Source organism: Burkholderia sp. BCC1977, from assembly GCF_905339595.1.
GTDB lineage: Bacteria > Pseudomonadota > Gammaproteobacteria > Burkholderiales > Burkholderiaceae > Burkholderia.
Genome location: NZ_CAJPGQ010000004.1, coordinates 57672 through 115342, shown reverse-complemented (window position 1 = coordinate 115342; position 57671 = coordinate 57672). Strand labels below are relative to the sequence as shown.

48 protein-coding genes (2 of these 48 cut by a window edge) are annotated in these 57671 nt (G+C 68.5%); 26 read left to right on the top strand and 22 right to left on the bottom strand.

The window, feature by feature from the left end:
- The 4 genes from U5771_RS05425 to gtdA form a co-directional block, all read right to left on the bottom strand.
- Positions 1 to 495 carry the start of a 3-hydroxybenzoate 6-monooxygenase gene (locus U5771_RS05425; RefSeq protein WP_322023025.1) on the bottom strand. The gene continues 714 nt to the left of window position 1, outside the view, so 495 of the gene's 1209 nt are visible here — the first part of the coding sequence; the start codon lies at positions 493 to 495; its stop codon lies off the left edge, out of view.
- 19 nt (positions 496 to 514) lie between these two features.
- Positions 515 to 1156 carry a maleylacetoacetate isomerase gene (maiA, locus tag U5771_RS05420; RefSeq protein WP_322023024.1) on the bottom strand — a complete coding sequence of 214 codons (642 nt, stop codon included), beginning with the start codon at positions 1154 to 1156 and terminating at the stop codon, positions 515 to 517.
- A 34-nt stretch (positions 1157 to 1190) separates the two neighbouring features.
- Positions 1191 to 1889, bottom strand: a complete 699-nt coding sequence (locus U5771_RS05415; RefSeq protein ID WP_322023023.1) for a fumarylacetoacetate hydrolase family protein — start codon at positions 1887 to 1889, stop codon at positions 1191 to 1193.
- Between the two features lie 99 nt (positions 1890 to 1988).
- Entirely contained in the window at positions 1989 to 3035 is a 1047-nt protein-coding gene (gene gtdA, locus U5771_RS05410) for a gentisate 1,2-dioxygenase (RefSeq protein ID WP_322023022.1), read from the bottom strand.
- A gap of 164 nt (positions 3036 to 3199) precedes the next feature.
- On the opposite strand from gtdA, the gene U5771_RS05405 reads away from it, so the two are divergent.
- Entirely contained in the window at positions 3200 to 4144 is a 945-nt protein-coding gene (locus tag U5771_RS05405) for a LysR substrate-binding domain-containing protein (protein WP_322023021.1), read from the top strand.
- 46 nt (positions 4145 to 4190) lie between these two features.
- On the opposite strand, the gene U5771_RS05400 is transcribed toward U5771_RS05405, so the two are convergent.
- From U5771_RS05400 to U5771_RS05385, 4 genes are all read right to left on the bottom strand, one after another.
- Positions 4191 to 5459: an FAD/NAD(P)-binding oxidoreductase gene (locus U5771_RS05400; RefSeq protein WP_322023020.1), complete on the bottom strand. Its 1269-nt coding sequence runs from the start codon at positions 5457 to 5459 to the stop codon at positions 4191 to 4193.
- A complete protein-coding gene (locus U5771_RS05395) occupies positions 5456 to 5689 on the bottom strand; it encodes a (2Fe-2S)-binding protein (protein ID WP_124662608.1) in 234 nt (77 codons plus the stop codon). Before U5771_RS05395 ends, U5771_RS05400 begins: the two co-directional genes overlap by 4 nt.
- A 162-nt stretch (positions 5690 to 5851) precedes the next feature.
- Positions 5852 to 6979 (bottom strand): FAD-dependent oxidoreductase, encoded by a 1128-nt coding sequence (locus U5771_RS05390; protein ID WP_322023019.1) that lies wholly within the window; start codon positions 6977 to 6979, stop codon positions 5852 to 5854.
- On the bottom strand, positions 6976 to 7908 hold the full coding sequence (locus tag U5771_RS05385; RefSeq protein WP_322023147.1) for a 4-hydroxyproline epimerase: 933 nt from the start codon (positions 7906 to 7908) through the stop codon (positions 6976 to 6978). The genes U5771_RS05390 and U5771_RS05385 overlap by 4 nt, the downstream gene beginning before the upstream one ends.
- 248 nt (positions 7909 to 8156) lie before the next feature.
- Here U5771_RS05385 and U5771_RS05380 point away from each other — a divergent pair, with 248 nt between their 5' ends.
- The 5 genes from U5771_RS05380 to ilvD all read left to right on the top strand — a co-directional run bounded on the left by U5771_RS05380 (position 8157) and on the right by ilvD (position 14939).
- Positions 8157 to 8288: a hypothetical protein gene (locus tag U5771_RS05380; protein ID WP_322023018.1), complete on the top strand. Its 132-nt coding sequence runs from the start codon at positions 8157 to 8159 to the stop codon at positions 8286 to 8288.
- A 233-nt stretch (positions 8289 to 8521) separates the two neighbouring features.
- A complete protein-coding gene (locus tag U5771_RS05375; RefSeq protein WP_322023017.1) occupies positions 8522 to 10147 on the top strand; it encodes an APC family permease in 1626 nt (541 codons plus the stop codon).
- Between the two features lie 71 nt (positions 10148 to 10218).
- Complete coding sequence (locus U5771_RS05370; protein ID WP_322023016.1) at positions 10219 to 11811, top strand: aldehyde dehydrogenase (NADP(+)); 1593 nt, start codon at positions 10219 to 10221, stop codon at positions 11809 to 11811.
- Positions 11804 to 12826, top strand: coding sequence for an Ldh family oxidoreductase (locus U5771_RS05365; RefSeq protein ID WP_322023015.1), 1023 nt, complete (start codon positions 11804 to 11806; stop codon positions 12824 to 12826). The genes U5771_RS05370 and U5771_RS05365 overlap by 8 nt, the downstream gene beginning before the upstream one ends.
- Before the next feature lie 253 nt (positions 12827 to 13079).
- On the top strand, positions 13080 to 14939 hold the full coding sequence (gene ilvD / locus U5771_RS05360) for a dihydroxy-acid dehydratase (RefSeq protein ID WP_322023014.1): 1860 nt from the start codon (positions 13080 to 13082) through the stop codon (positions 14937 to 14939).
- Positions 14940 to 15148: 209 nt separating this feature from the next.
- Here the strand turns inward: ilvD and U5771_RS05355 are convergent, their stop codons facing one another.
- Positions 15149 to 15952, bottom strand: coding sequence for an SH3 domain-containing protein (locus tag U5771_RS05355; protein ID WP_322023013.1), 804 nt, complete (start codon positions 15950 to 15952; stop codon positions 15149 to 15151).
- A 33-nt stretch (positions 15953 to 15985) separates the two neighbouring features.
- Complete coding sequence (locus U5771_RS05350; RefSeq protein ID WP_322023012.1) at positions 15986 to 16426, bottom strand: hypothetical protein; 441 nt, start codon at positions 16424 to 16426, stop codon at positions 15986 to 15988.
- A 308-nt stretch (positions 16427 to 16734) separates the two neighbouring features.
- Here U5771_RS05350 and U5771_RS05345 point away from each other — a divergent pair, with 308 nt between their 5' ends.
- Both U5771_RS05345 and U5771_RS05340 read left to right on the top strand, forming a co-directional pair.
- Positions 16735 to 18285 carry a sigma-70 family RNA polymerase sigma factor gene (locus U5771_RS05345; RefSeq protein WP_322023011.1) on the top strand — a complete coding sequence of 517 codons (1551 nt, stop codon included), beginning with the start codon at positions 16735 to 16737 and terminating at the stop codon, positions 18283 to 18285.
- Positions 18286 to 18471: 186 nt separating this feature from the next.
- Positions 18472 to 19350: a helix-hairpin-helix domain-containing protein gene (locus U5771_RS05340; protein ID WP_322023010.1), complete on the top strand. Its 879-nt coding sequence runs from the start codon at positions 18472 to 18474 to the stop codon at positions 19348 to 19350.
- An 86-nt stretch (positions 19351 to 19436) separates the two neighbouring features.
- Here U5771_RS05340 and U5771_RS05335 read toward each other — a convergent pair whose 3' ends face one another.
- Positions 19437 to 19862 carry a helix-turn-helix domain-containing protein gene (locus U5771_RS05335; RefSeq protein WP_322023009.1) on the bottom strand — a complete coding sequence of 142 codons (426 nt, stop codon included), beginning with the start codon at positions 19860 to 19862 and terminating at the stop codon, positions 19437 to 19439.
- A gap of 134 nt (positions 19863 to 19996) precedes the next feature.
- Here U5771_RS05335 and U5771_RS05330 point away from each other — a divergent pair, with 134 nt between their 5' ends.
- Positions 19997 to 20494, top strand: coding sequence for a DUF2938 domain-containing protein (locus U5771_RS05330; RefSeq protein WP_322023008.1), 498 nt, complete (start codon positions 19997 to 19999; stop codon positions 20492 to 20494).
- Positions 20495 to 20635: 141 nt separating this feature from the next.
- Here the strand turns inward: U5771_RS05330 and U5771_RS05325 are convergent, their stop codons facing one another.
- A complete protein-coding gene (locus U5771_RS05325) occupies positions 20636 to 21076 on the bottom strand; it encodes a MarR family winged helix-turn-helix transcriptional regulator (protein WP_284893931.1) in 441 nt (146 codons plus the stop codon).
- A 134-nt stretch (positions 21077 to 21210) separates the two neighbouring features.
- Here U5771_RS05325 and U5771_RS05320 point away from each other — a divergent pair, with 134 nt between their 5' ends.
- The gene (locus U5771_RS05320; RefSeq protein WP_415859389.1) at positions 21211 to 22743 is read left to right on the top strand and encodes a DHA2 family efflux MFS transporter permease subunit; all 1533 of its coding nucleotides are present in this window, start codon (positions 21211 to 21213) and stop codon (positions 22741 to 22743) included.
- A 37-nt stretch (positions 22744 to 22780) separates the two neighbouring features.
- Here the strand turns inward: U5771_RS05320 and U5771_RS05315 are convergent, their stop codons facing one another.
- On the bottom strand, positions 22781 to 24295 hold the full coding sequence (locus U5771_RS05315) for an acetyl-CoA hydrolase/transferase family protein (protein ID WP_322023007.1): 1515 nt from the start codon (positions 24293 to 24295) through the stop codon (positions 22781 to 22783).
- 343 nt (positions 24296 to 24638) lie between these two features.
- Here U5771_RS05315 and U5771_RS05310 point away from each other — a divergent pair, with 343 nt between their 5' ends.
- From U5771_RS05310 to U5771_RS05275, 8 genes are read left to right on the top strand one after another with little or no spacing between them, the layout of a single operon-like run.
- Positions 24639 to 24899, top strand: a complete 261-nt coding sequence (locus U5771_RS05310; RefSeq protein WP_322023006.1) for a hypothetical protein — start codon at positions 24639 to 24641, stop codon at positions 24897 to 24899.
- Positions 24900 to 24935: 36 nt separating this feature from the next.
- Entirely contained in the window at positions 24936 to 25616 is a 681-nt protein-coding gene (locus U5771_RS05305; RefSeq protein ID WP_322023005.1) for a CDP-alcohol phosphatidyltransferase family protein, read from the top strand.
- Complete coding sequence (locus U5771_RS05300; RefSeq protein ID WP_322023004.1) at positions 25613 to 26422, top strand: 2OG-Fe(II) oxygenase; 810 nt, start codon at positions 25613 to 25615, stop codon at positions 26420 to 26422. Before U5771_RS05305 ends, U5771_RS05300 begins: the two co-directional genes overlap by 4 nt.
- Positions 26419 to 27420, top strand: coding sequence for an HpnL family protein (locus tag U5771_RS05295; RefSeq protein ID WP_322023003.1), 1002 nt, complete (start codon positions 26419 to 26421; stop codon positions 27418 to 27420). Before U5771_RS05300 ends, U5771_RS05295 begins: the two co-directional genes overlap by 4 nt.
- A 36-nt stretch (positions 27421 to 27456) precedes the next feature.
- Complete coding sequence (locus U5771_RS05290; RefSeq protein WP_322023002.1) at positions 27457 to 28224, top strand: phosphocholine cytidylyltransferase family protein; 768 nt, start codon at positions 27457 to 27459, stop codon at positions 28222 to 28224.
- Positions 28221 to 29906, top strand: a complete 1686-nt coding sequence (aepX, locus tag U5771_RS05285) for a phosphoenolpyruvate mutase (protein WP_322023001.1) — start codon at positions 28221 to 28223, stop codon at positions 29904 to 29906. Before U5771_RS05290 ends, aepX begins: the two co-directional genes overlap by 4 nt.
- Positions 29903 to 31099 (top strand): phosphonopyruvate decarboxylase, encoded by a 1197-nt coding sequence (gene aepY / locus U5771_RS05280; RefSeq protein WP_322023000.1) that lies wholly within the window; start codon positions 29903 to 29905, stop codon positions 31097 to 31099. Before aepX ends, aepY begins: the two co-directional genes overlap by 4 nt.
- Positions 31099 to 32163 (top strand): 2-aminoethylphosphonate aminotransferase, encoded by a 1065-nt coding sequence (locus U5771_RS05275; protein ID WP_322022999.1) that lies wholly within the window; start codon positions 31099 to 31101, stop codon positions 32161 to 32163. The genes aepY and U5771_RS05275 overlap by 1 nt, the downstream gene beginning before the upstream one ends.
- A 63-nt stretch (positions 32164 to 32226) precedes the next feature.
- Here U5771_RS05275 and U5771_RS05270 read toward each other — a convergent pair whose 3' ends face one another.
- Entirely contained in the window at positions 32227 to 33036 is an 810-nt protein-coding gene (locus tag U5771_RS05270; RefSeq protein ID WP_322022998.1) for a class I SAM-dependent methyltransferase, read from the bottom strand.
- A 239-nt stretch (positions 33037 to 33275) separates the two neighbouring features.
- Between U5771_RS05270 and U5771_RS05265 the strand changes: the two genes are divergently transcribed.
- On the top strand, positions 33276 to 34100 hold the full coding sequence (locus tag U5771_RS05265) for a multidrug ABC transporter ATPase (RefSeq protein WP_322022997.1): 825 nt from the start codon (positions 33276 to 33278) through the stop codon (positions 34098 to 34100).
- A 27-nt stretch (positions 34101 to 34127) separates the two neighbouring features.
- Here U5771_RS05265 and U5771_RS05260 read toward each other — a convergent pair whose 3' ends face one another.
- On the bottom strand, positions 34128 to 35279 hold the full coding sequence (locus U5771_RS05260; RefSeq protein WP_322022996.1) for an acyltransferase: 1152 nt from the start codon (positions 35277 to 35279) through the stop codon (positions 34128 to 34130).
- A 349-nt stretch (positions 35280 to 35628) separates the two neighbouring features.
- On the opposite strand from U5771_RS05260, the gene pip reads away from it, so the two are divergent.
- Positions 35629 to 36561, top strand: coding sequence for a prolyl aminopeptidase (pip, locus tag U5771_RS05255; RefSeq protein ID WP_322022995.1), 933 nt, complete (start codon positions 35629 to 35631; stop codon positions 36559 to 36561).
- A 70-nt stretch (positions 36562 to 36631) separates the two neighbouring features.
- Here pip and U5771_RS05250 read toward each other — a convergent pair whose 3' ends face one another.
- The 7 genes from U5771_RS05250 to U5771_RS05220 form a co-directional block, all read right to left on the bottom strand.
- A complete protein-coding gene (locus U5771_RS05250) occupies positions 36632 to 36904 on the bottom strand; it encodes a hypothetical protein (RefSeq protein ID WP_322022994.1) in 273 nt (90 codons plus the stop codon).
- Positions 36905 to 37079: 175 nt separating this feature from the next.
- Entirely contained in the window at positions 37080 to 38294 is a 1215-nt protein-coding gene (locus U5771_RS05245; RefSeq protein WP_322022993.1) for a transglutaminase family protein, read from the bottom strand.
- Complete coding sequence (locus tag U5771_RS05240) at positions 38288 to 40894, bottom strand: circularly permuted type 2 ATP-grasp protein (protein WP_322023145.1); 2607 nt, start codon at positions 40892 to 40894, stop codon at positions 38288 to 38290. The genes U5771_RS05245 and U5771_RS05240 overlap by 7 nt, the downstream gene beginning before the upstream one ends.
- Before the next feature lie 212 nt (positions 40895 to 41106).
- Positions 41107 to 44544, bottom strand: coding sequence for a transglutaminase family protein (locus U5771_RS05235; RefSeq protein WP_322022992.1), 3438 nt, complete (start codon positions 44542 to 44544; stop codon positions 41107 to 41109).
- 93 nt (positions 44545 to 44637) lie between these two features.
- On the bottom strand, positions 44638 to 45612 hold the full coding sequence (locus U5771_RS05230) for a transglutaminase family protein (RefSeq protein WP_322022991.1): 975 nt from the start codon (positions 45610 to 45612) through the stop codon (positions 44638 to 44640).
- 8 nt (positions 45613 to 45620) lie between these two features.
- Positions 45621 to 46562, bottom strand: coding sequence for an alpha-E domain-containing protein (locus U5771_RS05225; protein WP_322022990.1), 942 nt, complete (start codon positions 46560 to 46562; stop codon positions 45621 to 45623).
- Positions 46563 to 46626: 64 nt separating this feature from the next.
- Entirely contained in the window at positions 46627 to 48042 is a 1416-nt protein-coding gene (locus U5771_RS05220) for a circularly permuted type 2 ATP-grasp protein (protein ID WP_322022989.1), read from the bottom strand.
- Between the two features lie 683 nt (positions 48043 to 48725).
- Between U5771_RS05220 and U5771_RS05215 the strand changes: the two genes are divergently transcribed.
- The 6 genes from U5771_RS05215 to pgaC form a co-directional block, all read left to right on the top strand.
- The gene (locus U5771_RS05215; protein ID WP_322022988.1) at positions 48726 to 49721 is read left to right on the top strand and encodes a LysR substrate-binding domain-containing protein; all 996 of its coding nucleotides are present in this window, start codon (positions 48726 to 48728) and stop codon (positions 49719 to 49721) included.
- Positions 49722 to 50400: 679 nt separating this feature from the next.
- The gene (locus tag U5771_RS05210; protein ID WP_322022987.1) at positions 50401 to 50829 is read left to right on the top strand and encodes a hypothetical protein; all 429 of its coding nucleotides are present in this window, start codon (positions 50401 to 50403) and stop codon (positions 50827 to 50829) included.
- Between the two features lie 72 nt (positions 50830 to 50901).
- The gene (locus U5771_RS05205) at positions 50902 to 51654 is read left to right on the top strand and encodes a hypothetical protein (RefSeq protein ID WP_322022986.1); all 753 of its coding nucleotides are present in this window, start codon (positions 50902 to 50904) and stop codon (positions 51652 to 51654) included.
- Between the two features lie 104 nt (positions 51655 to 51758).
- The gene (pgaA, locus tag U5771_RS05200; protein ID WP_322022985.1) at positions 51759 to 54524 is read left to right on the top strand and encodes a poly-beta-1,6 N-acetyl-D-glucosamine export porin PgaA; all 2766 of its coding nucleotides are present in this window, start codon (positions 51759 to 51761) and stop codon (positions 54522 to 54524) included.
- A gap of 15 nt (positions 54525 to 54539) precedes the next feature.
- On the top strand, positions 54540 to 56633 hold the full coding sequence (pgaB, locus tag U5771_RS05195) for a poly-beta-1,6-N-acetyl-D-glucosamine N-deacetylase PgaB (protein ID WP_322022984.1): 2094 nt from the start codon (positions 54540 to 54542) through the stop codon (positions 56631 to 56633).
- Positions 56630 to 57671, top strand: partial view of a poly-beta-1,6-N-acetyl-D-glucosamine synthase gene (gene pgaC / locus U5771_RS05190; protein ID WP_322022983.1) — the 5' portion only. The gene runs 230 nt beyond the window's last position; 1042 of the gene's 1272 nt are visible here — the first part of the coding sequence; the start codon lies at positions 56630 to 56632; its stop codon lies beyond the right edge, outside the window. Before pgaB ends, pgaC begins: the two co-directional genes overlap by 4 nt.

The following is a 57671-nucleotide window of genomic DNA, read 5'->3' as shown; positions in this document are numbered from 1 at the left end:
GCAACCGATCACCGCGTCGGCACGATAACGCTCGCCGTGCTGATCGATCACGGTCACGCCGTGGTCGTCCTGCTCGAACCCGCACACCTGCGTGCTGGTCCGGAATTCGATCAGCGGATGATCCTTGACCGCCTCGTAGATCGACAGGTGGATGTCCGCGCGATGGATCACCGCATACGGGTTGCCGAAGCGTTCGCGATACGCGGCGCCCGTATCGATGCGCGCGACTTCCCGCGCATCGACCGCATCCATCAGTTGCAGCCGGTCGGTGAACACCGCGCGGCCGCGTGCGGCCTCGCCGACGCCCAGCGCATCGAGCGCGTTGAACGCGTTCGCGGCGAGCTGGATGCCCGCGCCGATCTCGCCGATGTGCGCGGCCTGTTCGAGCAGCTTCACGCGAATGCCCTGGCGCGCGAGCGCCAGTGCCGTCGCGAGTCCGCCGATGCCGCCGCCGATCACGAGTACGCGTCGGCCTGTGTTGTTTGTCTCGCCCATGTCTGTCTCCTGCTTCGTGTTACGCGACGTAGTCCGGTTGCCGCTGCGGCTGCGCCGCGTCGAACGCCGGCTCGCGCCGAGCGTGTTCATACACCGCGAGGCTGCGCGGACAGGCGCTCAGGTCGCAATCCATCCGCAGCGCGTTCGCGACCTGCGGCACGAGGCACACGTCGGCGAGCGTCGGCGCATCGCCGAAACACCACGGGCCGGTGTCCGCGCGCGCGAGCAGGCGCTCGACGCCGGCCATGCCTTCCGCGACCCAGTGCCGGTACCACGCACTCTTCTGCTGCGGCGTGACCTGCAGTTCGCTGTCGAGGTAGCGCAACACCCGCAGGTTATTGATCGGGTGGATGTCGCATGCGATCAGCGTCGCGAGTTCCAGCACACGCGCGCGCTGCCGCGGCTCCAGCGGAATCAGCCGCGGCACCGGATGCATCTGGTCGAGGTAGTCGATGATCGCGAGCGACTGGCCGAGACGGAAATCGCCGTCGACCAGCGCCGGCACCGACGCCGACGGATTCACCCGCGCGACGTAGCCGGCCTCGCGGTGCTCGCCCGTACGGATGTTCACGGGCAGCGTGTCGTACGGCAGTCCTTTCAGCGCGAGCGCGATGCGCACCCGATAGGATGTCGAACTGTTGAAGAAGCTATGCAGTTGCACGATATGACCTTTCGAGGAAAGCGAGGCGCGCGCGTCAGACCACGCGCACGGTCAGTTCGCCGAGACGCTCGACGCCGACCTGCATCACGTCGCCCTTGACCACCGCGCCGACGCCTTCCGGCGTGCCGGTGAAGATCACGTCGCCCGGTTCCAGGCGGAAGAACTTCGACAGGTCGGCCACCGTTTCCGCGACCGACCAGATCAGGTGCGACACGTCGCTCTTCTGCTTGGTCGCGCCGTTGACGGTCAGCCACAGGCCGGCCTGCTCGAAATGACCGGCTTCGCTCGCCGGATGCACGGGGCCGATCGGCGCGGAACGGTCGAACGCCTTGCCGATTTCCCACGGCCGGCCCATCTCGCGCATCTTCATCTGCAGGTCGCGGCGCGTCATGTCGAGACCGACCGCATAGCCCCACACGTGCTCGAGCGCGCGCTCGAGCGGAATGTCGGACCCGCCCTTGCCGATCACCGCGACGAGCTCGGCTTCGTAGTGGTAGTTCTGCGTCTGCGACGGATACGCGAGATCGAGCGTTTCGCCGTACGCGACCGGCACGATCGAATCGGCCGGCTTGCAGAAGAAGAACGGCGGTTCGCGATCGGGATCGAAGCCCATTTCGCGCGCATGGGCCGCGTAGTTGCGGCCGACGCAGTACACGCGGCGCACCGCGAAGCAGGCGTCGCTACCGGCGACGGGAAGCGCCACCGGCGCTTCGGGCGGGAAAACGTAAGTCATGAACGGCTCCAGCGTGAGCATGAAAGAAGGACTGCGCGCCGCGTCGGCGACGCACCGGACGAATCGGGGAAATCGGGGAAATCGGGGCAATCGGCGGTGTCAGTCGCGCGCTTCGCGCAGCAGGTTCAGCGCGGACAGCACCGGCCGGTCGGAATAGCTGAACAGCACGCTGTCGGACGACGCCGACAGCCGCACCGGCGCCCACGACGGCGCGACGAAGATGTCGTGCGGCTCGAACGCGAACGCGTCGCCGCCGATGTGCGCCGTGCCGCTGCCTTCGACGACGCAGTAGATCGTCGCGTCGGTGCTGCGATACGTGCGGCCGTCGAAGCCGGCGGGCAGGAACTGCATGAAGGTCGCGATGGTCGGCATCGGCCAGCCGCCCGTCGCGGGGTTCACGTAGCGCAGCTTCACGCCGTCCCACGCGTCGAGCTCGCCGTTGCGGTACAGCGCGTCGAGCGCCTCGCGGGTGCGCGCATACGGATAGCTGAACACCGGCGACGTCGGGTCGCCGACGCGATGCCGCACCGGCACCATGTTGTGACCGAAGCGCGCGAAGCTGTCGCCTTCCGCGCGGCTGACGGGCTGCTCGGCTTCCGGATAGTTCTCCGCGAAGCCCGCGTCGAGGTTCGCGACCAGCGGAATGTCGAGCCCGTCGAGCCATACGACCGGCTCTCCGCCGTCTTCCAGCGACGGGTTGCCGTGGTCGTGCCACGCCCACGACGGCGTGATGATGAAGTCGCCCGGATGCATCGTCGTGCGCTCGCCGTTCACCGCGGTCCATGCGCCCTTGCCTTCGACGATGAAGCGCAGCGCCGACTGCGTGTGCCGGTGGCTCGGCGCGATCTCGCCGGGCAGGATCAGCTGCAGGCCTGCGTACAGGGTCGGCGTCATGCTCGACTTGCCGGGCAGCCCCGGGTTCTCCAGCACCAGCACGCGGCGCACGGCTTCTTCCGCGCTGATCACGCCACCGGCCTGCATCACCAGGTCGCGCACCTGTGCGTACTTCCAGATCGCGGCCTGCGCGGCCGGCTGCGGCGTCTTCGGCACGAGGTTGTGCAGCGATTCCCACAGCGGCGCGAGGCGCTGCTCGGCGATCCGGGCGTAGTAGTCGGCGCGCGAGGTATCCGGGTGTCGGCGGGTCATGATGTCTCCTTGGGGCGGCCGATCGCGGTCGGCGCTGTGTCGGGTCGGGGACCGCGTGCCGCAGTCCGTTAGCGCATTTATAGGCGACGCAGACATACCCGGTAAAATGGTGAAATCATCTAATCCATATAATTCTGGATATACCTTTCGACACGGAGCATGCGATGGACTGGACCCACCGGCTGCGATTGCGGCACCTGCAGGTCCTGCTGAGCCTGGCCAGCACGGGCAACCTGAGCCAGTCGGCGGCTGCGCTCGCGACCACCCAGCCGGCGCTGTCGAAATGGCTGAAGGAACTCGAAGAGGATGTCGGGCTGCCGCTGTTCGAGCGGCACGCCCGCGGCTTGCGGCCGACCGCCTACGGAGACGCGCTGATCGAGCATGCACGCCGCGTCGAGGCGCAGCTCGACGTCGCGCGTGACGACATGGCCGCGCTGCGCGAAGGCGGCAGCGGCCTGGTCACGATCGGCACGTCGGGCGTCGCGGCCGCCGATACGGTGCCGCTCGCGGTGTCGCAGTTGCTGAAGCGGATGCCGCGCGCGCAGGTGCGGCTCGCGGAGAGCACGATGAACCAGCTGATGCCGCAGCTCGCGCGCGGCGAGCTGGACATCGTCGTCGGCCGTTCCGGCTCAGCGTCCGTCGATCCGCACCTGCATGCCGAAGCGCTGTACGTCGATCCGGTGGTGTTCGTCGCGCGGCCCGATCACCCGCTCGTCGGCGCGGCATCCGTCGGTTGGGACGAGGTGCTGGGCTACTCATGGATCGTCTGGCCGTCCGGCACGCCCGTGCACAACGCGCTGCAGGTCGCGCTGACGGCCGCCGGCCGCGTGCAGCCGCCGCACTGCGTCGAATCGAATTCGTCGATCCTGAACCTCACGCTGCTGAACAACACCGACCTGCTCGGCGTCGCGTCGCATCGTGCCGCGCGGCGTTTCGAGCAATTGAACGCGATCCGCATCCTGCCGATGCGGCTCGAGGGCCAGGGTGCGGTGTCGATCTACTGGCATCCGGACAGCGCGAATCGCGCGGCCGTGGCGGCCGCGATCGAGTGCCTGCGTGCCTGTGCGGCGCCGCAGGTGGGCGGATGGGAGAAAGTGAAGGTGGAATGAGCGGCGAAGCGGCCCGGCGCGAACCGCGCCGCTTCACCGTGGCGAGTCAGGCGCCGTCGCAGGACGCCGTGTCGTCCAGCATCAGCGTGCCGACCCGCGCGGGCACGAGCGGCGTGCGCGGCACCGGCGGCGTCCAGCCGAACAGCGCCTGCGCGGCCGCGCCGCACACGCGGCCCTGGCATGCACCCATCCCGCAGCGTGTCTGCAGCTTCGCGGCCGTCCAGCCCGGCGCCGGCGCGACCGCGTCGAAACGCACGTCCTCGCAACGGCACAGCAGCGTATCGGGCCGCGCGAGCCGGCGGATCGGCTCGCGAATCGCGAAGCGTTCGCGCACCGCATCCGCGAACGCCTGCCAGTGCGCGCGCTGCGCCACCAGCGCGGCCAGCGGCGCCGTCTGCCCGGTGGCCGCGTAGCCGGCGATCTCGCCTTCGACCATCGCCAGTTCGCTGCCGCCGACACCCGTGCACTCGCCCGCCGCGAAACAGCCGTCGCGGCTCGTGCGCTGGTGTGCGTCGACCACGACCGCGCCGTTCTCGATCCGGCAGCCGAGGTGGCTCGGCAGCACGGTGTTCGGCACGAGACCGAAGCCGCACGCGAGCCGGTCGCAGTCGACCTCGAACTCGCGTTCGCCCTGCCGGATCCGCACGCGTTCGAGCCGCGTGTCGCCGAATGCTTCGACGACGTATGCATTGGGCCGGTAGGCGGCCGTGACGAGCTTCGTGGCCTGCGCGAGTTTCGACGGCCAGCGCCACAGCCCCACGCCAAAGCCGGCCACATCGCTCCACGCCGCCTGTTCGAGCACATGCGACACCTGCGCGCCGGCCTGACGGGCCGTCGCCGCGCTCGCGAGCAGCAGCGGGCCGCTGCCGGCGATCACGGTGCGCTGCCCGCGCACGTCGAGGCCGTACTTGATCAGCGCCTGCAGGCCACCCGCGCCGGTCACGCCCGGCAGCGTCCAGCCCGGGAACGGCAGCAGCAACTCGCGCGCGCCGCAGCACACGATCAGCGTGCGGAATTCGAGCAGGAAGCCGCGCTCGTCGTCCTCGAGCAGCAGCGTGCCCGGCTGCGTTTCGGCGACGATGCGCGTGGCCGCGAGATGCGTGACGTTCGGCTGACGCAGCACGGCGAGGCGCTCCGCCGCGGCTGGCACCGGCGTCGCGGCGGCCGCCTGGCGCCAGATCTGCCCGCCCGCGCGCGGGTTGTCGTCGACGATCGCGACCGTCGCACCGCTTCGTGCGGCGGCCCGCGCGGCCGACAGCCCGGCCGGGCCCGCGCCGACGATCGCGACGTCGACGCTCAGTCGTTCCTGTTTCATCGCGTACGCTCCACCCGCATCCCGTCGCGGCACAGCGTCTGGCAGGCCAGACGGCGGCGGCCGTCGATCGTCATCCTGCACTCCTGGCAGATGCCCATACCGCAAAACGGCGCGCGCGCCGCACCCGTGCACGACACGCGCGTCGTGTCGTCGCCGCTCGCCGAGATGGCGGCCGCGACGGTCGCACCGTCGGCCACCGTCAGCGCGCGGCCGTCCAGATGAATGATCATGTCAGCCTCCGCCGGGCCGCCCCAAGGGGGCTGACCGCCCCCGCGGGGGGCAGCGAACGAAGTGAGCGTGGGGGTCGTTTCATATCAGCCTCCGCCGGGCCGCCCCAAGGAGGCTGACCGCCCCCGCGGGGGGCAGCGAACGAAGTGCGCGTGGGGGTCGTTTCATGTCAGCGCTCCAGCTACGGGGGACGTCGTCAGGAAACGTCCCGGCAAATACGGTTCGATGTCGATGGGCGGCCGTTCGCCGTTCATCAATGCGGCGACGAGCCGCGCACTGCCCGGTGCGGTCGTCACGCCGAGCCCTTCGTGCCCGACCGCGAGCCACACGCCCGGCCGCGCCGGATGTTCGCCGAGCAGCGGCAGACCGTCGGGGCTCGCGGAACGGAAGCCCGTCCACGCGCGAATCCCGTTCAGGTCGGCCAGGTCCGGCAGGTAGCCGGCCGCGCGGCGCAGCATGCGCGCGAGGACCGGCGGCTCGATGCGCGCGTCCTCGGTGTCGAACTGGCGCGACGAGCCGATCAGCAGCTGGCCGGTCGGCCGCGGCTGCACGTTGAACGCGACCGACGTGCCGTCGCTCGCATGCGCGCTCGCCGCATAGCCCAGCTCGACGAGTTGGTGCGACACCTGGCCCGGATAGCGGTCGGTGATCAGCAGATGGCCCTTCTTCGGGCGCAGCGGCAACTCGGGCAACAGCGTGCGCGCGGCGACGCCGTTCGCGACGACGACGCGTTCCGCACGCAGCGTGTCGCCGCTCGCGAGCGTCACGCTCGGGCCGTCGACCGCCACCGCGCGATCGCGCCGCAACGTGATGCCCGGCGCGCGCTGCAACAGCCAGCTCGCGGCGACGGGCGCATAGAGAATCGCGTCGCCGGGAATCTTCAGCGCGCCGCCGAGGCCGGCACGCAGCATCGGCTCGAGTTGCGCGAGCGTCGCCGCGTCGATCAGCTCGCCCGCCACGCCATGCGCGGCGAGGGTCGCCTGCTTGGTGCGCGCGAGATCCCTCTCGTGCGCATCGGCCGCGAGCCACAGCGTGCCGCAGTTGCGGTACGCGCAGCCTTCCGGCATCTCGCCGGCGAGCGCGCGCCACAGTTCGATCGAGTAATGGCTCAGCGCGAGCTCGGCCGCGTTGTCGTCCATCGCGACGAGGTGCCCCATGCCGGCGCCGGTTGCCCCGCCGCTCGCGTCGTCGACGACGAGCACGCGCAGCCCGCGCTGCGCGAGTTCATGCGCACACGCCGCGCCGACGATGCCGGCGCCGATCACGACGACGTCGGTCCGGGTCTCGCTCACGACACGATGCCCCAGCCGAACGGATCGTCTTCCTCGATCAGCAGCGTCGCCTCCGCGCTCAGGTGCGCGCTGCCGCGGATCGTCGGCACGATGCCGCCGTCGGCCGCCGCATAGCTCGCCTGGAACACGCTGCCGATCACGCTCGCCTGCCGCCACACGACGCCCGGTTCGAGCTTGCCGTCGGCCGCGAGGCACGCGAGCTTCGCGCTCGTGCCGGTGCCGCACGGCGAACGGTCGTACGCATGGCCCGGGCACAGCACGAAGCTGCGGCTGTCGTGCTCGGGATCGTCCGCGAACAGTTCGATATGGTCGATCTCGCCGCCGTTCGCGCCGGTGATGCCCGCGCGCTCGAGCCCGGCGCGCACCGCAGACGAATACGCGGTCAGCGCCGCGACGTTGTCGCCGGCCACGCGCTGGCCGTGATCGCTGATCAGGAAGAACCAGTTGCCGCCCCACGCGATGTCGCCCTTCACGGGGCCGTAACCCGGCACGTCGACGGCGACAGCCTTCGCATGACGGTACGCGAGCACGTTGCGCACGCTGACCGACAGGTCGTCATGCAGCGTTGCCTCGACGGTGCCGACCGGCGTTTCGATCCGGTGCACGCCCGGCTCGATGCGGCCCATGTGATGCAGCGTGCGCACGACGCCGATCGTGCCGTGCCCGCACATCCCGAGGTAACCGCTGTTGTTGAAGAAGATCACGCCGGCCGCCGCCTCCGGCGACACGGGTTCGCACAGCAGCGCGCCGACCAGCACATCGCTGCCGCGCGGCTCGAGAATGCACGCGGTGCGATAGCGATCATGCTCGCGCGCGAGCACGTCGCGGCGCTCGGCCATCGTGCCGTTGCCGAGCGAGGGGAAACCGGACACGACGAGCCGCGTGGGTTCGCCGCCCGTGTGCGAATCGATGATCTGGATGCGCTTCATCATGAGCCGTCCGAAGTGGGGAAAGGAGCATAGCTTCCTCCGTCACGCGTCCGTCCGCTTGTGGCTTTTCGATGAGGACGGCGACGAAATCGGCATAGTGCGGAGCGCCGTTCGCGGCCCCTCCGGCCACTGTGCCGATTTCGTCATTTTGCTCCGCGATACGACTCAAGCGTGATGGGTGTTTGCACGGCGATACTGGTTGCACGTCGACGCGCCTGTCGCCGACCGATACGAAGCAGGAGATTGCAGTGAGCCGAAACGCCATCCAGCGGACCGGAATTTTCCCCGCCATCAGCAACCGGTTCGCACCGGGCGCTTCCATCGCTTTCGACGCCGCGCACCGCGCCGAACAGAACCGGGCGAACCGCCGACCGCGCTGACCGATTTCCCCCCGGCGGTGCAACGGCCTCCCCCCCGTCGCATCGCCACTTCCGGTCCGGCATGGCCCGCACGGGCCGTTCGCTGCGGCGCCAACCCGCGCCGCGCACGAACGGTCCCCGGCCCGCCCCGGTCGTTCGAACCGGTCGCATGCCGGCCGGCAGGTGTGCGCCGCTGCTCCGTCGGAGCGCGGCGCAAGCCACACCTGCCCCGATATTTCCCAGGAGACAAACCCATGCCAGGCCAAGGCAACACACACCCGTCCGTCCCGCTTTCCCGTTCCGTGCCCGCCGACGGCGGTCACGGCAAGTTCAAGAAGCAACTGTCGCTGACCGACCTGACATTCATCGGCCTCGGTGCGATTTTCGGTTCGGGGTGGCTGTTCGCCGCGAGTCACGTGTCGACGATCGCCGGCCCGGCCGGCATCTTCTCGTGGCTGCTCGGCGGCTTCGCGGTGCTGCTGCTCGGCATCGTCTACTGCGAGCTCGGCGCCGCGCTGCCGCGCGCGGGCGGTGTGGTCCGCTACCCGGTGTTCTCGCACGGCCCGCTGCTCGGCTACCTGATGGGCTTCATCACGCTGATCGCGTTCTCGAGCCTGATCGCGATCGAAGTGGTCGCCGCGCGCCAGTATGCGGCCGCGTGGTTCCCCGGCCTCACGAAAGCCGGATCGAGCGACCCGACGACGCTCGGCTGGCTTCTGCAGGCCGCGCTGCTGTGCTTCTTCTTTTACCTGAACTATTCGAGCGTGAAGACGTTCGCGAAGGCGAACAACATCATCAGCATCTTCAAGTTCATCGTGCCGCTGTCGGTGATCGCGGTGCTGTTCACGTTCTTCAAGCCCGCCAACCTGACCCTGCACGGCTTCGCGCCGTTCGGCATGCCGGGCATCGAGATGGCCGTGTCGGCCGGCGGCATCATCTTCGCGTACCTGGGCCTCACGCCGATCGTGTCGGTCGCGAGCGAAGTGCGCAATCCGCAGCGCACGATCCCGATCGCGCTGATCCTGTCGATCCTGCTGTCCACGCTGATCTACGTGCTGCTGCAGCTCGCGTTCATCGGCAGCATTCCGACCGACATGCTCGCCGCCGGCTGGCATGACGTCAGCAAGGCCTTCTCGCTGCCGTACCGCGACATCGCGCTCGCGCTCGGCGTGGGCTGGCTCGCGGTGATGGTGGTGGCCGACGCGATGATCTCGCCGAGCGGCTGCGGCAACATCTACATGAACGCGACGCCGCGCGTCGTGTACGGCTGGGCGAAGACGGGCACGTTCTTCAAGGTGTTCACGCGCGTCGACGAAGCATCCGGCATCCCGCGTGCGGGCCTGTGGCTCACGTTCGGCCTCGCGATCTTCTGGACCATGCCGTTCCCGTCGTGGGAAGCGCTGATCAACATCGTGTCGGCCGCGCTCGTGCTGAGCTATGCGGTCGCGCCCGTGTCGGTCGCCGCGCTGCGCCGCACCGCACCCGACCTGCCGCGACCGTTCCGCGCGGTGGCGTTCGGCATCACCGGCCCCGCGTCGTTCGTGATCGCCGCGCTGATCGTCTACTGGTCGGGCTGGAGCACGGTGTCCTGGCTGCTCGGCCTGCAGATCGTGATGTTCGTGATCTATCTCGCATGCCGCCGCTGGGTGCCGACCGCGCACCTGAGCCTCGCCGAGCAGGTCCGTTCGTCCGCGTGGCTGATCGCGTTCTACGCGGCCATGATCGTGCTGTCGTACTTCGGCGGCTTCGGCGGCACGGGCCAGCTCGCGCACCCGTACGACACGGTCGTCGTCGCGGCCGTCGCGCTCGTCATCTTCTACTGGGGCGCCAACACCGGCATCCGGTCCGACAAGCTGCAGCTCGAAGACGACGAAGACTGACGCACCCGCTTTCCCCTTTCCACTCCGGCCGGGCGCACCACGCCCGGCCCCGCATTTTCCGAGGAAGAACCATGCAACTCACAGGTCAGCTCCTGATCGGCCAGTCGGCCATCGCCGGACAGAACGGCACCCTTCACGCGATCGCCGCCGCGACCGGCGAACCGCTCGAACCCGCATTCGGCGGCGCGAACCTGCACGACCTGGAGACGGCCTGCGCGCTTGCCGACGAAGCATTCGACACGTACCGCGAAACGAGCCCCGAGCAACGCGCCGCGTTTCTCGACGCGATCGGCCGCAACATCATGGCGCTCGGCGACGACCTGATCGAACGCTGCGTCACCGAAACCGGCCTGCCGCGCGCACGCATCGAAGGCGAACGCGGCCGCACGGTCGGCCAGCTCGCGCTGTTCGCGTCGCTGGTGCGCGACGGCGCTTACGTCGATGCGCGCATCGATCCGGCGCGCCCGGACCGCAAGCCGCTGCCGCGCGTCGACCTGCGCCTGCGCAACGTCGCGATCGGACCGGTCGCCGTGTTCGGCGCGTCGAACTTCCCGCTCGCGTTCTCGGTCGCGGGCGGCGATACGGCATCGGCACTCGCGGCCGGCTGCCCGGTGATCGTCAAGGCGCACTCCGCGCACCCGGGCACGTCCGAACTCGTCGGCCGCGCGATCCAGCAGGCCGTGCGCGAATGCGGGCTGCCGGCCGGCGTATTCTCGCTGCTGTTCGACGCATCGCGTGAAATCGGCCAGGCGCTCGTCGCCGATCCGCGCATCAAGGCGGTCGGTTTCACCGGCTCGCGCCGCGGCGGCGTCGCGCTGATGAACATCGCGGCCGCGCGCCACGAGCCGATTCCGGTCTATGCGGAGATGAGCTCGATCAACCCGGTGCTGTTGTTCCCGGCCGCACTCGACGCGCGCCACGACGCGATCGCGCCGCAGTTCGTCGGATCGCTCGCCCTCGGCGCCGGCCAGTTCTGCACGAACCCGGGCCTCGTGCTCGCGGTCGACGGCCCCGCGCTGCGCGCGTTCGAAGCCGCGGCGGCCACCGCCGTGCAGGCAACCGCCGCGCAAACGATGCTGACGCCGCACATCCACGCGAGCTATGCACAAGGCGTGGCCGCCCTGCGCGCGCACGACGCGGTCGAGTTGCTGGCGCAAGGTGTGGAAGGCGGCCGCTACCAGGCACGCGCCGCGCTGTTCGCGACGTCGGCGGACGCGTTCATCGCCCACCCCGAACTGCGTGACGAAGTGTTCGGCCCCGCGTCGCTGATCGTGCGCTGCCCGGATGCCGACACGCTGCATCGCGTGCTGAAGTCGCTCGAAGGCCAGCTGACGATCGCCGCGCATCTCGCCGACGGCGACGCCGCGCTGTTCGCCACGCTGCGCCCGACGCTCGAGCGCAAGGCCGGCCGCATTCTCGTCAACGGCTTCGGCACGGGCGTCGAGGTCGGTCATGCGATGGTGCACGGCGGCCCGTTCCCGGCCACGTCCGACACGCGCACGACGTCGGTCGGCGCACGCGCGATCGAGCGTTTCCTGCGACCCGTGTCGTACCAGGACGTGCCGGACGCGCTGCTGCCCGACGCCATCCGCAACGGCAACCCGCTGAACGTGCCGCAACGCATCGACGGCGCGCCCGCGCCGCGGGAAGCGCGCGATGTCTGAGCCGCTCGCCGATATCGTCCTGTCGCTCGATGAGGTGCACGCACTCGCGCTGCGGGTGCTGACGCACCACGGGATGTCCGATGCGCACGCGCGGGCGATCGCGAACGTGATCACGCAGGGCCAGCGCGACGAGTGCCACTCGCACGGCATGTACCGGCTGCTCGTGTGCGTGCGCTCGCTGAAGAAGGGCAAGGTCGACCCGCAGGCCGTGCCGACGCTGCGCCGGCTGTCGTCGTCGATCGTCGCGGTCGACGCGCATCGCGGCTTCTCGCTGCTGAGCTTCGAAACCGGCCTCCCCGTGCTCGTCGAGATGGCGAAGCAGCACGGGATCGCCGCGATGGCGATCAACCACTGCTACCACTTCTCGGCGCTGTGGCCCGAGGTCGAGGCGATCGCCGCCGAGGGGCTCGCCGGCATCGCGATGAACCCGAGCCACAGCTGGGTCGCGCCGGAAGGTGGCCGCGAACCGGTGTTCGGCACCAACCCGATCGCGTTCGCGTGGCCGCGCCCGGACGGCGTGCCGTTCGTGTTCGATTTCGCGACCAGCGCGATCGCGCGCGGCGACATCGAGCTGCACGCGAAACAGGGCAAGGCGATCCCGCCGCACTGGGCGATCGATGCCGACGGCCAGCCGACCACCGATCCGAAAGCCGCGCTGCAGGGTGCGATGCGGACCTTCGGCGGCCACAAGGGTTCGGCGCTCGCGGCGATGGTCGAGCTGCTCGGCGGCGCGCTGATCGGCGACATGACGAGCCAGGAATCGATGGATTTCGACGAAGGCGTCGGCGCGACGCCGTGCCATGGCGAACTCGTGATCGCGTTCGACCCGAAGGTGTTCCTCGGCGACGATCTCGACGCGGGCCTCGCGCGCGGCGAGCGGATGTTCGCGTCGATCACCGGGCAAGGCGCGCGGCTGCCGTCGCAGCGGCGCTTCGACGCGCGCGCGCGCAGCAGCGCGCACGGCGTGCGGATTCCGAAGGCGCTGTACGACGAAATCCTGGCGCTGCTCGACTGACGCGCGATCGCGGGACGCGGCTTCATCGCCGGCAGGACTGACGATGAAGCCGCCGCCCGGTGCGGCCGGCGCTGGCCTCCACGCGCCCTGCCCGGCGCACCGCCCGCCCCCGCGGGCGCCGCACGCCCGGCGGCTGTGGGATAATCGTCGGGTTTGCCCAGGGCGCAGCTCAAGAGGTTGTTCGCACGGGCGCGCGAGAGGCCTTTATTCCCGTGCCTCCACCCTTTTCCGCGATATTTCTTCAGCCATCACCATGCCCACATACCGTTCCAAAACCTCCACCGCCGGCCGCAACATGGCAGGTGCGCGCTCGCTGTGGCGCGCCACCGGCATGAAAGACGACGATTTCTCGAAGCCGATCATCGCCGTCGTCAACTCGTTCACGCAGTTCGTGCCCGGGCACGTGCACCTGAAGGATCTCGGCCAGCTCGTCGCGCGCGAGATCGAGGCCGCCGGCGGCGTCGCGAAGGAATTCAACACGATCGCCGTCGACGACGGCATCGCGATGGGCCATGACGGCATGCTCTACTCGCTGCCGAGCCGCGACATCATCGCCGACTCGGTCGAATACATGGTGAACGCGCACTGCGCGGACGCGATGGTGTGCATCTCGAACTGCGACAAGATCACGCCGGGGATGCTGATGGCCGCGATGCGCCTCGACATCCCGGTGATCTTCGTGTCGGGCGGCCCGATGGAAGCCGGCAAGACGCGTCTCGCGAACCCGGTCACCAAGACCGTCGAACTGAAGAAGCTCGACCTCGTCGACGCGATGGTGATCGCGGCCGACCAGTCGTATTCGGATGCCGACGTCGCCGAAGTCGAACGCTCGGCGTGCCCGACCTGCGGTTCGTGCTCGGGCATGTTCACCGCGAACTCGATGAACTGCCTGACCGAAGCGCTCGGCCTGTCGCTGCCCGGCAACGGCACGGTCGTCGCGACGCACGCCGATCGCGAGCAACTGTTCAAGCGCGCCGGCCGCCGCATCGTCGAGCTGACCCGCCAGCACTACGAGCAGGACGACATGCGCGTGCTGCCGCGCTCGGTCGGCTTCAAGGCGTTCGAGAACGCGATGACGCTCGACATCGCGATGGGCGGTTCGACCAACACGATCCTGCACCTGCTGGCGATCGCGCGGGAAGCCGGCATCGACTTCACGATGAAGGACATCGATCGCCTGTCGCGCATCGTGCCGCAGCTGTGCAAGGTCGCGCCGAACACGAACAAGTACCACATCGAGGACGTGCACCGCGCGGGCGGCATCATGGCGATCCTCGGCGAGCTCGACCGCGCCGGCAAGCTGCACACCGACGTGCCGACCGTGCATGCGCCGACGCTGAAGGATGCGCTCGACCAGTGGGACATCGTCCGAACGGAAGACGAAGCGGTCCGCAGGTTCTACCTGGCCGGCCCGGCCGGGGTCCCGACGCAGGTTGCGTTCAGCCAGGACACGCGCTGGCCGAGCCTCGACCTCGACCGCGCCGAAGGCTGCATCCGCTCGTACGAGCACGCGTTCTCGAAGGAAGGCGGCCTGGCCGTGCTGACCGGCAACATCGCGCTCGACGGTTGCGTGGTGAAGACGGCCGGCGTCGATGAAAGCATCCTCGTGTTCGAGGGCTCGGCGCATGTGACCGAGTCGCAGGACGAAGCGGTGGAGAACATCCTGAACGACAAGGTCAAGGCCGGCGACGTGGTGATCGTGCGCTACGAAGGCCCGAAGGGCGGCCCCGGCATGCAGGAAATGCTGTATCCGACCAGCTACATCAAGTCGAAGGGCCTCGGCAAGGCATGCGCGCTGCTGACGGACGGCCGCTTCTCGGGCGGCACGTCGGGCCTGTCGATCGGTCATTGCTCGCCGGAAGCGGCGGCAGGCGGCGCGATCGGCCTCGTGCGCGACGGCGACAAGATCCGCATCGACATCCCGAACCGCACGATCGACGTGCTGGTGTCGGACGAGGAACTCGCCCGCCGCCGCGAAGAGCAGAACGCGAAGGGCTGGAAGCCGGCGCAACCGCGCCCGCGCAAGGTGTCCGCGGCGCTGAGGGCCTATGCGAAGCTGGTGATGTCGGCCGACAAGGGCGCCGTGCGCGACCTGTCGCTGCTCGACGACTGACGCCGGGCGGGCAGTACGACCGGCCCGCCCGCCTTGATCGGAAGCCGCTCTCCGGAGCGGCTTCCGACTGCTGACGAACCCCACGTTTTTCGGAGCGTGGGGTTTCGTTTTTTTCAGGAACAGGCTTGCAGGGGCGCGGTGAGCGAGCCGACCGATTGGTTTTTCGTCCGGCGCCGGCCGAGCGCCGCGACACCGGTGCCGTCAGTCGGTCAACGACGATACTCGTCGCTGCTGCCCCCACCGCCGCCACCGCCGCGGTTCCCGCCGCCGTTTCCACCGCCTTGCGGCCGTGCGCCGCCGTAACCGCCGCCGCCCTGATGCGTCGGCGGCACCATCATCCGGGCCGCGCCACCGCTCGGTGCGGGCTGCTGCTGCTGCGGCGGCGCCGGCTGGCGGGCATTGCCGCCTGCGCCGGGCATCGGCACGGGCGCGGGCGCGGCCTGCGGCGCCGGCGCGCGGTTCGGGCCGTTCCAGCCGCCGCGCGTGGCCGACGGTCGTGCATCATGCTGGGCCGGTGCCGCGGCGCCCGGTGTGCGCTGCATCGGCCCGCCCGGCTGCGGGTGCCCGTAGCCGGGCGGCATCCCGCCGGGGCCGACGCGCGGCTCGGCGCGACGCTCCCAGCGGTCGCGATCGTGAAACCATGGCCGGTGGCGATAGTAGCGATCCCAGTACGCGCCGATCGCGAACCCGGTCACCGGCACGCCGATGATCGCGCCGTACTCGAGCAGCGGCACGTAATTGCCCTGGTACGGATAGTCGAGCTGCTCCGCGTCGATCCAGCCGCGCACGCCCGGCAGCGCGACGTCGCACCACGCGTAGTCGCTGAGGCAGCCGAGCACGTCCAGCGCGGTGCCGGGCGGAACCTCCGCGACGACCGGATAATCGGGTGCCGGCCCCGCATAGATTTCGGCCCCGGAGTTCGTGTAGGCGCTGCTTTGCGCGTCGGCGATGCCCGGTATCGCGGCGATGCCGAACAGGACGACGCACAGACTTCGGATGATCGTGTTGCTCATGTTGCTCTCCCGCGCGGTGCCGCCGCGCGTCGGTCAATGTCGATGGCCCCCGCCCCAATGTCCACCGCCCCAGTGGCCGCCGCCCCACGGACGGTGCCAGTATCCGCCCCGGTAGCCGCCGCCCCAATGCCCCCAGAAGCCGAGGCCGATCGTGACGGGCGGCCCGTACCAGCCCGGGTAGTACGCGGGATAGTAGGCCGGGTAAGGCACATAGGCCGGTGCGGCATAGACGGGAGCCGGCGCGTCGGCGTAATCGTCCGCCGGCGGCGGCACGGCCGGCACCGCGGGGGTCGACGGGACGACCGGCCCGGCATTTGCCGGCGCTACCGGGATCTCGCGCTGCGACATCGTGGCAGGCACGGGTGCGTAATACGGCGCATAGCCGTACGGGTAGGGGCCCGTGTAATAACAACCGCTCAGCGCGAGCATGGCCAGCGCCATGACGGCAAGCCTCGCGGCGGGAATCGGGTTCATTTCATGCTCCGCTGGAATCCGCGCATCGCCGCGTGGCGCGCGCCTGACTCTAGCTTACGTCCCCTGCATATTTCCGCGGGTTTGATCGGTTACTTTTTGTTTCCGGCAACGAATGCAGGGCCGGGACCGCGCGGGCATGTCGCATGCTCGCGCGTCAGCCGCGCCGGCGTTGAAGTTGGCGCAAATGCCCTCACCTTGAATATCGAGTCAGGCTGGCCGGCGCGGACGGGCGTTCGCGGCCCCCGGCGGCCTGAAACCCGCGGGCTTCGGCCCGCCCAGACAGGAACGCGGCTCACGCCGCCATCGACATGACTACGCCGCGCCCCACGCTTCGGGCGGACACGCCCCTCGATCCGATCATCCAGCTGCTGGCGCTTGCCGGCGAACAGGGTTATCTGACGCACGCCGACCTCGTCGACGCGCTGCCGCCGGAAAGCGACAGCCCCGACGCGCTGGACGTCGTGCGCGCCGCGCTCGCGGACATCGGCATCGCCGTGCTCGACGAGCCGGCCGCGCCGGCGCCGTTCGCGGGCGCGGCGCCGGTCGACGTCGATCGCGACGCGCTCGACGAGGGCCGCGCGCTGCTCGGCGATCTCGCCCACGGCACCCGTGCCTCGACCGATCCGCTCGCGCTCTACTTGCGGCGCATCCATGCGGTGCCGCTGCTCAAGCGCGAGGACGAAATCGTGCTTGCCCGCGAGATCGAAACGGGTCGCCATCAGATCCTGCACGCGCTCGCCGGCTGTCCGGCGGCCGTCGAGGCGCTGCTCGCGCGCCATGGCGCAGCAATGGGTGCAACCGGCGCGGCCGCCAACGAAGGCGATGGCGTCGACGACGGCGAAGGCGACACGCCGGCTCCTGCGCACTACGACACGCTGCAGGACGCGGTAGCGGCCGTGCGCGGCGCATTGCACGCGCAGGGCTCCCGCTCGGCCGACTACCGCGACGCGCGCAACCGCCTGGCCGCGCTGCTCGGTTCGCTCGCGTGGGTTGCACCGGCCGTCGACGACGCCAGCCGCGTGTTGCGCGCACTCGCCGCCGCGACGGACGCCACCGCAGGCACCGACGCCGCGTGCTTCGACACGGTCGCGCGGCGTGCGCTCGGCGCCGCGCTGAGCGACGGCCAGCAGAAGGTGCGCGACGGTACGCGCGCGATGCTCGAGGCGAACCTGCGGCTCGTGCTGTCGATCGCGCGCAAGTACATGAACCGCGGCGTCGACCTGCCCGACCTCGTGCAGGACGGCTGCCTCGGCCTGATGCGCGCGATCGAGAAGTTCGAATACCGGCGCGGCTTCAAGTTCTCGACCTACGCGACCTGGTGGATCCGGCAGGCCGTCGCGCGCGCGGTGGCCGACCGCTCACGCACGATCCGCGTGCCCGTGCACGTCGGCGACCAGTACCAGCGCGTGCATCGGCACGCGCTGCGCTTCCGCCAGCGCACGGGCCGGCGTGCGACCCCGGCCGAACTCGCGGCTGAAACCGGGCTCGCCGAGGACAAGCTGCGCGCGGTGCTCGCGCTGCCTGCCGAGCCGTTGTCGCTCGACACGCCGCTGCCCGACGCGGACACCGGCCTCGTCGACCTGATCGAGGACCAGGCGTCGGCGAGCCCGTTCGAGCGGCTGGCGGACACGCGCATGCGCGAATGCGTGACGTCGCTGCTGCGCTCGGTCACGCCGGCCGAGGCCGACGTGCTGCGCCGGCGGTTCGGCCTCGGCGGTGCCGAGCCCGACACCTACGACGCGATCGCGCAGGACGCAGGCATGTCGCGCGAACGCGTGCGGCAGATCGAGAAGCGCGCGCTCGCCGCGCTGCGCACGGCCGCGGAGGCGGAGGGCGCGCAGTCGTTCCTCGACGCGTGACGAATCGCGCGTTCGTGCCGCAGCCCGGCACGAACGCGCGCGGCCCGGTTCCGCCTGTGCAACGTTTGCCATTGACGCACGTCAAGTTTTGTTCGCTGCTTGCCATGACAATATGCTGAAATAAAACGTGGACCGGCGCGTGACCCGCCGTGTCCATTCCGTTTGCACACCTTCGGGCTCCGCACCATGCAAACGACCATCGGCCAGACACACGAGGAAAACCGGCAAATCGCGGCCTGCCTGCGCGAAGCCGCGCAGTTGCTTGCCGACCAGGGGGCGAATCCTTATCGGGTTGCCGCCTACCGCGCGTCGGCCGACACGATCGCGTCGCTCGAAGACGGCATCCGCACACGGTTCGACGCGGGCGGCGTCGATGCGCTCGGTGCACTGCCGGAGATCGGCACGGGCGTCGCTCAGGCGATCGCCGAACTGCTGGTGACCGGACGCTGGCGCCAGCTCGACCGGCTGCGCGGCGACGCGGAGCGCGCGTCCGCATTCGAAGCCGTGCCGGGCATCGGCCGCGCGCTCGCGCTGCGGATTCACGACCAGTTGCACATCGATACGCTCGAGGATCTCGAACGCGCGGCCCGCAGCGGCCAGCTCGAAGCGATCGCGGGCGTCGGCCCGCGTCGCGCGGCCGGCATCCGCACGGCGCTCGACGACGTGCTGAGCCGGCGCCGGCGCTGGCAGGGCCACGCACGCGACGCCGATCTCGGCACGGAGCCGCCGGTCGAACTGCTGCTTTACATCGACCGCCTGTACCGCAACAAGGCCGCCGCCGGCATCCTGCCCACGCTCGTGTCGCGTCGGCTGAACGCGGACGTGAGCGTCCAGCCGCCCGTGATGCACATGACGAAGGGCGGCTGGCATTTCACCGCGCTGTGCCCGTATCCCGTGCGCCCGCAGGAATCCGCCCGCACCGCGGACTGGGTCGCGCTCTACTTCTACGATGCGTTGCAATGCGAGTACCAGAGGACGGTCGTCACCGAAACGCTCGGCTCGCTCGTCGGCAAGCGCATCGTGCGCGGACGCGAGATGGAGTGCCGCGTGTATTACACGGGATGATGCGCGCGGGGCGCTGGCCGCCGCGATACGGCCGCCCTGCCGCCCGCTCGAGCGCCACGTTCCGGCAAACCGAACCGCTTGACCGCTTACGCGCCTTCCGTCTTCGTGCGGCGCACCGGATGACGATGCGCCGCGATACGCAGCAGCTTGCGGAACGACGGACACTCGAGGTGGCTCGGCGCCGGGCACGCGGCCGCATGCCGCAACGCATCGCGCACCGCACCGAGACGGCGGATCGTACGGTCGAGCTCGTCGGCCTTGTCGTCGAGTTTCGCGCGGTCGATCGCGGGCCGGCCGTCCGCGCCGAACATCGCGAGGATGTCGTCGAGCGAAAAGCCCGCCTCGCGGCCGAGCGCGATCAGCGCCAGGCGCTCCAGCACCGACTCGTCGTACTGCCGCCGCAGCCCGTGACGGCCGTTCGGCACGATCAATCCCTTTTCTTCGTAGTAACGCAGCGTCGACGCGGGCAATCCCGAGCGGCGCGCGACATCGGCGATGTCCAGACGGCCCATGCTTGACCTCAAGTGAACTTGAAGTTGCAAGATAGCCGCTCGACTCCTTCGACACAAGCCTGGACCGCCATGACCCCACCGACTCGTCTCGCGTCGCACCGCCCTGCCGCGACCGTTCGCCCCGGAGGCACACGATGACCTCCGCCGACTTCCTGTTGCGCATCCTGCTGATCGGCGCGGGCGCGACGCTCGTGACGGACCTGTGGGCGCTGCTGCGGCGCAAGGTATTCAGGATTCCGTCGCTCGATTACGCGCTGGTCGGCCGCTGGCTCGGCCACATGACGAACGGCCGGTTCCGGCATGCGTCGATCGTCGCCGCGCCGCCCGTGCCGGGCGAACGCGTGGTCGGCTGGATCGCGCATTACGCGATCGGCATCGCGTTCGCGACACTGCCCGTCGCGATCGCGGGAACGGACTGGGTCGGTGCGCCGACGCTCGTGCCCGCGCTCGTCGCGGGCCTCGCGAGCGTCGCCGCGCCGTTCTTCGTGATGCAGCCGGCGTTCGGGTTCGGTATCGCCGCATCGCGCACGCCGCAGCCGGGCGTCGCGCGCCGGCGCAGCATCGTCACGCATCTGGTGTTCGGGATCGGACTCTATCTGACGGCGCTCGGACTCGCGATGCTGGATCGTTAGCGCAGCGCATCGCGACAGCCGGCCGGACCCGCGAAAACCGCGCCGCATTGGGTCACGCCGGACCACGCCGGACCACCCCGCCGTTGCCGCAGCCGCCCCGCTGCTGCCGGTCGATTCAGCGGCACCGAACCGGCGCCCGCGTCATTCGCCGCCGCTGTCGATCAGGTTGTGGCGTACGCGCCCGAGCAGGCGCACGAGCGTGTCGCGCTCGTCGCGCGTGAAGCCGCGCAGCCCGTCGTCGGTGACGGTGTCGCCCACTTCCAGCATCTGCGGAAAGATGTCGCGCGACTTGTCGGTCAGCCGGATCACGAACGCACGGCGATCGTCGTCGTTCGCGATGCGTTCGATCCACCCGCAGCTTTCCATCCGGTCGAGCAGCCGCGTCAGCGAGATCGGCGTGATCTCGAGCCATTCCGCGAGCCTCGCCTGATTCATCTCGCCCTTCCACGTCAGGTACGCGAGCACGCGGCTTTGCGCGCGCGTCAGCCCGATGCGCTTCGCGCGCCGGTCGAACAGGCGTCCCTGCAGGCGGGCCACGTCGGAAATCAGGTAGCCGATCCGGTTCTCGTAAGTCTTGTCCATGCGGCGATTATAGGGGCAGGCCGCGAATCACCCGCGGCTCGGGCCAGGCGATGAGCACAGCTATAATAAGCGTGCTTATAATTCGAGTGATACCGGATCGCCGCCTACGGCGACCGCCCCACGGAGACACCCGCTTGAATCCCCCCGCCGACGCCCCCGCCTCGCCGCCCGCCCTCAATCGGCCGATGCTGACCCTGTCGATCATGCTCGCGACGCTGATCCAGACGCTCGACAGCACGATCGCGAACGTCGCGCTGCCGCACATGCAGGGCGCGCTGTCCGCGTCGCAGGACGAGATCACCTGGGTGCTGACCTCCTACATCGTCGCCGCGGCGATCGCGACGCCGCTCACCGGCTGGCTGTCCGACAGGCTCAGCATGAAACGGCTGCTGACGATCTCGATCGCGGGCTTCACGATCGCGTCCGCGCTGTGCGGGCTGTCCGAGTCGCTCGTGCAGATCGTCGGCGCGCGGCTGCTGCAGGGCGTGTTCGGCGCCGCGCTGGTGCCGCTGTCGCAGTCGATCCTGCTCGACATCAACCCGCGCGAGAAACAGGGCCAGGCGATGGCGATCTGGGGGATGGGCGTGATGGTCGGCCCGATCCTCGGCCCGACGCTCGGCGGCTGGCTCACCGACAGCTACAACTGGCGCTGGGTGTTCTTCATCAACGTGCCGATCGGCGCGTTCGCGCTGGCCGGCGTGCTGACCTTCCTGCCCGCGCGCGCGGCGCGCCCGCACGTGAAATTCGACGCGTTCGGCTTCGCGACGCTCGCGCTCGCGATCGGCGCGTTCCAGGCGATGCTCGACCGCGGCGAACAGCTCGACTGGTTCGGCTCGTACGAAATCCGCATCGAGGCGCTCGTCGCGGCACTGAGCTTCGCGTTCTTCCTCGTGCATACGGCGACCGCCGGCAAGGCATCGTTCTTCAAGTCGGAGCTGCTGCGGGACCCGAATTTCGCGACCGGCACGCTGTTCATCTTCGTCGTCGGCGCGGTGCTGTACGCGACGCGCGCGCTGTTGCCGCCGATGCTGCAGAACCTGATGGGTTACCCCGTCGCGACGACGGGCCTCGTCACCGCGCCGAGCGGCGCGGGCACGATGATCGCGATGCTGTTCGCCGGGCGATTGCTGAAATACGTGGACGCGCGTGCGCTGCTGTTCGCCGGGCTGGCGATTTCCGCGCTCGCGCTGTGGCAGATGATGCAGTACACGATCGTGCTGTCCGAGGCGGACATCGTGTGGCCGGGGGTGGTCCAGGGCTTCGGGCTGGGGCTCGTGTTCGTGCCGCTGAGCGCGCTGTCGTTCTCGACGCTGCAGCCCGAGCTGCGCGCGGACGGCACGGCGACCTACAGCCTGATGCGCAACATCGGCAGCAGTATCGGCATCTCGATCGTGCAGACGCTGATGACGCGCAACACGCAGGTCGCGCATGCCGACCTCGCGACCCACATCACGCCGTTCGACCCGGCGGTGCAGGCGATGGCCGGCAGCCACATCGACATCGCGCTGCTCGACCGTACGATCAACCAGCAGGCCGCGATGATCGCGTACCTGAACGACTTCAAGCTGATGTTCGTCGCGACGCTGCTGATAATCCCGCTGTTGCTGCTGATCCGCCCGTCTCAGAAAACGGCGAGCGTCGACGTCGCGCACGCGGCGATGGATTGACGATGCGACGGGCGCCCGCCCGTCGCAGGCCGAAACGTCAGACCTTCATCGTCCCGGTGCGCACGTAGCGCTCGTGCCACGACAGCGCCTCGGCGAGCAGGTGCGGCGTGTGCTTGCCGAAGCTCTCGCGCGACGCGCGCTCGAAGTAGTCCTCGAGCATCGGCCGGTAGTCGGGATGCGCGCAGGTCGCGATGACCTTGCGCGCACGCTGCTTCGGCGACAGGCCGCGCAGATCGGCGAGCCCCTGCTCGGTGACGACCACCGCGACGTCGTGCTCGGTATGGTCGACGTGGCTCGCCATCGGCACGATCCGCGAGATCGCGCCGCCCTTCGCGGTGCTGGCCGACATGAAGCACGACAGGTAGCCGTTGCGCGCGAAGTCGCCCGAGCCGCCGATGCCGTTCTGGATCTTGGTGCCCATCACGTGCGTCGAGTTCACGTTGCCGTAGATGTCGGCCTCGATCATCCCGTTCATCGCGATGCAGCCGAGGCGGCGCACGAGCTCCGGATGGTTGCTGATCTCCTGCGGACGCAGCAGGATCTTTTCGCGGAACGTCGCGATCTCGTCCGCGAAGCGCTGCACGGCGGCCGGGCTCAGCGACAGCGCCGTGGCCGACGCGAAGCTCAGCGTGCCGTCGTCGAGCAGGTCGAGCATGCCGTCCTGGATCACTTCGGTATACGCGGTCAGGTTCGAGAAGCCGGCCGAGCTGAGTTCCGCAAGCACCGCGTTGGTGATGTTGCCGACGCCCGACTGCAGCGGCAGCAGGTTTTCCGGCAGGCGGCCGCGCTTCACTTCGTGGCGCAGGAAGTCGATCAGTTGCAGCGCGATCTGCTTCGACGTGGCGTCCGGTGCGGAAAACGCGTTGCTGCGGTCCGGCGCGTCGGTCTCGACGATCGCGACGATCTTGTCGGCCGGGCAGCGCAGGTACGGCTCGCCGATCCGGTCGTCGCTTTTCGTCAGCGGAATCGGCTTGCGGTGCGGCGGCAGCGCGGTGCCGTAATAGACGTCGTGCATCCCGTCGAGGCCGAGCGGCTGGCGCGCGTTGACTTCGAGGATCACGTGCTTCGCCTGCTCGAGCCACGTCTTGTTGTTGCCGATCGATGCGGACGGAATCAGCAGCCCGTCCTCGCGAATGCCCGCGACTTCGACGATCGCGACGTCGAGGTCGCCATACAGCCCGAACCATGCGTATTGCGCGACGTGGCTCAGGTGAACGTCCTGGTAGTCGACTTCGCCGTTGTTGATCTTGTCGCGCAGCGTCGGGTCGGACTGGTACGGCAGGCGCATCGAGATGCCGTTGGTGCGGGCCAGCGCGCCGTCGAGTTCCGGCGCGGTCGATGCGCCGGTCAGCACGTTGATCCGGAAGTCCTCGCCGCGCGCGTGGGCCGCGTCGATGTGGGCGGCGAGCGCGGCCGGCACGGCCTTCGGATAGCCGGAGCCGGTGAAGCCGCTCATGGCGACGGTCATGCCGGGACGGATCAGCGCGGCGGCTTCGTCGGCGGTGCGGACGAGCGAACGCAGGGCGGGAGCGAGGATGCGTGAAGAAGACATGGCTGGTTATCTGACGCTTGGGTCTGTCGTTGACGTCGCGGGGGGGTGTCTCCTGAGCGACGCGAAGCCCTTGGGGCCGCGAGGGGCGGCCCGGCACCACGGGCACGGTCGGAGTATCGCAGAGGCCATCGCCGCGAAATGTCCGTTGCATGCAAAAGATACTTGCTGAATGCGCCGGGTATCGCACGGCCGTTCTGTGACAGGCGCGCCAGCGCATCGAATGCACTCGAAAGGTGCGCGAAAGCGGACTGCCAATTTGCCGCACGCGGATTACGAACGGATGAACGTCAATCGACCGGCACCTTTCGGAATTGATCACGTGAACACGAGGAATCCGCATGCGATGCCGATCAACGATCGCCGCGGCCGATTGTCGCCCGACACCACTTTTTCCGGCCTGATGCACATCAAGCCGTCCGCGTGCACGAAGCGCCGCCGGACCCGCGTGCAAGGCCCGTCCGCCCTTGACAGCCGCGCGATGCGAACCACACTGGATCAGGTGAGGCCCGCCTGCGCGAACGCGGTTTCGCGCATCCGGTTTGCAACCGGCCGATGTCCGGATTACGCGGTAACACTCCCGTATGTCAGGACATTGATCGAATAAAAAGCAACAAATTACAATTCCGTATATATTTCGCCGATGGACCAAAGAAAAACCGCCACACGCTCCGAACCGCCCCTGCCACGCACCTGGGATGCGCGGCTCGCGCGCTCGCTTGTCCGACCGCTGATCGACACGCCCGTCACCCCGAATCACCTCACTACCCTTCGTCTGCTGATCGGCCTCGCCGGTGCCTGGTGCTTGGCGCAAGGCGGCTTCGGCTGGAGCAACGCGGGGGCATTCCTGATCGTGCTGTCGAACTTCGTCGACCACACCGACGGCGAACTCGCGCGCATCAGCGGCAAGTCCAGCAAGATCGGTCACTTTTACGACCTCGCGGCCGACGCGCTCGTGACGGTCGCGCTGTTCGTCAGCATGGGCCTCGGCATCGTCGCCCAGGGCGGCCAGATGGCCGCGTCGCCGGTGCTGCTCGGCGCGGTGGCCGGCGCAGCCGTCGCGCTGATCTTCTTCCTGCGCATGCGCATCGAATCGTTCGCCGGCAAGGCCGGCACCAAGCAGGCGTTCGCCGGCGGCTTCGAGACCGAAGACGTGCTCTACCTGCTGCCGATCGTGACGCTCGTCGACGGCGTCCAGCCGTTCCTGCTCGCGGCGTCGATCGGCGCTCCGCTGTTCGCCGCGTGGGTCGTGATCGACTGGTGGCGGATCGTCCGCCGCGGCACCGTTCCGCAGAACCCTACCGAAATCCAGGCCTCCAAATGACTCCTAGCACGCGCGACGACTCCGTGCTGAGCCCGGCACGCCCCGCGCCTGCGCGCGCGGCAGCGGCCGATCCCGATCGCACCGTGGCCGACTGCGTCGGCCGTCTCGACCTCGACCGCCTGCGCGGCAACTACACGCGCCAGGGCTCGTTCCTGTATCTCGACGCATTCCTGCCGTCCGACGCGCACGCGAAGCTCGCGGCCGCCGCCCGCGCGATGCAGACCGGCCTGAACCGCAATTACCTGCCCGGCCACAAGCAGGGCGGCAGCGTGAGCCGGCACACGATCGACGAGCAGGCACCGTACATCGCCGAGCTGTATCGCTCGAAGGCGCTGATCTGCTTTCTCGAGAAGATCACCGGCGACAAGCTGATGCTGTCGCCGGACGACGATCCGCATGCGTACGCGCTGTACTACTACACGAAGCCGGGCGACCACATCGGCTGGCACTACGACACGTCGTATTACGACGGCCGCCGCTACACGCTGCTGATCGGCGTGATCGACGAGTCGTCGTGCCGGCTCGACTACGAGCTGCATACGCGCAATCCGGACGTGCCCGACGAACCGGGCTCCGTGCAGATCGCCGACGGCGGCATCGTACTGTTCGACGGCGACAAGCTGCGCCATCGCATCACGCCGCTCGGCCAGAACGAAACGCGCGTGTCGCTCACTTTCGAATACGTGACCAACCCCGGCATGCGGCCGTGGAAGCGCTTCATCTCGAACATGAAGGACGCGATCGCGTATTTCGGTTTCCGCCAGGTGTTCAAGCAGCTGGCCACGCGACGGTCGACCGGGTCATGACACGCGCCGGCCTGATCCTGCTGTCCCTCGGAACGGCACTGTTCGTCGCCCTGCTCGCGTGGCAGGGCGTCGGCGCGGTCGCGTCGACATTCCTCGCGGCCGGCTGGGGCCTCGCGCTCGTCGCGGCATTTCACGTCGTCCCGCTCGTGATCGACGCGCTCGCGATCTCGGTGATGTTCCGCCGCGGCCAGCCGGGCGCCGAACTCGGCAACGCGCTGCGCGCGCGCTGGGTCGGCGAATCGGTGAACAGCCTGCTGCCCGCCGGGCAGATCGGCGGCCCGGTGCTGATGGTGCGCCACCTCGCGCAGCGCGGCACGCGGATGGCCGATGCGGCCGCCGCGGTCACCGTCAGCACGACGATGCAGGCGCTCGCGCAGATGGCGTTCGCGCTGATCGGCATCGCCACGTTCAGCCTTTATGCGACGCACGAGTCGGTCGCTCACCTGCGCACGCCGGCGCTGATCGCCACCGGCGTGCTCGGCGCCCTCGCCGTCGCGTTCTATGCGGCGCAGCGGCGCGGGCTGTTCGGCCGCGGGCTGCGTCTCGCGTCGAAGCTGCTCGGCCCGCGCGACTGGTCGTCGCTGGCGACCCGCGCGGACGCGATCGACGACGCGGTCGGCGCGCTGTACCGCGATCGCGCGAAGGTCGCGAAGACCTTCGCATTGAGCCTCGCCGGCTGGATCGTCGGCACCGCCGAAGTGTGGCTCGCGCTGCACTTCCTCGGGCACCCGGTCAGCTGGCTCGACGCGCTGCTGCTCGAGAGCGTCGGCCAGGCGATCCGCGGTGCGGCATTCGCGATCCCGGGCTCGCTCGGCGCACAGGAAGGCGGTTACCTGCTGCTCGCCCCGCTGGTCGGCCTGCCGCCCGACGCGGCGCTCGCGCTGTCGCTCGCGAAGCGCGCGCGCGAACTCGCGCTCGGCCTGCCCGGCCTGCTCTATCTGCATTTCAGTGAAAGAAACTGGCAGCGGCGCCGTGCGCCGCAGCCGCTCGCCGACTGATCGTTCAGATCCGCCGGCTTTTTGGTTGGAGAACCCATGCGAGCCATCATTCTTGCGGCAGGCCTCGGCTTGCGCCTGCAACAACCGCCCGAGGCGCAATTCCCGAAGTGCCTGCTGCGCTTCGACGACCTGTCGCTGCTCGAGCGCCATCTGCGCGTGCTCGACGCCGCCGGCGTCGATGAAATCGTGCTCGGGCTCGGCTTCCAGTCCGAGAAGGTCGAGCAGGAACTGAAGCGCCTCGGCCGCACCGCCGAGATCGTGCTGAACGAGCGCTACGACCTCGGCAGCGTGCTGACCGTGCATACCGTCGCCGATGCGATGACGCGCGGCGGCGACGTGCTGCTGATGGATGCCGACGTGCTGTACGACGAGAACATCCTGCACGCGCTGGTAGCCGATCCCGACAAGTCGGTCGACCGCCTGCTGATCGATCGCGACTTCGAGGCCGGCGACGAGCCCGTCAAGCTGTGCCTGAAGAACGGCGTGCCGGTCGAGCTGCGCAAGCAGCTCGCGGTCGACCTCGAGTACGACACGATCGGCGAATCGGTCGGCTTCTTCCGCTTCACCGAAGGCACCGCGCGCCGCCTCGCGAAAATCGTCGCGGGCTACGTCGACAGCGGCCGCGCGAACATGCCGCACGAGGAAGCCGTGCGCGACCTGCTGCTCGAAGGCGGCCATTCGTTCGACGTCGCCGACGTCACGGGTTCGCCGTGGATCGAAATCGATTTCCCGAACGACGTCGCCCGCGCCACGCAAGAGATTCTCCCCCTGATTCAACGCACTACCGCAGGAGCCGCACGATGAACGCACGCGAACCCAACTTCTCCGAATCGCGCAGCGCACGCCTGCGCCGCATGCTCGTCAGCAGCGACCTCGAATTCCTGATGGAAGCGCACAACGGCCTGTCCGCGCGGATCGTTCGCGAAGCCGGCTTCAAGGGGATCTGGGCATCGGGCCTCGCGATCTCCGCGCAGTTCGGCGTGCGCGACAACAACGAAGCGAGCTGGACGCAGGTCGTCGACGTGCTCGAGTTCATGGCCGACGCGAGCGACCTGCCGATCCTGCTCGACGGCGACACCGGCTACGGCAACTTCAACAACGTGCGCCGCCTCGTGAAGAAGCTCGAGCAGCGCGGCATCGCCGGCGTGTGCATCGAGGACAAGCAGTTTCCGAAGACGAACAGCTTCATCGACGGCGAACGCCAGCCGCTCGCCGAGATCGACGAGTTCTGCGGCAAGATCAAGGCCGGCAAGGATTCGCAGAGCGATCCCGACTTCTCGATCGTCGCGCGCGTCGAGGCGCTGATCGCGGGCTGGGGGATGGACGAGGCGCTGCGCCGCGCGAACGCGTATGCGGAAGCCGGCGCCGACGCGATCCTGATCCACAGCAAGCTGTCGCGCCCGGACGAGATCCTGCAGTTCGCACGCGAATGGAGCGGCAAGGTGCCGCTCGTGATCGTGCCGACCAAGTACTACAGCACGCCGACCGACGTATTCCGCCAGGCGGGCATCAGCACCGTGATCTGGGCGAACCACCTGATCCGTGCATCGGCGTCGGCGATGCAGGCAACCGCACGCGAGATCCACGAGAACGAAACGCTGATCAACGTCGAGGACCGCGTCGCATCGGTCAACGAGATCTTCCGCCTGCAGGACGCCGACGAATACTCGGCCGCCGAGCGCATCTACCTGTCGTCGTCGTCGCGCGCGTCGAACGCCGCGATCGTGCTCGCGGCGAGCCGCGGCAAGGGGCTCGAGGCCGTCACCGAGGATAAGCCCAAGGTCATGCTGCCGGTCGCCGGCAAGCCGCTGCTGCGCTGGCTCGTCGACGGCTTCAAGAAGCATGGCGTGAACGACATCACCGTGGTCGGCGGCTATCGCGCCGACGCGATCGACACGTCGGGCATCAAGCTCGTCGTCAACGAGCGCCATGCGCAGACGGGCGAGCTTGCGTCGCTCGCGTGCGCGGCCGAACGCCTGACCGGCGACACCGTGATCTCGTACGGCGACCTGCTGTTCCGCAGCTACATCCTGCGCGACCTCGCGGAGAGCGAGGCCGAGTTCAGCGTCGTCGTCGATTCGTCGCTTACGGAGACCAACCAGAGCGTGCGCGACTTCGCGCTCTGCTCGGCGGCGGACGATCGCGGCCTGTTCGGCCAGAAGACGTATCTGCAACGTGTCTCGAGCGACGTCGCCGCAGGCACGCCGCACGGCCGCTGGATCGGCCTGCTGAACGTGCGCGGCGCGGGCGTCGACCGCCTGAAGGCGATGCTCGCGACGCTGCAGGCGCGCCCCGACTTCGACACGCTCGACATCCCGTCGCTGCTCAACGAACTGATCGCCGCCGGCGAGAAGATCGAGGTGCAATACGTGCACGGCCACTGGCGCGGGGTCAACGATCTCGAGGACTTCCGCCGCGCGGGCGATTTCGCGCACGGCCAGACGCCGCTGTCCGAGCCGGGCGCCGGCAACGGGAGCGCACGATGATCGAAGCGGCCCAGTTCGTCGAGGCCGCGCGTGAACGCGGCTTCGACTGGTACGCGGGCGTGCCCTGCTCGTACCTGACGCCGTTCATCAACTACGTGCTGCAGGACCCGACGCTGCACTACCTGTCGGCCGCGAACGAAGGCGACGCCGTCGCGCTGATCGCCGGCGCGACGCTCGGCGGCAAGCGCGGGATCGCGATGATGCAGAACTCGGGGCTCGGCAATGCCGTGAGCCCGCTCACGTCGCTGACCTGGACGTTCCGGCTGCCGCAGTTGCTGATCGTCACGTGGCGCGGCCAGCCGGGCGTATCCGACGAGCCGCAGCACGCGCTGATGGGGCCGATCACGCCGGCGATGCTCGACACGATGGAGATCCCGTGGGAGACGTTCCCGACCGACCCCGAACAGGTCGGCCCGGCGCTCGACCGCGCGATCGCGCACATGGACGCGACGGGTCGCCCGTACGCGCTCGTGATGCAGAAAGGCAGCGTCGCGCCGTATGAGCTGAAGGCGAACCCGGCGGCGACGCCGCGCGCGCATGTTGCCGCGCAGTCGGCGGCGCGTGCTGAAACGCCCGCCGCGTGGCCGACCCGCCACGACGCGCTGCAGCGCGTGATCGCGCACACGCCGGTCGATTCGACCGTCGTGCTCGCGTCGACCGGCTTCTGCGGTCGCGAACTCTATGCCATCGACGATCGCCCGAACCAGCTGTACATGGTCGGCTCGATGGGCTGCGTGACGCCGCTCGCGCTGGGTCTCGCGCTCGCGCGCCCCGACCTGCGCGTGGTGGCCGTCGACGGCGACGGCGCCGCGCTGATGCGGATGGGCGCGTTCGCGACGCTCGGCACCTACGGTCCGTCCAACCTCACGCACGTGCTGCTCGACAACGGCGCGCACGAATCGACGGGCGGCCAGGCGACCGTGTCGCAGCATGTGTCGTTCGCGGGCGTCGCGGCCGCGTGCGGCTATGCATCGGCCGTCGAAGGCGACACGCTCGACGTGCTCGATGCGACGCTCGCCGCGCAGGCCGACGGGGTCCGGCCATCCGGTGCGCAGTTCGTGCGCGTCGCGATCCGCACCGGCGTGCCCGACGGCCTGCCCCGCCCGACCGTCACGCCGGTCGAGGTCAAGACCCGTCTGATGCGGCATATCGGCGCCGCACAGGCGCAAGCCCATGCCGAAGGAGCTCATTGATGCTGCTGCTGAACCCCGGCCCGGTAACGCTGACCGAACGCGTGCGCCGCAGCCTGCTGCAACCCGACCTGTGCCATCGCGAAAGCGAATTCTTCGATCTGCAGGATGAAGCGCGTGCGCGCCTCGTCGCCGCATACGAACTCGATCCGGCCGAATGGGCCGCCGTGCTGATGACGGGCTCGGGCACCGCCGCCGTCGAAAGCATGATCGCGGCGCTCGTGCCGCGGGACGGCAAGCTGCTCGTGATCGAGAACGGCGTGTACGGCGAGCGCATCACGCAGATCGCGACGCAATACGGCATTGCGCACGACGTGCTGAAGCACGAATGGATGCAGGCGCCCGATCTCGCGCAGATCGCCGCGCGTCTCGACGCGGGCGGTTACTCGCACGTCGCGGTGATTCATCATGAAACGACGACCGGCCGGCTGAACGACCTCGGCGCCATCGCCGACGTATGCCGCGCGCGCGGCGTGAAAATGCTCGTTGACGGCGTCAGCAGCTTCGGCGCCGAAGCGATCGACTTCGCCGGCGGCGTGATCGACGCCGTTGCCGCGACCGCGAACAAGTGCCTGCACGGCGTGCCGGGCGCGGCGTTCGTGATCGTGCGCCGCGGCGCGCTCGCGCAGGCCGCGAGCCGTACTTACTACCTCGATCTCAACCGTCTCGCGAAGCTGCAGGACCAGCGGAATACGCCGTTCACGCCGTCCGTGCATGCGTACTATGCGCTCGTCGAGGCGCTGCGCGAGTTCGACGAAGCCGGCGGCTGGCGGGCGCGGCATGCGCATTACAAGGCGCTCGCCGACCAGGCGCAAGCCGGGCTCGCGGCGCGCGGGATGTCGCTGGTGCTGCCGGAAGGGGCGTCGTCGGTCGTGCTGCGCGCGTACCGGCTGCCGCAAGGCGTCACGTATGAGACGCTGCACGACGGGTTGAAAGCGCGTGGCTTCGTGATTTATGCGGGGCAAGGCGGGTTGTCGAAGGAACTGTTCCGGATCTCGACGATGGGCGCGATTCAAGCGGCTGATGTCGAGCGGTTGCTGGAGGGGTTTACGGCGCTGACGCGGTAAGCGCTCGCCCACACCTTCGTCGACGAAAGGCCCGCAAGGGCCTTTTTTGTTCGTCCGGAAATTCTAGACTTTTCGCGCAGAAGCAAGCACGGCCGGCATCGGTACCAGAACATCTCCGTCGACCAGATATTTCGTCACGCTTTTGGATACCGCCTCTTCGATCGCGGCTAACGCGTGCGGCGTTTGCGCCTTGAGAATTGCGGCTACGCGTACCCCGCCACGCATCAGCGCGTGAAAGGGTGTTTCCGGTGCGCGGATATGCCATGTTTGATCGACATCCAGGACCTCCGGATCAGCAAATCCCGCTTCAAGCAGTGCGCGCTCGCATTCATCCCTGTCGCTGAAGCGAAAGAATGGCGGGGCCGCCGGAAGCTCGACATCCGGGTTGCCGTGCGCTGCAATCGCTTTAAGGACAATGTCGATTCCCGCGCATTTGTCTTGACTGGCCCAGACCGTGAATGCAATTCGTCCACCCGGGCGAAGTACGCGAAACGCCTCCGAAAGCGCCTTATCGGGATGCGGGAAATGGTGCCAGCCGAAATTGCTGCCGACCGCATCGAAGCTTTGGTCGGTGAACGGCAGGGCCTCTGCGTTTCCGACGCGAAAGGCGAGCGCGGGATTCAACTTCCTTGCCTGCTCGACCATCGCGGTTGCGAAGTCGACACCGACGACGTCCGCCCCTCGCGCAGCTGCGGCAGCAGCGAGATAGCCGGGACCGGTCGCAACGTCGAGCAGCGCGATGCCGGGCTGCAGATCGAGCGCGACAAGCAGGGCATCAATCGACTGATCCGTTAAGTCCGCATAATACGAATGATAAGATCCAGCAAGTTTTTCCCAGCCTTGCCGTTCGAAAGCACTGAACGCTTCTTCCATATCAATCTCTCTTGGGCGAACGAAAAAGTCAGCTTGGCAGCACCGGACGTTTTTTCAGTAAAGTCGCCTTCCACCGCACTTTCAAGCTCAATCCGCCCGGAAGATCTACAGGGTGGCTGCAGCAACGGTCTGGGCGATCGCTTTGCATCCGCTTGCGGCCCGCGAAACCGATCGGTCGAAAGACACTTGTGAGTCGTTAATCGGCACCCACCGAAATCCGTCAAGAAACCTTCTCCGTCATGACCACGAGCATCCTTCGTTTCGCCCCACTGCTCGCGCTCGCCGCCGCCCCCTCCGTTCACGCCGCCAACAACCAGCCTTGCGACGACGCCACCGTCACCGCCATCGCCCGCTGGGCCGCCATCGCGAGCGCACGCATCGCCACACGTGACGCGGACCGGCTCGTCATCGCGTCGGCGTGCAAGGTCATGCCGAACGCGCCGCAGACAACGATCGCGGCCGCCGCCTTCGACTCGCTGCCCAGGAGCAAGAACCCGGACGACAGCACCAAACTGCAAGTCGTCGCGCTCGTCGAGGGCGGCAAGGTCGTCGCGGCCGAGAAGTCGATCGTCGACGAGGACGCCACCACGGAAGTCGGCCCGGACAGCTATCGCATCGATACCGCGCCGTACCGGCTGTCGCCCGACGTACGCGCGTTCGGCGTCGTGTTCACGAGCAGCGCGCGCGGGCCGAGCTGCCCCGATGCAAACGCAAGCGACGAGCTGACCCTGTGGGTTCGCGACGGCAATCGCATCCGGCCGGTATTCGGCACCAACCTGTACGGCTGGGTCAGCGTCGAGGGCGAGGCGTGCGGTGCCGGCGCGGGCGATGCGCGCAGCGAAGAAGCGCAGATGACGATCGCCGTCGACAAGACGTCGAGCCACGGCTTCGCCGACCTGTCGATCGCGGCACACATCACGCAGACGAAGCGCGAAGACGGCAACTACTTGGATACGGGCAAGCGAACCGCGCGCACGGTCGTCAAATACGACGGCAAGTCGTACGGGATCGATATGTTCCGGACCTTCTGGTATTCGCCCGAGGCGCTGAAGCGCTTCAAGTGACGCGGCGGCGGGCCATCGCCCGCCCGCCTACTCCGCCACCTTCGGCGCGATCGCGTCGGCCGGCGCCGATATCCGCCACGCATCATCGCGCATGCGCCGTGCTTCGCGCGCCGCGAAACGATCCTTCAACCGCAGGAACGGCTTCTCGACGAGGAAATAGCTCGCCGTCGCGGCCAGCAGCGCCCACACGATGCCGAGCGGGAACGCGTGCGCGACCGGCAAGTCCGGGTTCGCGAACGGCTGCTGCCACAGATACAGGCTGAACGAGATCGTGCCGACGAACACGACCGGCGCGGCCCGCAGCCAGCGCGCGCACCAGAACTCGCCGCGGAAATTCAGCACGACGATCACGATCGCGATCAGCGCGGCCTCGAGCGTCACGCCGTAGGTGGCATTCCAGAAGCCGCCGAGCCGATGTTCGGCAAGCGGCATCCCGAACAGCACGATGCAGACGAGCGCCGTCACGATGCGCGTCTCGCCGCGCCACGAGCGGATCCAGGCTTCGAGCCGCTCGCGCTCGAGCGCCGCGTAGCAGCCGATCAGGATCGGATCGACGCCCGTATGCAGCATCATCCCGAGCTGCCCGCGCAGTGCCGGCGCGATGAAGTACGTGAGCGCGCGCACCAGCGGCACGACCAGGATCAGCGCGGCGAGCCAGCGCGTGCCGCGACGGCGGGCGCCGTACACGAACAGCAGCGGCCAGAACCAGTAGAACTGCTCCTCGAGCGCGAGCGACCAGAAATGGCCGAGATGCCACGCGCCGTCCGGATGCAGCGCGTTGTCGCCGGTCAGCCCGAACCACGCCGAGTAGTTCCACAGATGCAGCGCCGCATACAGCCACTGGCGGCGATCGACGTCGAGCCAGCCCGCGACGGCGAGCACGCCGACGGTCGCGAGATACACGTAGCAGGCCGGCCAGATCCGCAGCGAACGGCGCACGTAGAACGACGTCAGCGCGATCCCGCCGGTGCGCGCGAACTCGGCGCGCAGCACGTTGGTGATCAGGAAGCCGCTGAGGACGAAGAAGATCAGCACGCCGAGCCGGCCGTCGGCAATCAGCCGCAGCGGCGCGAACCAGCCGGTGTAGCCGCCCGGCAGCACGTGCTCCGCATGGCCGACGACGACCATCGTGACCGCGACGGCGCGCAACCCGGTCAACTGCTTGACGCGATGGTTCATCGGCTCGTTTCCCGTTGGCACGGTGGAGGAACGGTATGAAGGCCGGCGCCCGCGACCGGCGCGCCGATATGCCGCCGGGATTTTGTCTGAAAAATATCGGAACGAAATTGCTGAATAAATTCCGGTGCCCATGCGCCCCGGAACACCGGGCCGCGGGGCCCGCGTCGATCGCCACGCAATGCGCGGATTGAATGGGCATAATGACAAGCCTTGTCCGGCGGCGGCCGGTCCGATGCAGACACAACGAATCTTGCGGCACCGCAATATCGGCGCGACCGGTATCGCGTCCGCACACCGGCCCGTGCGTCGCCCACCCTCCCGCCCGCCCACCCTCACCCGGAGCCTGCCTGTGTACCCACCGATCGAACCCTACGCCCACGGCCACCTCGACACCGGCGACGGCCACCGCATCTACTGGGAGCGCTGCGGCAACCCGTCCGGCAAACCCGCGGTGTTCCTGCACGGCGGCCCGGGTGCAGGCTGCAGCCCCGACCATCGCCGCCTGTTCGATCCCGAGCGTTACGACATCCTGCTGTTCGACCAGCGCGGCTGCGGGCGCTCGACGCCGCACGCGAGCCTCGACAACAACACGACCTGGGACCTGGTGGCCGACATCGAGCGGTTGCGCGAGATGGTGGGCGCGGAACAATGGCTCGTGTTCGGCGGCTCGTGGGGCAGCGCGCTGGCCCTCGCCTATGCGGAGACGCACCCGCAACGCGTGAGCGCGCTCGTCGTGCGCGGCATCTTCACGATGCGCCGCGCGGAGTTGCTGTGGTACTACCAGGAAGGCGCGTCGTGGCTGTTCCCGGATCTCTGGGAAGCCTTCCTCGCACCGATTCCGGAAGCCGAGCGCGGCGACCTGATGGCCGCCTACCATCGCCGGCTGACGGGCGACGACGAAACCGCGAAGCTCGAAGCCGCACGCGCATGGAGCCTCTGGGAAGGCCGCACGATCACGCTGCTGCCCGATCCGGCGCTGGCCGCGCACTTCGCGGACGGCCACTACGCACTTGCGTTCGCGCGGATCGAGAACCACTACTTCGTGAATCGCGGGTTCGTCGACGAAGGCCAGCTGCTGCGCGACGCGCATCGCCTCGCCGGCATTCCGGGCGTGATCGTGCAAGGCCGCTACGACATCGCGACGCCCGCACGCACCGCATGGGACCTCGCGAAAGCGTGGCCCGACGCGACCTTCGAGATCGTGCCGGACGCCGGACACGCATACAACGAACCCGGCATCCTGAAAGCGCTGCTCGCCGCGACGGACCGGTTCGCCGCGTAAGCAGCACGACACTGCGCAACACCACACGGCGCGCTGCAGCCGGCAAGGCCGGCCTGCACGCGCCGCCCGCTCAAAGCGCGGCTTCGACGATCGTCCGGCCGCTGATCGCGCGCTCGACGAGCTGTTCGTCGCCGACCTTGCGGATCGCGTCGTCGAGCAATCCTTCCGGCGCTTCGGTCGCGACCTTCAGCAGGCCCGACAGGCCGCGCGCGTCGAGCACCACGAGCGTCTCCATCGAATCCGCACGGCTCACCAGCACGCGGCGGAACGCCGGGCCCGCGCCGAAGCTTGCGCAAAGCGCGATCGTCTCGTTGCCGAGCGGGTAGTCGAAGTTCTTGATCATGTGGGCCGCCGTTGCGAGGGAATGGCGACGCGCGACGGTGCGGCGCCGTGACGTCGACGCACCCGTGCGTGCCGCCGGCACCGGACCGGGGTGCGATCCGTTCGCCGGCATCACCATGCTAGGCGGGCAGCATTAACGAAGACTTAAACGGCCGGCGAGCGGTGCGTCAGGCTCATCACACCGTATTACGCGACGCCTCGTCGAGCGGCTCGACCGTCACGCCGACCTTCAGCTCCTGATCCGCACCGCCGCCGCGGATCACGCCGCGCAGCGGCGTGACGTCCGCGTAGTCGCGGCCGATCGACAGCATCACGTAGTCGTCGCCCGGCGCGCGGTCGTTGGTCGGATCGAGCTGCAGCCAGCCGCCGTCTTCGGGCCAGGCCGGGTCGTACACGTCGACCCACGCATGCGACGCATCCGCGCCGATCAACCGTGGCTGCCCGGGCGGCGGCTGCGTCAGCAGATACCCGCTCACGTAGCGCGCGGCGAGCCCGAGCGAGCGCAGCGCGCCGATCATCACGTGCGCGAAATCCTGGCAGACGCCCTTGCGCAATCGCAATGCATCGAGCGCCGTCGTCGTGATGTCGGTGCTGTTCGGCGTATACGCGAAGTCGGCGTGAATCCGCCGCATCAGGTCCCACGCGGCCTGCACGAGCGGCCGCTGCGGCGTGAAGCTGGCGGCCGCATACGCGGCCAGTTCGGGATCGCACGCCACATGCGGCGACGCGAACACGAACTCGCTCGCCGCGTCGTACGGCTGTCCCGCGCGAAACCGCAGGCGGTCGCGCACGGCTTCCCATGCGGTTGCGTGTTCGGCGTCGGGATCCGCGATTGCGGGCGGCGGCGCGCCGCGTGCGCCCTGCGACCAGACGGGCGGGCTCACGCGCACCGTGCTGCGGCTGCGCACGAGCAGCGCATCGTGAGGCTGGTTCAGCGCGAACGAGGCGCGCGCGTTGCCGAACGCGTCGATCTCGGTGCCGACCGCTTCCGGTCCGGGCTCGATGTCGAGCGCGAACGACAGCACCTGCTGGCGCGGCGTCGCGAGCGGCTGCAGCCGCGCCTGGTGCTGTGCGGATTCGACCCGTGCCGCGTAGCGGTATTCGGTATCGTGCGTGACGCGCAGCAGACGGCCGGACGCGACGGCAGCCGGCGTGGTCGGCGTGGTCGGCGTGGTCGGCGTGGTCGGCGTGGTCGGCGTGGTCGGCGTAGTCGGCGTAGTCGGCGTAGTCGGCGTAGTCGGCGTAGTCGGCGTAGTCGGCGTAGTCGGCGTAGTCGGCGTAGTCGGCGCGGTCAGCGTGGCCGGTGTCGCAGGCGTGGTCGCCGCTGCCTGCTTCGCGCTGCCGGACCCGGGCGCATGCGGCGTCTTCGCCGCGTGTTTCGTCGTCACCATAGCGTCCTGCCCGCCTCGCGCACGTGACTGAAATAGCGCTCGCCGATCCGGTTCGACAAATCCCACACGGCCTTCACGGTCGTGTCGAGCGCCTCGAGCAGCTTGTCATGCCGGCCGTCGTCGCCGGTTTCGCACAGTTCGTGCAGCGACCACGCGGGCACGTCCGGAATCGTCTCGGCCAGCTCGGACAGCGCATAGCCCTCGCTGCGTTCGACCTTCGTCAGCCGGCCGCGCAGCGCCTGCACGACCCAGCCGAGCGAGCGCGGGTTGTCGGTGTCGAGCACCACGAGCGACAGCAGCGGCGCGACGTCGAAGCCGCGCTGGAAGCGCGAGCGGAACGTGATCGTGCTGTCGAACAGCTCCAGCACGAGTTCGAAGCCGTCCTGCCGGTGCACGGCGCCCTCGTCGAACGCGAACTTCAGCACGCTGCACAGGAAGTCGAGTCGGTCGATCTGCCGGCCGATCGACAGCAGCCGCCAGCCGTCGTCGCGCGTCATGTTGTCGGTCTGCGCGCCGGTGATCGCGCCGAGCAGCAGCCCCAGCCGCTCGAGCAGCTGCAGCGCCTCGTTGCCGATCTGCTCCTCGGCCTCCGGATGATCGGCGCTGTCGGCAAACAGTTGCGTCGCGTCGTCGATCAGCCGCCACTGATCGCTCGACAACCGCTCGCGGATCGCGGCGGCCGCGCCGCGCATCCCGAACAGGCAGGACGCGATGCCGGACGTGCGGTCCGCGCCGCGCGTCAGCGACGTCGCGAGCGCGTGCTGGAACGCGCGCGGCGCATCGACGGCGTTCGGCGCGTCGGGCGCGATCAGGCCGGTGTCGCGGCACAGCGTGTCGATCAGCTCCAGATGCGCGGGACTGTCGACGTCGTCCTCGCCGCGCAACCGTTCGAGCGCGGCGCGCGCGAGACGCATCAGGTTGGTCGCGCGCTCCGTGTAGCGGCCGAGCCAGAACAGGTTCTCGGCCGCGCGGCTCGCGATCGCGCGCGGGCGCTCGATCAGATCGTCAGGGCCGAGATGGGTCTGCAGCAGCGTCGTCGAATCGACGATGCCCTCGGTCATCACCCACGTATCGACGGTACTGCCGCCGCGCGGCATCGGCGCGTTGAACAGCGTATCGCGCGTGCCGACCCGCGACAGTCCGCCCGGCAGGAGCCGCCAGCGCTGCGCGCCGTCGGCGAGCGCGAACACGCGCAGCAGCAGCGGCTTCGGCACGATGCGCGCGCCGCCGTTGCCGTCGGGCGCGTCGTGCCCCGGCCAGGTGGGTGCCTGCGACAGCGGCAGGTCGGCCTGCACCGTGTAATGCTCGGGCCGGGCCAGGATCCGCGCACGCCATTCGGCCAGTTGCGCCGGCGTGAGCCGCGAGCCGATCACCGGATCGAACGCGCCGCCGGCCTGCACGTCGGGCGGATACGACGGCTTCACGATGCCGCGCGCGAGCTGCGGCAGCGCGTCGTCGCACGCGGCGGCCTCGCCGCACCACCACGAATGCACGGCCGGCAGCGTCAGCGTTTCGCCGAGCAGCCCTTCCGCGAGGCGCGGCATGAAGCCGAGCACGCCCGGCGATTCGAGGAAGCCCGAACCCGGCGCATTCGCGAGCAGCACGTTGCCCGCGCGCACGGCCTGCAGCAGCCCCGGCACGCCGAGCATCGAATCGGGCCGCAGTTCGAGCGGATCGAGCCACGCGTCGTCGACGCGCCGCAGGATCCCGTGCACGGGTTCGAGCCCGCGCAGCGTCTTCAGGAAGACGCGGTTGTCGCGCGCGGTCAGGTCGCCGCCCTCGACGAGCGTGAGGCCGAGGTAGCGCGCGAGATACGCATGCTCGAAGTAGGTCGCGCTGTGCGGCCCGGGCGTCAGCAGCACGATCCGCGAATTCTTGCGAGCGGGGCTCAACGCCTGCATGCTCTGCAGCAGCGACCGGTACGCGGACGCGAGCCGCTGCACGCGCAGCCCGCGGAAGCCGCGCGGAAAGAGCCGCGACACGATCAGCCGGTTCTCGAGCAGATAGCCGAGGCCGGCCGCGCCCTGCGTGTGCTGCGCGACGATCCGCCATTGGCCGTCGGGGCCGCGCGCGAGGTCGAACGCGACGATGTGCAGCCACGTATCGCCCGGCACGCGTGCGCCGCGCATCGCGCGCAGGTAGCCCGGGTGGCCGGTCACGAGCGCGGGCGGCAGCAGCCCGCGCTGCAGGATCGTCTGCGGCCCGTACAGGTCGACCATCGTCGCGTTCAGCAGCCGCACGCGCTGCAGCACGCCGCGCTCGATCGCGACCCAGTCCTCGGGCGTGACGATCAGCGGCAGCAGGTCGAGCGACCACGGGCCGGCCGCGCCGTCGCCCGCGCGTTGTTCGTGGAGCTGGTAGAACAGGCCGTTCTCGCGCATGCGTCGCTGCAGCGCGTCGGCGCGGCGGTCGAGGTCGGCCACGCCGTCGCTGCCGATCGACGTGAAGAAGCTGCGCCATGCGGGTGCGAGCAGCGGCGCGGTGAGGCCGGCGGCGCTGCCGCGCAGTTCGTCGTAGCGGCCGGCCGCGGCCGGCGCCGCGAGCGCGGCGGCCAGTTCCGCGGCGTCCGGCTGCGCGCCGGTATCGAAGAGCGTGGGCATCGCGTCGGCGTCGGCGAGATCGTCGGGGTGAATGGGCGGCACGGTCGGTATCGTTCCGTCGTCAAGGGGCGGCCGCGCCCGCGCGCCGCCGCACCGTCGTCCGGGCACGGCAGACGCGGCGGGCAGCCGCAGTCTGCCCGCATCCTAGCACTCCGGCCGGCGCGCCGGGAGGTCGGCAGCCGCGCATCGTCGTCCGTCCTTTCATCCGACGATCAGGGCCGTCGCAGGTCGAGCGTGAACGGAAACTCGCGGCTCGGCGCGGCGGCCGCGACCGTCATCCGTCCCGGCGTGTGCCCCATCGCGACGAAGCGCGCGAGCCGGCGGCTCTCGGCCTCGTACGCATTGACCGGGAACGTCGCATAGTTGCGCCCGCCCGGATGCGCGACGTGATACCGGCAGCCGCCGAGCGAGCGCTGCAACCACGTATCGACGATGTCGAACGTGAGCGGCGCATGCACGCCGATGGTCGGATGCAGCGCCGACGGCGGCGCCCACGCCTTGTAGCGCACGCCCGCGACGTATTCGCCGACGGTGCCGGTCGGCTGCAGCGGCAGCGCGCGGCCGTTGACGGTCACGACGTGCCGGTTGTCGTTCAGCCCGGTCACGCGCACTTCGAGCCGTTCGACCGACGAATCGACGTAGCGCACCGTGCCGCCGGGCGCGCCCTCCTCGCCCATCACGTGCCACGGCTCCAGCGCGCCGCGCAGCGACAGCTGCATCCCGTTCACCGCGATCTGGCCGAACAGCGGGAAGCGGAATTCGAAGTGCGGCGCGAACCAGGCGGAATCGAACCCGAAACCGGCGTCGCGCAGCTCCGCCAGCACATCGTCGAAATCCATCTTCAGGAACGCGGGCAGCATGAAGCGATCGTGCAGCGCGGTGCCCCAGCGGGTGAGCGGCGTGGTGTACGGCGCGGCCCAGAAGCGCGCGACCAGCGCACGCAGCAGCAGTTGCTGCACGACGCTCATCCGCGCATGCGGCGGCATCTCGAACGCGCGCAGTTCGAGCAGGCCGAGCCGCCCGGTGGACGAATCCGGCGAATACAGCTTGTCGATGCAGAATTCGCTGCGGTGCGTGTTGCCGGTCACGTCGATCAGCAGGTTGCGCAGCACGCGGTCGACGAGCCACGGCGGCATGTCCTGCCCGTACAGCAGCTTGTTGCGCTGGATTTCCGCGAAGGCGATGTCGAGCTCGTAGACCTGGTCGTTGCGCGCCTCGTCGACGCGCGGCGCCTGGCTCGTCGGACCGATGAACAGCCCCGAGAACAGGTACGACAGCGACGGATGGTTGTGCCAGTAAGCGATCAGGCTCGCGAGCAGGTCCGGGCGACGCAGGAACGGGCTGTCGGCCGGCGTCGCGCCGCCGAGCACGAAGTGGTTGCCGCCGCCCGTGCCGACGTGCCGGCCGTCGACCATGAACTTCTCGCTGGAAAGGCGCGATTGCCACGCGGCGTCGTACAGGAATTCGGTCTGGCCGACGAGTTCGTCGAAGCTCTTCGCCGGGTGGATGTTCACCTCGATCACGCCGGGATCGGGCGTGACCTGCAGCAGCTTGAGCCGCGCGTCGCGCGGCGGCGGATAGCCTTCGAGCACGAGCTTCACGCCGAGCGCGTGCGCGGTCAGCTCGATCGCGGCGAGCAGGTCGAGATAATCCTCGAGCGCGGCGAGCGGCGGCATGAACAGGTACAGGATGCCGTTGCGCACTTCGACGCACATCGCGGTACGCGTGATCCACGCGGCCGATTCGAAGCGCTCGGGGCGGCGCCGCGGGTCCTGCTGGTGCTGTTGGCCCTGCGTCCCATGCGCGTGCCGTCCGTCGGCGGCGGTGCCGTCGCCGCGCCACTGCATGACCGTTTGCGCGGACGCTTCGCGATGCGCGCCGGCCAGGTAGCGCGGCGCGTCGGCCGTGCCCGCATGACGCGCACGGAACGCGGCCGCATCCGGCAGCGCGGTGCGCGGCGCGAACGGATCGCGTTCGACCAGGTACGGATAGTCGGCGCCGGTGACCCACGGCAGCGAATCCAGCGGCAGCCGATAGCCCATCGGCGAATCGCCGGGCACGAGGTACATCCGCTCGTCGCGGAAGAACCACGGGCCGGTCAGCCAGCGAGGGCCGTCGAGGCCCGGAGCATCATCCGCGCGCTTGATCGGCAGCACGTAGCCGACCACGCTGTCGAGCTGCTGGTCGAACACCTTGCGCAGCCGCGCACGTTCGAGCTCGTCGTCGAGGCGCGAATCGAACGGATCGACGTTGACGGGCAGCCGGCGCTCGCGCCACAGGTAGTACCAGACGTCCTCGTAGCCGGGCCGCACGAATTCGTCGGTCAGGCCGAGGCGCGCGGCCAGCGCGTCGATGAAGCGCTTCGCGTCGTCGGTCGTGCACGCGGACGGCTCGCGCTCGTCGGCGAACAGCGACGGATCGTGCCACACGGGCTGGCCGTCGGCGCGCCAGAAGATCGACAACGCCCAGCGCGGCAACTGCTCGCCCGGATACCACTTGCCCTGCCCGAAATGCAGGAAGCCGCCTTCGCCGTATTCGGCGCGCAGCCGCTGCACGAGTTCGGTCGCGTAGCCGCGCTTGGTCGGGCCGAGCGCATCGGTGTTCCACTCGGCGCCGTCGCGATCGTCGATCGACACGAAGGTCGGCTCGCCGCCCTGCGTCAGCCGCACGTCACCGGCCGTCAGCGCGCCGTCGACCTGCGCGCCGAGCGTGCGCACGGCGTCCCATTGCGACTCGGTATACGGCTTCGTCACGCGCGGCGATTCGTACACGCGCGTCACCACCATCTCGTGCTCGAACGACACTTCGCATTCGTCGATCAGCCCTTCCACCGGCGCGGCGCTGGTCGGCTGCGGCGTGCACGCGAGCGGGATGTGCCCTTCGCCGGCGAGCAGGCCCGAGGTCGGATCGAAGCCGATCCAGCCCGCGCCCGGCAGGTAGACCTCGCACCACGCGTGCAGGTCGGTGAAATCGACCGACGTGCCGCTCGGGCCGTCGAGCGCCTTCACGTCGGGCGTGAGCTGGATCAGGTAGCCGGACACGAAACGCGCGGCGATGCCGAGATGCCGGCACAGCTGCACGAGCAGCCACGCGCTGTCGCGGCACGACCCGGACGCGAGTTCGAGCGTCTGCACGGGCGTCTGCACGCCCGGCTCCATCCGCACGAGATAGCCGATGTCGTGCTGCAGCTGCTGGTTCAGCGCGACGAGGAAATCCACGGTGCCGGCCGGCGTGCGGTCGACGCCGTCGAGATACGCGCGGAACAGCGGCGCCGCGCTCGTCTGCGGATCGCACGCGAGGTACGGCGCGAGTTCGGTCTGCAGCGCATCGTCATAGCTGAACGGGTATTGCTCCGCGCTGGCTTCCAGGAAGAAGTCGAACGGGTTGTATACCGACATCTCGGCAACCAGGTCGATCGTGATCTCGAACTGTTCGGTGCGTTCCGGAAACACGAGCCGCGCGAGATAGTTCGAGAACGGGTCCTGCTGCCAGTTGATGAAGTGCTGCGCGGGCTCGACCGTCATCGAATACGCGACGATCGGCGTCCGGCAGTGCGGCGCGGGCCGCAGCCGCACGATCTGCGGCCCGAGGTTGACGGGCCGGTCGTAGCGGTAGCGGGTGGTGTGATGCAGCGCGACGTGGATGGGCATGGGAAAGCCGCTCGGTTCGGGTTGGGCCGGCCGCGCGCGCCGCGTCGCCGTCGCTGCGGCGGCACGGCACGGCGGATTCGGCGAAGGTGTGCGTCAGACCAGTTCCGGCGACTGCACGACGCTGATCTCGATGCCGACGGCGCTCGCGCCGAGCCCCGTCACGGGCTGCGCGTCGCGATAGTCGAGGCCGACGGCGATGCGTACGTAGCGCTCGTCCGGGCAGCGGTTCATGAACGGATCGAAGCCGACCCAGCCGAGCCCTTCGACATAGGCCTCGGCCCACGCATGACCGGCCGGCTGCTGCATCAGCGCGACGGCCTGCGGCTGCGCGCCGAGTGCCGCCTGCGGCAAGCCCTGCGACTGCGCGGCATGCGATGCGCCGAGCGCCTGCTGCATGCCGTCGCCCGTCTGCAGCGCGAGCGCTTCCTCGGCATCGTCGTCGTTCGCGCTCTGCTTCGCGTCGGCGATGCGCTGCATCGCGCTGTCGGCGAGCACGTAGCCCGAGATATAGCGCGCGGGCACCTTCAGCGCTCGCGCGGCCGCGATGAATGCATGCGCATGGTCGCGGCTCGTGCCCTCGCCGCTTTGCAGCGCGGTTTCGGCATCGACCGGCGCGTCGGCCAGGTTCGGCGCATACGCGATGCGGCCGTGCACTTCCGTCATCAGCCAGTGCAGCGCATCGAGGCTGTGCGGCTCGATCGGCAGCGCCTGCGTGAGCTCGCGCACGATGTCGCCGGCCTTCGTGAGCGCGGTCTCGCGCTCGAAGATCCACGGCGGCGCATAGCCTTCCGGGTTGCCGAGAATGCCGGCGCGGTCCTGCGTCTCGACGACGCCAGCCGCGACCACGACGACCTCGTTCTTCGCGCCGCGGTCGTGGCGCACGAGGTCGATCCGGTTGCCGAACCCGTCCGTATAGGAGAGCGTCGGCTCGACGCCGTCGATCGTGACCTGCCACGCGCGCACCGTCTGCCCGGGCCCCGATTGCGGGCGCAGCCGCAGCCGTTGCAGCGCATGGGTGGCTTGATCGTCGAACTGATAACGCGAAATGTGTCGGATGGCGAGTCGCATGGCAAGTCTCAGTCGAAGTTGTAGGCCTGGGCGATATCGACCCCGAGGCTGTTGTTGCGGCCGATGAAGTCGGTCAGGAACTCGTGCAGGCCGCTCTTGAAGATCCGCTCGACCGAGGTGTCGGACAACATCTGCAGAATCTTCGTGGCCGTGTCGTGACACGGGTGTGTCACGCCGTAATCCTTCGCGAGCAGGTTCAGGCTCGACACCACGCGCCCGTAGCAATAACGCAGCGAACGCGGCATGCGGCCGTTCAGGATCAGGTAGTCGGCGATGTTCATCGGCTTGTACTGCACGTCGTACACCCAGCGATACGACCGGTGTGCGGCCACGCAGCGCAGGATGGTCTCCCACTGGTAGTTGTCGAGGATCGTGCCGACGTGCGACACCGACGGCAGCAGCAGATGGTATTTCACGTCGATGATCCGCGCGGTATTGTCGGCCCGCTCGACGAACGCGCCGATCTGCGCGAAATCGAAGATCTCGTTGCGCAGCATCGTGCTGTAGAAGCTGCCGAGGATCAGCGCGGTTTCGCGCTTCACCTCGTCGAGCACCGCCGGCAGCCCGCTCTCCGGCACCGGCTGCGCGAGCGCGCGGCGCAGCGCGAGCCATGCGCCGTTCACGCTTTCCCACGCCTCGCGGGTGAGCGCCGTGCGCACCATCCGCGCGTTCGAGCGCGCGGCCTCGATGCACGACAGCACGCTCGACGGGTTGTCGCGGTCGCGCAGCAGGTAGTCGGTCACGGTATCGGCGGCATACGCGTCGTACTTCTGACGATAGCCGTCGTCCGCGCCCGAGCTGACCAGCACCGACGACCATTCGGCCGGCGCATCGGACGTGCGCGTGAGCGCCATCCGCAGCCCGGCATCGACGATGCGCGCGATGTTCTCCGCGCGCTCGATATAGCGGTACATCCAGTAGAGACCGCTCGCAGTTCGTCCCAGAAGCATCTCGTGTCCACTCCGTCTTCGTTCGGTTCGCGCGCCGGCTGCGGCGCGCGCGGTCGTGCCCGGCTCAGTCGGCCAGCACCCAGGTGTCCTTGGTGCCGCCGCCCTGGCTCGAGTTGACGACGAGCGATCCTTCCTGCAGCGCGACGCGCGTGAGCCCGCCCGGCGTGATCCGGATCCGGTCCGACACCAGCACGAACGGCCGCAGGTCGACGTGGCGCGGCGCGAGGCCGGCTTCGGTCAGGATCGGCGTCGTGGACAACGCCAGCGTGGGTTGCGCGATGTAGTTCGCGGGCCGCGCGCGCAGCTTCGCGGCGAACGCCTCGAGTTCGGCCTTCGACGCGCACGGCCCGACCAGCATCCCGTAGCCGCCCGAGCCGTGCACTTCCTTCACGACCAGTTCGTCGAGATGGTCGAGCACGTATTTCAGGCTGTCGGCCTCGCCGCAGCGCCAGGTCGGCACGTTCTCGAGCAGCGCCTTGCGGCCCGTGTAGAACTCGACGATCTCCGGCATGTACGAGTAGATCGCCTTGTCGTCGGCGATGCCGGTGCCGGGCGCGTTCGCGATCGTGATGTTGCCCGCGCGGTAGACGTCCATGATCCCCGCCACGCCGAGCACCGAATCGGGCCGGAACGTCAGCGGATCGAGGAACGCGTCGTCGACGCGGCGGTACAGCACGTCGATCGACCGGAAACCTTCGGTGGTGCGCATCGCGACGCGGCCGTCGACCACCTGCAGGTCGCTGCCCTCGACGAGGTGCACACCCATCTGGTCGGCGAGGAACGAGTGTTCGTAATACGCGGAATTGTGGATGCCGGGCGTGAGCACGGCGATGGTCGGGTTGTCGGCGTTGCCGCCCGGCGGGCACACGGCCGCGAGCGACTGCCGCAGCATCTGCGGATAGGTCTCGACCGGGCGCACCTTGACCTGCTGGAACAGCTCGGGGAAGAGCTGCATCATCGTCTCGCGGTTTTCCAGCATGTACGACACGCCCGACGGCGTGCGCGCGTTGTCCTCCAGCACGTAGAACTCGTTTTCGCCGGTGCGCACGATGTCGACGCCGATGATGTGCGTGTAAACGTTCCCGGGCGGCCGGAAATCGATCATCTCCGGAATGAACGCCTCGTTGTGCGCGATCAGGTGCTTCGGCACGATGCCGGCGCGCACGATCTCCTGGCGGTGATAGATGTCGTCGAGGAACGCGTTGAGCGCCATCACGCGCTGCTCGATGCCGAGCGACAGCCGGCTCCATTCCGCGCCCGAGATGATCCGCGGCACGATATCGAACGGAATCAGCCGCTCGGCGGCCTGCGCATCGCCGTATACGGCGAACGTGATGCCTGTCCTGCGGAACACGCCTTCCGCGTCGTGGGCCTTCTGGGCGAGGCTTGCAGGGTTCTGCGTGTCGAGCCACTGCTTGAGGCGCGCGTAAGGCGCTCTCACCATCTCGCCGGATTGCAACATTTCATCGAACGGTTTCATCGAATTGTTCTCCATCGTTCTCCCCGGCATTGCGCATGCCGGACCGGCGTCACATCTGCTTTGCAAGGAACGTGCCTTGCGCTATCCGCTCGATTCCCCCCTTTTTGCGCCGCGCCACGCACGCTCGTGCGCCATGCCGCACCACGACGGTGCACCGGCGGCGCATTCGTCGGCGTCGACGCGCCGCGATTGCGCGCGAACGATGCCGTGCCTGTCGAACATAGTTCCCCCGCGTGTCACGAATGTGCAATCTGCACTGCACAAATTCGCGCCCGCGCCGATCGTGCGCGTCGCGGCGAATCGTGCCCCCGCACTGTCCGCCCTGGCTTCGGCTTCCCGATCCCCGACTCACGTTATCGGCCGGGACGACACGGCACCGGGCCGTCGCGGCGAACTGCGGGGAAAGGTGGGCCGGCCACGCAACCTGCGCGGCCAGCCCTGGGGAAGTACCGTCTGCGGCCGCACCGGCGTTCGACGCGGTGAACTAACCGGTTAGCCGGGTCCGGCGCCTCAAACTTATGCAGCCGTAATGCCGCCGACAACGCTCATGCATATTTCGACTGACACCGATCGAAAAAAAACATCGGCTGCGTGCGCGCGAGGCGCGGTAGGCTAGAAGGTTCGTGCAGCGAAACGGCGCCGCCGCCCCTGTGGGCGCCCGACTATAAAAAGCGAAGATCGAAATGGAAGCGAAGTGGCTGGAAGATTTCCTGAGCCTTGCGGATACCAAGAGCTTTTCCCGGGCCGCGCGTCATCGGCACCTCACGCAGTCGGCATTCAGCAGACGAATCGCCGCGCTCGAAACGTGGATGGACGCGAAGCTGGTCGACCGCAGCATCAACCCGATCGCGCTGACGCCGGCCGGGCAGATGTTCCGCGGGCTGGCCGCGGACATCCTGCGCAGCATGTACGCGGCACGCAACCTCGTGAACGGCTACGACCAGTTCGCGGCAAGCGACCAGGTGGTGCGCTTCGCGGTCGCGCATACGCTCGTGTTCACGCTGTTCCCCGAATGGCTCAAGCAACTGAACGGCGAAGTCGGCCACGTGACCGCGCGCGTCAACGCGGTGAACGTGCCCGAGGGCGTGCAGCAGCTCGTCGAAGGTGAATGCGACCTGCTGCTCGGCTATCACCATCCGCAACTGCCGATCGTGCTCGATCCGAACCACTTCCCGTTCGTCACGCTCGGCGTCGAACGGATCCTGCCGGTGTCGACGCCCGACGCGCGCGGCAAGCCGGTATTCGAACTGCCCGGCACGCCGGACGCGCCGCTGCCGCTCCTCGCGTATTCGTCGGGCGCGTTCCTCGGGAACGTCGTCGAGATGCTGCTGCTGAACGCGTCCGAATCGTATGCGCTGCACCGGTGCTTCGAGACGCACATGTCCGAGGCGCTGAAGGGGATGGTCGTGGCCGGGCACGGGATCGGCTGGCTGCCCGAAAGCTGCGTGGCGAAGGAGCTCGCGGAAGGTTCGCTCGTCCGTGCGGGTTCGGCGGACTGGATCACCGAACTCGAGATTCGCCTGTACCGGTCCGCGCGCAAGCGCGGGCTCGCGGCCGAGCAGTTGTGGACCTACATCATGAACCGGCCGCACGCCGCGGCCGACGGCACGCGTGCGACCGAGCAGTCGATCGCGCCGGCCGTGCGCATCGCGCGCCGCAGCGCCGGCGGCAGCCGGTAGCGCGGGTCCCCTGCTCGCGCACGATCCGCCGGCGCGCGGCGCGGATGAAACCGCCGCGCCGGCACTCGCCTTTTTTCAGCCGCCGAGTATTTTTCACTCTCGCTCCATGATCGATGCGCGCGTCGCACGCTCGATCAATCGCGATGAAACGCCAAACGTTTGCGCGCCCGCGCGATATTTTCCGTCTAATTCCGCAACGGTTCCGAATAACCCATCGATTTATACGGCAGAAATACCCTGTTACAGAACAAATCAAAAGTTTCGATTTTCATTCGATGCCAATTTAAAATAAGACCTCCGCACCCCGTTTCTTGAATTCATCAAGCTGTGCACCGCATTCATTGCGATGCCTCGAACACAGAGGCAAAACTTCCTTTTATCTGTCGTTATTTTTCGGCACGAAATTCCGGTACCACCCGCATCGTCAATTCGTCAGAGCGTCATCGGTACCGCCGAGCAAATTTCATATTCGGCAAAATCGACTTTCTTCAGAGCTGACCGAATAATCCAAATAAAGATCAATCCTAGTTAAATACGAGGTTTTATCGCCGTCCCATTTCAACCACACGCAGTTGTTTGTTCAAAACCCGTCGTGTATCAATGACGTTGTCGCAAAAAGAACGTCATCAAGTTCGACTCGGAATAAATGCGTTGCCAGCGATTCCGGATGGAGGTTGCAATGTCTTCCTCGTTTGAACAGCATGGTCGCCCGCTCCTCGGCCTCGTCGTATCCGCACTCTGTCTCCATGCCGCGGCCCAGACCCCAAACCCGGCCCCGACACCCTCGTCCGACACCGGCTCCGGACGATATGTCATTTCGTACATCTGCGGCGACGCGCGAATCGACGGTACTGCACCACTTCCCCCCGATGGCCGTCCGTACAACCTCGGCGTGTCGTTCGTATCGGGCGCCGGCGGGCAACCGTTGTCGAACGTGCAGGTGCGACTGCGACGGCATGGACGCGTCCTCGTCGAATTCAAGGCGACAGGTTCGCGCTGTCTGTTCAGCGTGCCCGATGCCAGTTACCGGGTCGAAGGGACCTATCAGGGAGCCACCCAGTTCGCGGTCGTCGAAACGGGCACACTCGCCACGCAGTTGCGGTGGTGAACGTCTGTCGAATCCGCGCGCCGATGGCGCGCGCCCGCGTCATGCACCGCAATCCATCGACAGGAGGATCGAATGACTCGTGCAGAACGCCCGGACGGTTCGCCCGCCCGCCGGCCGAAGCCCTCCTGGGGTCCCGGAAAGAATGCAGCGCTCAGCGTCGTTGCATTTGCCGCGATCTTCGGTGCCTTCGCGTACGTCGAGCGGGATGCGGGGGTCGGCCATGCAACCGTGACGCACGACATCGCCGGCTCGCTCGGCACCACCGTCGAGAAGTATCGCCAGGCCATCGTGGCCGCGACGGCCGACGCCTCCGGCGCGGCGTCGACTGTCGCGCAGGCCGAACCGGTCACGCCTTCCGTACCGGGAACGCCGTATGCGTCGGCAACGCCTACCGGGTCGACCGCCCCGGCCGAGCCGCCGCCAGCGACTGCCCGCTCCGCCGCGAAACACACGCGCCCCGCGCATGTGGCGTCCACGACGCTCGCGGCCAACGCACACGCCACACCGGCCAGCAGACGCGCGGCGCACCCCGGTGACACGCACCGGACGCCACGTTCGCAGGCGCTGGCACGCGCGAGACAACACACCGAGCCCACGCCGAAACGGCAACCGCAATCGGATATCGCCGACACGACGCACATGGAGACCGCCAGCGTCACGCGCGACGAGATGAAAGGCGCCCGCGCCCTCGCCAGGGCGCGCTGGTGCGCACGGATCGATGAATGGACCTGCGTCGAGCAAAACGCGAGCCGGGCACTTGCCATCGACCCGAAGAGCAGCGAATCGCGCGCGCTGCTTGGACAAGCGATCCGCAACCGCCTGTGAAGCGGCCGGAGGCTGCCGGGCCTCGCTGCCCGGCAGCACGACGACCGGCGACGCGCGTCGTCGGGCGTGCAACCGATGTGATCGTTTCAGAGTGAGGAGACATCGTGGCTAACAATCGTCAACAACAATGCACCACCGTCGCACCGCCCAACCGGCGGATCCTCCTGCATGCGCCGTTGCTGTTGCTGCTCGTCGCGTCCGGCCCCTGCCTTGCCGCCGACGGCGACGCGGAACCGGGCGGCGCGAGCGAAATCGCCGGGACCCACGGCGCGCCGGATGCGCTGCCACCCGACCTGCAGCCGACGGGGGTGTCGACGTGGCTCGCCCAGGGTCCGGACACCCTGCCCCCGCCTGCGCCGACGCCGATCGCGCAGGCATCGGATGCGTCGATGCAGATCGCGCAGGTGTCGAACCCTCAATCGCAGGCGATGCCGACCACGGTCGTGGTGGAGCCGGACGTGGCGCAGTCGAGTGAAGCGGCGCCGGACGCGCGATCGTCGGATGCGCAGGCACCGGACGCCCAGACATCGAATGCGCCGACGCAGCAGCTGGCCCAGGCATCCGACGCTGCGCCGCCGAATACATCGGCACCCGCCGTGCAATCGTCGGATGCTTCAATCCCGCTTGCCCAAGCATCCGACACCGCGCCGCCGAATTCATCGGCACCCGCCGCGCAAACGTCGAATGCCCCCATGCAGCTTGCCCAGGAATCCGACACCGCGCCACCAAATTCATCGGCACCGGCCGCATCGCCGAATGCGTCGAATACGCCGACGACACCGACGCAAACCGCGCAGGCATCCGGCACCCCCATGCCGAACTCGCCTGCCCCGGTTACCCAGACACCCGGCACACAACCGCCGCCGTCCCAGGCACCGAATTCGCAGACGCCCGGCGCCCAACTGCCGGGCACGGCGACCCAACCCTCGCAAGGTCCCGACGTCGAAACGCCGAATGCCCAGGCGCCGAATCTCCGTACCGCCGACGTCGCGACCGTGCGCAACGACGTGTTCGGCCTCGCCGCGAGCGGTGGCGCGATCCAGGCGCTCGAAGAAGCGAAGGCACGGCCCGATGCGTTCTCTGCCGTCGACGTCGCGCAACTGGAAGAACTGTCGATACGCCAGCAGGTGCGCGGCGGACGCGACAAGTCGCGCTCGATGACGAGTTCGGACCGCTTCGACGGGATCGACAGCGCGCTGCGCGCGGCCGACGACCTCGACAAGCGGATGCCGGCCACGCCCGACTATTCGCCGGTCAGGACGGCGCTCGCGGGCGACCGCACGGTCGCCCTGGCGGCGCGCGGCGACATGAAGCCGGCCGTTGCGACGTTCGAGACGATTCCGCCCGACGCGGAGATCTCGATCGACGCGCTGGCGGCCGTCGGCGATGCCTACCTGTACCTGAGCGAGCCGGCCAAGGCGAACGCCGTGTACCAGCGCGCGCTGAAGCAGGCGACCGCGTCGCCGACGGACCGCGCAACCCGCGGCTTCCAGTACGGGGCGCGCACGCGTCCGATCGAACTGCGCGAAGGGCTGTTCTGGTCGTACGTCGACCAGGGTCGCGCGGCGGACGCGAAGCAGGTGCTCGACGACATGGGCAAGTCCCTGCCGCCGGCCAAGGAAGTGCGCAACTACGGTCCGGAAGAAAGCGACTATCTGCGCTACTACCGGCTACGCGCGCAATACCTGATCGTCACGGGCCACACCGACCAGGGGATCGCCGCGCTGGAACAGCTCGAGAAGGAGGTGCCGTTCAACGCGGAAGTCCGTGCGGCGCACGCCGACGCGGTATCCGGCCAGTCGCATCCCCGCCAGGCGATCGCGATGTATCGCGCGTCGCTGACCGACCACCCGGACAGCGTCGAGATGCTCGCGGGCCTCGGCCGCGCGTCGCTCACGGCAGACGACTACGCCACCGCGAAGCACGTCGACCAGACCCTGGACAACGTGTTCCCGGACAGCGGCGCCGTGCGCGGCTTCAAGCGCGACTACAAGGCATACCGCAGCCCCGTGTTCACGACCGACCTGAGCTTCGAGCACGGCAACAGCGCGCTGGCCGACAACAGCTTCACATCGGACAGCTATGTGTATTCGCAACCGTTCGGCGACAACTGGCGCGTCTTCTCGCATACGTTCTTCGGCCATGCGCAAACCGATGCCGGCAGCGTCAGCCGCACCCGCACGGGCGTCGGCGGCGACTACCGGCACGGGCCGCTCACCGTGCTGGGCGAAGTCACGCGCTCGTTCGGCGCCGACGGCCGAACCGGCGGCCGCGGGTCCATCGCGTACGCGCTGAACGACTACTGGACGGTCACCGGCGCGCTCGACACCAACGACAACTCACTGCCGTGGAAGGCGTATGCCGCGCACATCTGGGGCCGCTCCGCCAACGTCTCGGTCGTGTATCGCCAGAACGACCGCCGCGAGGTCAAGCTGAGCTACGGCGTGAGCCGCTACAGCGATTCGAACCTGCACCAGGAGATCGCGGCGACCGCCACGCAGCGCGTGTACACGTCCGCCAACCAGCTCGTCAACGTGTCGCTGGATCTCGGCACCGACAGCAATACGCGCCAGAACGCGCCCTACTTCAGCCCGGGCCGCGACTACGCGGCCGCGGCGACCGTCATGCATCAGCTGACGCTGTGGAAGAAGGGCGACATGTCGCTGCAGCAGCGCGTGTCGGCGTCGGGCGGTGTGTACAACGAGCGCGGCTTCGGCACCAGCCCGCTGTGGAGCGCGCGCCTCGAGCACGCGTGGACGTTCAAGCACGACATCACGCTGAGCTATGGCGTCGAGGTCAGCAGCCACGCGTACGACGGCCAGCGCGAGCGCTCCGAAACCGGCTTCCTGTCGGTCAACCTGCCGTTCTAGCAAGGAGATCGCGCCATGCAAACCCGACGGACCTTCATGTGCGGATGCCTCGGCACGTTCACCGCCTGTTCGCTGTTCCCGGGCGTGACCAATGCCAAGATGATCGATCTGCTGCCGCCGTCCGATCCGGCCGACGGCAAGACGTTTCGCGTGATCTGCCTGCATGACGTGCGCGACAACCTGATGGAGTCGTTCAAGTCCCCGTCGGCGCTGGTCGATCCGTTCGCGGTCGATACCGGCACGCTGACCGCGATCTTCTCGTGGCTGCAGACCAACAACTATCACACCATCACGGTCAGGCAGATCGAGGCGTCCCGGCACGGCGGCAAGCCATTGCCGCCGCGCGCGGTGCTCCTCACGTTCGACGACGGCTACCGCAGCCACTACACGAAAGTGCTGCCGCTGCTGGAGCGCTTCAAGTATCCGGCCGTGATGGGCATCGTCACCGCGTGGATCGATGCGCCGCCGGATACGCCGATCAGCATCAGCGACAAGATCAAGGTGCCGCGCGATTACTTCATGTCGTGGGAGGAGGTGCAGAAGGTCGGCCAGTCGCACCTCGTCGAGCTCGGCTGCCACACCCACAACCTTCATCGCGGCGCGGTCGCGAATCCGCAAGGCAACGAATTGCCGGCGACCACGTCGCACCTCTACCTGCAGAACGAGAAGCGCTATGAAACCGACGCCGAATTCGAAGCACGCGTGCACGACGACCTGCAGACGTGCGTGCGGCAGATCCGCGAACGCACCGGCATCGTCGCACGCTCGATGGTGTGGCCATACGGCGCGGAAAACCAGCCCGTGCGCAAGATATCGACGTCGCTCGGCATGGACATCCAGTTCAGCCTCGATGCCGGCCCGAATACGCCGGACGTGCCGTTGGACCGGCTGAGACGGATCCTGATGATGTACGACATCGACATCGGCGGGTTCGAGCGCTCGATGCGCGAGCCGGCGTCGAACCGCGGCGACGTCGACGTGCCCGAGCGCATCGTGCAGGTCGACCTCGACCAGGTCTACGATCCGGATCCCGCGCGGCAGGAAGCGAATCTCGGCAAGCTGATCGAGCGCATCTACCGGATGCAGCCGAAATCGGTGTACCTGCAGGCCTATGCCGACCCGAAAGGCACCGGCGTGGCCGAGGCGGTGTATTTCCCGAACCGGCACCTGCCGATGCGCGCCGACCTGTTCTCGCGCGCCGCGTGGCAGCTCAACACGCGCTCCAACGTGCAGGTGTACGCGTGGATGCCGGTGCTCGCGTTCCGGCCGCCGCCGGACAAGCACCAAGGGCTCGAGGCCGTGAGCGCATACGGCGGCGCGCCGGCCCGCGAGAACGGCACGCGCATGTTCCGGCTGAGCCCGTTCGATCCGGAGGCGCGGCTGATGATCCAGCAGCTCTACGAGGATCTCAGCAAACACGCGTCGTTCAGCGGCATCCTGTTCAGCGACGACGCCGTGCTCGACGACTACGAGGATGCGGGCCGGCATGCGCTGCGCACCTATTCGCAGTGGGGGCTGCCGGCCGACGTCGGCAAGATCCGCGAGAACCCCGACCTGATGAAGCGCTGGACGCGCCAGAAGTCGCGCTACCTGATCGACCTGACCCGCCAGCTCGAACAGATCGTGCTGGCCCACCAGAACGTGGGCGACGTGCTGACCGCGCGCAACATCTTCGCGATGCCGGTGCTCAAGCCCGAATCGGAAGCGTGGTACGCGCAGAACTACGACGATTTCCTCGCCGCCTACGACTACGTCGCGCTGATGGCGATGCCGTACATGGAGCAGGCGAAGGATCCCGAGGGCTGGCTGGACCAGCTCGTGCGGGCCGTCCGCGCGAAGCAGCGCGGGCTGCAGCGCACCGTGTTCGAACTGCAGTCGTACGACTGGCACGCGCAGAAGCAAGTGCCGGCCGGCACGCTGCTCGCGCAGATGCGGCGGCTGCGCAGCGAGGGCGCGGTGAATTTCGGCTACTACCCGGACAACTTCCTGAACGGCCAGCCGGAGCTCGACGCGATGCGCGACGTGATGTCGCTGAAATCGCGCCTCGATCCGACCTCGATCAACGCGCTGATGCAGATGCAGCATGCACAGGGGACCAAGACGCCATGACCACCCACGGCATCATCCAGCGCCTCCAGGACTTCGTTTTCTACTATCCGTTCTTCATGTCGTATCTGTGGATGATAGGCGGCGTCGTCCATTACTTCCTGCTCGAGGAAGGCCGCGAGCTGTCGACGCGCACGATCGCCGCGAGCGGCATCCCGAAGATCTCGATCGTCGTGCCGTGCTTCAACGAGGCCGCGAACGCGCGCAGCGTGATCCGCCACCTCAACGCGATGGACTACCCGAACTACGACATCATCGCGGTCAACGACGGCAGCAAGGACCGCACGGGCGACATCCTCAACGAACTGGCCGTGGAGATCCCGCGGCTGCTTGTCATCCATCACGCGCGCAACGAGGGCAAGGCGGTCGGGCTCACCACCGCGGCGGCCGTATCGAACGCGGAATACCTGCTCTGCATCGACGGCGACGCGCTGCTCGCGCATGACGCGATCGGCTGGATGCTCGAGCATTTCCTGACCGATCCGGGCGTCGGCGCGGTCACCGGCAACCCGCGCATCCGCACGCGCACGTCGCTGCTGGGACGCATGCAGGTCGGCGAATTCTCGTCGATCGTCGGGCTGATCAAGCGCACGCAGCAGGTGTACGGCCGCATCTTCACGGTGTCGGGCGTGATCACGATGTTCCGCAAGACCGCGCTCGCCGACGTCGGCTACTGGAGCTCGGACATGCTGACCGAGGACATCGACATCAGCTGGAAGCTGCAGTGCCGCGACTGGCGCGTCGTGTACGAGCCGCACGCGCTCAGCTGGATCCTGATGCCCGAGACGCTGAAGGGGCTCTACCGGCAGCGGCTGCGCTGGTCGAAGGGCGGCATCCAGGTGCTGCTCAAGTACGCGGGCACGCTCGCACGTCCGACGCAGATGATGATGTGGCCGCTGTTCGCCGAGTACCTGATCGGCATCGCGTGGGCCTATTCGATGTCGTTCATCCTGCTGCTCGCGCTGATCGACGTCTTCTACCCGCTTCCGTCGAACTGGCATGTGTCGGTGGTGCCGCACTGGCACGGGATGCTGCTGGTCG

Coding starts and splice junctions, on each gene's coding strand:
- U5771_RS05215 (WP_322022988.1), top strand. CDS start 48,726: ATGGAAGCGAAGTGGCTGGAAGATTTCCTGAGCCTTGCGGATACCAAG.
- aepX (WP_322023001.1), top strand. CDS start 28,221: ATGAACGCACGCGAACCCAACTTCTCCGAATCGCGCAGCGCACGCCTG.
- U5771_RS05270 (WP_322022998.1), bottom strand. CDS start 33,036: ATGGAAGAAGCGTTCAGTGCTTTCGAACGGCAAGGCTGGGAAAAACTT.
- U5771_RS05415 (WP_322023023.1), bottom strand. CDS start 1,889: ATGACTTACGTTTTCCCGCCCGAAGCGCCGGTGGCGCTTCCCGTCGCC.
- U5771_RS05260 (WP_322022996.1), bottom strand. CDS start 35,279: ATGAACCATCGCGTCAAGCAGTTGACCGGGTTGCGCGCCGTCGCGGTC.
- U5771_RS05340 (WP_322023010.1), top strand. CDS start 18,472: ATGCAAACGACCATCGGCCAGACACACGAGGAAAACCGGCAAATCGCG.
- U5771_RS05265 (WP_322022997.1), top strand. CDS start 33,276: ATGACCACGAGCATCCTTCGTTTCGCCCCACTGCTCGCGCTCGCCGCC.
- U5771_RS05405 (WP_322023021.1), top strand. CDS start 3,200: ATGGACTGGACCCACCGGCTGCGATTGCGGCACCTGCAGGTCCTGCTG.
- U5771_RS05210 (WP_322022987.1), top strand. CDS start 50,401: ATGTCTTCCTCGTTTGAACAGCATGGTCGCCCGCTCCTCGGCCTCGTC.
- U5771_RS05345 (WP_322023011.1), top strand. CDS start 16,735: ATGACTACGCCGCGCCCCACGCTTCGGGCGGACACGCCCCTCGATCCG.
- U5771_RS05235 (WP_322022992.1), bottom strand. CDS start 44,544: ATGCCCATCCACGTCGCGCTGCATCACACCACCCGCTACCGCTACGAC.
- U5771_RS05275 (WP_322022999.1), top strand. CDS start 31,099: ATGCTGCTGCTGAACCCCGGCCCGGTAACGCTGACCGAACGCGTGCGC.
- aepY (WP_322023000.1), top strand. CDS start 29,903: ATGATCGAAGCGGCCCAGTTCGTCGAGGCCGCGCGTGAACGCGGCTTC.
- ilvD (WP_322023014.1), top strand. CDS start 13,080: ATGCCCACATACCGTTCCAAAACCTCCACCGCCGGCCGCAACATGGCA.
- U5771_RS05230 (WP_322022991.1), bottom strand. CDS start 45,612: ATGCGACTCGCCATCCGACACATTTCGCGTTATCAGTTCGACGATCAA.
- U5771_RS05400 (WP_322023020.1), bottom strand. CDS start 5,459: ATGAAACAGGAACGACTGAGCGTCGACGTCGCGATCGTCGGCGCGGGC.
- U5771_RS05295 (WP_322023003.1), top strand. CDS start 26,419: ATGACACGCGCCGGCCTGATCCTGCTGTCCCTCGGAACGGCACTGTTC.
- gtdA (WP_322023022.1), bottom strand. CDS start 3,035: ATGACCCGCCGACACCCGGATACCTCGCGCGCCGACTACTACGCCCGG.
- U5771_RS05225 (WP_322022990.1), bottom strand. CDS start 46,562: ATGCTTCTGGGACGAACTGCGAGCGGTCTCTACTGGATGTACCGCTAT.
- U5771_RS05250 (WP_322022994.1), bottom strand. CDS start 36,904: ATGATCAAGAACTTCGACTACCCGCTCGGCAACGAGACGATCGCGCTT.
- U5771_RS05305 (WP_322023005.1), top strand. CDS start 24,936: ATGGACCAAAGAAAAACCGCCACACGCTCCGAACCGCCCCTGCCACGC.
- U5771_RS05385 (WP_322023147.1), bottom strand. CDS start 7,908: ATGAAGCGCATCCAGATCATCGATTCGCACACGGGCGGCGAACCCACG.
- U5771_RS05365 (WP_322023015.1), top strand. CDS start 11,804: ATGTCTGAGCCGCTCGCCGATATCGTCCTGTCGCTCGATGAGGTGCAC.
- U5771_RS05370 (WP_322023016.1), top strand. CDS start 10,219: ATGCAACTCACAGGTCAGCTCCTGATCGGCCAGTCGGCCATCGCCGGA.
- U5771_RS05355 (WP_322023013.1), bottom strand. CDS start 15,952: ATGAGCAACACGATCATCCGAAGTCTGTGCGTCGTCCTGTTCGGCATC.
- U5771_RS05290 (WP_322023002.1), top strand. CDS start 27,457: ATGCGAGCCATCATTCTTGCGGCAGGCCTCGGCTTGCGCCTGCAACAA.
- U5771_RS05350 (WP_322023012.1), bottom strand. CDS start 16,426: ATGAACCCGATTCCCGCCGCGAGGCTTGCCGTCATGGCGCTGGCCATG.
- pgaB (WP_322022984.1), top strand. CDS start 54,540: ATGCAAACCCGACGGACCTTCATGTGCGGATGCCTCGGCACGTTCACC.
- U5771_RS05335 (WP_322023009.1), bottom strand. CDS start 19,862: ATGGGCCGTCTGGACATCGCCGATGTCGCGCGCCGCTCGGGATTGCCC.
- U5771_RS05245 (WP_322022993.1), bottom strand. CDS start 38,294: ATGGTGACGACGAAACACGCGGCGAAGACGCCGCATGCGCCCGGGTCC.
- U5771_RS05375 (WP_322023017.1), top strand. CDS start 8,522: ATGCCAGGCCAAGGCAACACACACCCGTCCGTCCCGCTTTCCCGTTCC.
- U5771_RS05220 (WP_322022989.1), bottom strand. CDS start 48,042: ATGAAACCGTTCGATGAAATGTTGCAATCCGGCGAGATGGTGAGAGCG.
- U5771_RS05325 (WP_284893931.1), bottom strand. CDS start 21,076: ATGGACAAGACTTACGAGAACCGGATCGGCTACCTGATTTCCGACGTG.
- U5771_RS05205 (WP_322022986.1), top strand. CDS start 50,902: ATGACTCGTGCAGAACGCCCGGACGGTTCGCCCGCCCGCCGGCCGAAG.
- U5771_RS05315 (WP_322023007.1), bottom strand. CDS start 24,295: ATGTCTTCTTCACGCATCCTCGCTCCCGCCCTGCGTTCGCTCGTCCGC.
- U5771_RS05310 (WP_322023006.1), top strand. CDS start 24,639: ATGCCGATCAACGATCGCCGCGGCCGATTGTCGCCCGACACCACTTTT.
- U5771_RS05395 (WP_124662608.1), bottom strand. CDS start 5,689: ATGATCATTCATCTGGACGGCCGCGCGCTGACGGTGGCCGACGGTGCG.
- U5771_RS05300 (WP_322023004.1), top strand. CDS start 25,613: ATGACTCCTAGCACGCGCGACGACTCCGTGCTGAGCCCGGCACGCCCC.
- U5771_RS05330 (WP_322023008.1), top strand. CDS start 19,997: ATGACCTCCGCCGACTTCCTGTTGCGCATCCTGCTGATCGGCGCGGGC.
- U5771_RS05240 (WP_322023145.1), bottom strand. CDS start 40,894: ATGCCCACGCTCTTCGATACCGGCGCGCAGCCGGACGCCGCGGAACTG.